This window comes from Acetobacter thailandicus (assembly GCF_011516655.1).
Lineage (GTDB): Bacteria > Pseudomonadota > Alphaproteobacteria > Acetobacterales > Acetobacteraceae > Acetobacter > Acetobacter thailandicus.
Map to the genome: position 1 here is coordinate 57,672 of NZ_WOSV01000007.1, position 57,671 is coordinate 115,342.

The 57,671-nt window shown below is 48.5% G+C and carries 48 protein-coding genes and 1 pseudogene (2 of these 49 cut by a window edge); 28 read left to right on the forward strand and 21 right to left on the reverse strand.

What is annotated here, in order from left to right:
- From sctJ to GOB58_RS09885, 12 genes are all read left to right on the forward strand, one after another.
- Nucleotides 1–599, forward strand: partial view of a type III secretion system inner membrane ring lipoprotein SctJ gene (gene sctJ, locus GOB58_RS09830; protein WP_086635012.1) — the 3' portion only. Its footprint begins 154 nt before the window's first position; 599 of the gene's 753 nt are visible here — the last part of the coding sequence; the start codon falls outside the window, past its left edge; its stop codon occupies nt 597–599.
- 44 nt (nt 600–643) lie between these two features.
- Nucleotides 644–1,216 carry a hypothetical protein gene (locus GOB58_RS09835; protein WP_143216370.1) on the forward strand — a complete coding sequence of 191 codons (573 nt, stop codon included), beginning with the start codon at nt 644–646 and terminating at the stop codon, nt 1,214–1,216.
- Complete coding sequence (sctL, locus tag GOB58_RS09840) at nt 1,209–1,790, forward strand: type III secretion system stator protein SctL (RefSeq protein ID WP_173560078.1); 582 nt, start codon at nt 1,209–1,211, stop codon at nt 1,788–1,790. The genes GOB58_RS09835 and sctL overlap by 8 nt, the downstream gene beginning before the upstream one ends.
- 6 nt (nt 1,791–1,796) lie before the next feature.
- Entirely contained in the window at nt 1,797–3,500 is a 1,704-nt protein-coding gene (locus tag GOB58_RS09845; RefSeq protein WP_173560079.1) for a FliI/YscN family ATPase, read from the forward strand.
- Nucleotides 3,476–4,024, forward strand: coding sequence for a hypothetical protein (locus GOB58_RS09850; RefSeq protein ID WP_173560080.1), 549 nt, complete (start codon nt 3,476–3,478; stop codon nt 4,022–4,024). Before GOB58_RS09845 ends, GOB58_RS09850 begins: the two co-directional genes overlap by 25 nt.
- The gene (locus GOB58_RS09855) at nt 4,021–5,076 is read left to right on the forward strand and encodes a FliM/FliN family flagellar motor switch protein (protein WP_173560081.1); all 1,056 of its coding nucleotides are present in this window, start codon (nt 4,021–4,023) and stop codon (nt 5,074–5,076) included. The genes GOB58_RS09850 and GOB58_RS09855 overlap by 4 nt, the downstream gene beginning before the upstream one ends.
- Nucleotides 5,073–5,723 carry a type III secretion system export apparatus subunit SctR gene (gene sctR, locus GOB58_RS09860; RefSeq protein ID WP_086635006.1) on the forward strand — a complete coding sequence of 217 codons (651 nt, stop codon included), beginning with the start codon at nt 5,073–5,075 and terminating at the stop codon, nt 5,721–5,723. Before GOB58_RS09855 ends, sctR begins: the two co-directional genes overlap by 4 nt.
- Nucleotides 5,724–5,747: 24 nt before the next feature.
- Nucleotides 5,748–6,020 carry an EscS/YscS/HrcS family type III secretion system export apparatus protein gene (locus GOB58_RS09865; protein WP_086554835.1) on the forward strand — a complete coding sequence of 91 codons (273 nt, stop codon included), beginning with the start codon at nt 5,748–5,750 and terminating at the stop codon, nt 6,018–6,020.
- A 3-nt stretch (nt 6,021–6,023) separates the two neighbouring features.
- Complete coding sequence (gene sctT / locus GOB58_RS09870) at nt 6,024–6,824, forward strand: type III secretion system export apparatus subunit SctT (protein ID WP_086554836.1); 801 nt, start codon at nt 6,024–6,026, stop codon at nt 6,822–6,824.
- Nucleotides 6,821–7,864: an EscU/YscU/HrcU family type III secretion system export apparatus switch protein gene (locus GOB58_RS09875; RefSeq protein WP_173560082.1), complete on the forward strand. Its 1,044-nt coding sequence runs from the start codon at nt 6,821–6,823 to the stop codon at nt 7,862–7,864. Before sctT ends, GOB58_RS09875 begins: the two co-directional genes overlap by 4 nt.
- Nucleotides 7,865–7,952: 88 nt before the next feature.
- On the forward strand, nt 7,953–8,828 hold the full coding sequence (locus tag GOB58_RS09880; protein ID WP_173560083.1) for a copper chaperone PCu(A)C: 876 nt from the start codon (nt 7,953–7,955) through the stop codon (nt 8,826–8,828).
- A 119-nt stretch (nt 8,829–8,947) separates the two neighbouring features.
- A complete protein-coding gene (locus tag GOB58_RS09885; RefSeq protein WP_086554839.1) occupies nt 8,948–10,138 on the forward strand; it encodes a hypothetical protein in 1,191 nt (396 codons plus the stop codon).
- A gap of 28 nt (nt 10,139–10,166) precedes the next feature.
- Here GOB58_RS09885 and GOB58_RS09890 read toward each other — a convergent pair whose 3' ends face one another.
- The 10 genes and pseudogenes from GOB58_RS09890 to GOB58_RS09935 all read right to left on the reverse strand — a co-directional run bounded on the left by GOB58_RS09890 (nt 10,167) and on the right by GOB58_RS09935 (nt 21,403).
- Nucleotides 10,167–11,042 carry an energy transducer TonB gene (locus tag GOB58_RS09890; RefSeq protein WP_173560126.1) on the reverse strand — a complete coding sequence of 292 codons (876 nt, stop codon included), beginning with the start codon at nt 11,040–11,042 and terminating at the stop codon, nt 10,167–10,169.
- Nucleotides 11,042–11,497 (reverse strand): TonB system transport protein ExbD, encoded by a 456-nt coding sequence (exbD, locus tag GOB58_RS09895; protein WP_173560084.1) that lies wholly within the window; start codon nt 11,495–11,497, stop codon nt 11,042–11,044. Before exbD ends, GOB58_RS09890 begins: the two co-directional genes overlap by 1 nt.
- A gap of 5 nt (nt 11,498–11,502) precedes the next feature.
- Nucleotides 11,503–12,222, reverse strand: a pseudogene (gene exbB, locus GOB58_RS09900) (tonB-system energizer ExbB).
- A 382-nt stretch (nt 12,223–12,604) separates the two neighbouring features.
- The gene (locus tag GOB58_RS09905) at nt 12,605–14,149 is read right to left on the reverse strand and encodes a PepSY-associated TM helix domain-containing protein (RefSeq protein WP_173560085.1); all 1,545 of its coding nucleotides are present in this window, start codon (nt 14,147–14,149) and stop codon (nt 12,605–12,607) included.
- A gap of 1 nt (nt 14,150) precedes the next feature.
- Complete coding sequence (locus tag GOB58_RS09910) at nt 14,151–14,435, reverse strand: hypothetical protein (RefSeq protein ID WP_086634998.1); 285 nt, start codon at nt 14,433–14,435, stop codon at nt 14,151–14,153.
- Nucleotides 14,435–16,936 carry a TonB-dependent receptor gene (locus tag GOB58_RS09915; RefSeq protein ID WP_173560086.1) on the reverse strand — a complete coding sequence of 834 codons (2,502 nt, stop codon included), beginning with the start codon at nt 16,934–16,936 and terminating at the stop codon, nt 14,435–14,437. Before GOB58_RS09915 ends, GOB58_RS09910 begins: the two co-directional genes overlap by 1 nt.
- A 171-nt stretch (nt 16,937–17,107) precedes the next feature.
- Nucleotides 17,108–18,061 (reverse strand): FecR family protein, encoded by a 954-nt coding sequence (locus tag GOB58_RS09920; protein WP_173560087.1) that lies wholly within the window; start codon nt 18,059–18,061, stop codon nt 17,108–17,110.
- Nucleotides 18,062–18,142: 81 nt separating this feature from the next.
- Nucleotides 18,143–18,640 (reverse strand): RNA polymerase sigma factor, encoded by a 498-nt coding sequence (locus tag GOB58_RS09925; RefSeq protein WP_173560088.1) that lies wholly within the window; start codon nt 18,638–18,640, stop codon nt 18,143–18,145.
- A 484-nt stretch (nt 18,641–19,124) separates the two neighbouring features.
- The gene (locus tag GOB58_RS09930; protein ID WP_173560089.1) at nt 19,125–20,915 is read right to left on the reverse strand and encodes a Hint domain-containing protein; all 1,791 of its coding nucleotides are present in this window, start codon (nt 20,913–20,915) and stop codon (nt 19,125–19,127) included.
- Between the two features lie 212 nt (nt 20,916–21,127).
- Nucleotides 21,128–21,403 (reverse strand): hypothetical protein, encoded by a 276-nt coding sequence (locus tag GOB58_RS09935; RefSeq protein ID WP_173560090.1) that lies wholly within the window; start codon nt 21,401–21,403, stop codon nt 21,128–21,130.
- Between the two features lie 624 nt (nt 21,404–22,027).
- Between GOB58_RS09935 and GOB58_RS09940 the strand changes: the two genes are divergently transcribed.
- Nucleotides 22,028–23,701, forward strand: a complete 1,674-nt coding sequence (locus GOB58_RS09940) for a porin (protein WP_173560091.1) — start codon at nt 22,028–22,030, stop codon at nt 23,699–23,701.
- A 181-nt stretch (nt 23,702–23,882) separates the two neighbouring features.
- Here the strand turns inward: GOB58_RS09940 and GOB58_RS09945 are convergent, their stop codons facing one another.
- Together GOB58_RS09945 and GOB58_RS09950 are read right to left on the reverse strand one after the other, a co-directional pair.
- Nucleotides 23,883–26,303 carry a TonB-dependent receptor gene (locus tag GOB58_RS09945; RefSeq protein WP_173560092.1) on the reverse strand — a complete coding sequence of 807 codons (2,421 nt, stop codon included), beginning with the start codon at nt 26,301–26,303 and terminating at the stop codon, nt 23,883–23,885.
- 78 nt (nt 26,304–26,381) lie between these two features.
- Nucleotides 26,382–27,242 (reverse strand): MurR/RpiR family transcriptional regulator, encoded by an 861-nt coding sequence (locus GOB58_RS09950; RefSeq protein ID WP_173560093.1) that lies wholly within the window; start codon nt 27,240–27,242, stop codon nt 26,382–26,384.
- Between the two features lie 140 nt (nt 27,243–27,382).
- On the opposite strand from GOB58_RS09950, the gene GOB58_RS09955 reads away from it, so the two are divergent.
- From GOB58_RS09955 to GOB58_RS09995, 9 genes are all read left to right on the forward strand, one after another.
- Entirely contained in the window at nt 27,383–28,585 is a 1,203-nt protein-coding gene (locus GOB58_RS09955; protein WP_173560094.1) for a diaminopropionate ammonia-lyase, read from the forward strand.
- Nucleotides 28,578–29,798 (forward strand): Zn-dependent hydrolase, encoded by a 1,221-nt coding sequence (locus GOB58_RS09960; protein WP_173560095.1) that lies wholly within the window; start codon nt 28,578–28,580, stop codon nt 29,796–29,798. Before GOB58_RS09955 ends, GOB58_RS09960 begins: the two co-directional genes overlap by 8 nt.
- A gap of 30 nt (nt 29,799–29,828) precedes the next feature.
- Nucleotides 29,829–30,746, forward strand: coding sequence for an N-carbamoyl-D-amino-acid hydrolase (locus GOB58_RS09965; RefSeq protein WP_173560096.1), 918 nt, complete (start codon nt 29,829–29,831; stop codon nt 30,744–30,746).
- Between the two features lie 35 nt (nt 30,747–30,781).
- Nucleotides 30,782–32,104, forward strand: coding sequence for an MFS transporter (locus GOB58_RS09970; RefSeq protein WP_173560097.1), 1,323 nt, complete (start codon nt 30,782–30,784; stop codon nt 32,102–32,104).
- 291 nt (nt 32,105–32,395) lie between these two features.
- Nucleotides 32,396–33,532: a TolC family protein gene (locus tag GOB58_RS09975; protein WP_233133389.1), complete on the forward strand. Its 1,137-nt coding sequence runs from the start codon at nt 32,396–32,398 to the stop codon at nt 33,530–33,532.
- Nucleotides 33,529–34,716, forward strand: a complete 1,188-nt coding sequence (locus GOB58_RS09980; RefSeq protein ID WP_242005302.1) for an efflux RND transporter periplasmic adaptor subunit — start codon at nt 33,529–33,531, stop codon at nt 34,714–34,716. The genes GOB58_RS09975 and GOB58_RS09980 overlap by 4 nt, the downstream gene beginning before the upstream one ends.
- A 7-nt stretch (nt 34,717–34,723) precedes the next feature.
- On the forward strand, nt 34,724–37,801 hold the full coding sequence (locus tag GOB58_RS09985) for an efflux RND transporter permease subunit (RefSeq protein WP_173560098.1): 3,078 nt from the start codon (nt 34,724–34,726) through the stop codon (nt 37,799–37,801).
- Nucleotides 37,798–38,463 (forward strand): response regulator transcription factor, encoded by a 666-nt coding sequence (locus tag GOB58_RS09990; protein ID WP_086635237.1) that lies wholly within the window; start codon nt 37,798–37,800, stop codon nt 38,461–38,463. Before GOB58_RS09985 ends, GOB58_RS09990 begins: the two co-directional genes overlap by 4 nt.
- Nucleotides 38,460–39,800: a sensor histidine kinase gene (locus GOB58_RS09995; protein ID WP_173560099.1), complete on the forward strand. Its 1,341-nt coding sequence runs from the start codon at nt 38,460–38,462 to the stop codon at nt 39,798–39,800. Before GOB58_RS09990 ends, GOB58_RS09995 begins: the two co-directional genes overlap by 4 nt.
- A gap of 21 nt (nt 39,801–39,821) precedes the next feature.
- Here the strand turns inward: GOB58_RS09995 and GOB58_RS10000 are convergent, their stop codons facing one another.
- Genes GOB58_RS10000 through hisC form a run of 4 tightly spaced genes read right to left on the reverse strand, consistent with a single transcriptional unit; the run spans nt 39,822 to nt 43,963 of the window.
- Entirely contained in the window at nt 39,822–40,784 is a 963-nt protein-coding gene (locus GOB58_RS10000) for an isopenicillin N synthase family dioxygenase (protein ID WP_086635235.1), read from the reverse strand.
- Between the two features lie 29 nt (nt 40,785–40,813).
- Nucleotides 40,814–41,404 carry a HutD family protein gene (locus tag GOB58_RS10005; protein ID WP_173560100.1) on the reverse strand — a complete coding sequence of 197 codons (591 nt, stop codon included), beginning with the start codon at nt 41,402–41,404 and terminating at the stop codon, nt 40,814–40,816.
- The gene (locus GOB58_RS10010) at nt 41,404–42,789 is read right to left on the reverse strand and encodes an FAD-binding oxidoreductase (RefSeq protein WP_086554861.1); all 1,386 of its coding nucleotides are present in this window, start codon (nt 42,787–42,789) and stop codon (nt 41,404–41,406) included. The genes GOB58_RS10005 and GOB58_RS10010 overlap by 1 nt, the downstream gene beginning before the upstream one ends.
- Nucleotides 42,790–42,829: 40 nt before the next feature.
- Nucleotides 42,830–43,963 (reverse strand): histidinol-phosphate transaminase, encoded by a 1,134-nt coding sequence (hisC, locus tag GOB58_RS10015; protein WP_173560101.1) that lies wholly within the window; start codon nt 43,961–43,963, stop codon nt 42,830–42,832.
- 309 nt (nt 43,964–44,272) lie between these two features.
- On the opposite strand from hisC, the gene GOB58_RS10020 reads away from it, so the two are divergent.
- The 6 genes from GOB58_RS10020 (at nt 44,273) to GOB58_RS10045 (ending at nt 51,781) form a co-directional block, all read left to right on the forward strand.
- On the forward strand, nt 44,273–45,091 hold the full coding sequence (locus tag GOB58_RS10020; RefSeq protein WP_086554863.1) for a phytanoyl-CoA dioxygenase family protein: 819 nt from the start codon (nt 44,273–44,275) through the stop codon (nt 45,089–45,091).
- A gap of 22 nt (nt 45,092–45,113) precedes the next feature.
- Nucleotides 45,114–46,004 (forward strand): substrate-binding periplasmic protein, encoded by an 891-nt coding sequence (locus GOB58_RS10025; RefSeq protein ID WP_173560102.1) that lies wholly within the window; start codon nt 45,114–45,116, stop codon nt 46,002–46,004.
- Between the two features lie 4 nt (nt 46,005–46,008).
- A complete protein-coding gene (locus GOB58_RS10030) occupies nt 46,009–46,722 on the forward strand; it encodes an amino acid ABC transporter permease (protein ID WP_086635230.1) in 714 nt (237 codons plus the stop codon).
- Nucleotides 46,719–47,498 (forward strand): amino acid ABC transporter ATP-binding protein, encoded by a 780-nt coding sequence (locus GOB58_RS10035; RefSeq protein WP_194299691.1) that lies wholly within the window; start codon nt 46,719–46,721, stop codon nt 47,496–47,498. Before GOB58_RS10030 ends, GOB58_RS10035 begins: the two co-directional genes overlap by 4 nt.
- Nucleotides 47,499–47,558: 60 nt before the next feature.
- Nucleotides 47,559–48,992, forward strand: a complete 1,434-nt coding sequence (locus GOB58_RS10040; RefSeq protein ID WP_242005303.1) for a purine-cytosine permease family protein — start codon at nt 47,559–47,561, stop codon at nt 48,990–48,992.
- A gap of 326 nt (nt 48,993–49,318) precedes the next feature.
- Nucleotides 49,319–51,781 carry a TonB-dependent receptor domain-containing protein gene (locus tag GOB58_RS10045; RefSeq protein ID WP_173560103.1) on the forward strand — a complete coding sequence of 821 codons (2,463 nt, stop codon included), beginning with the start codon at nt 49,319–49,321 and terminating at the stop codon, nt 51,779–51,781.
- A 67-nt stretch (nt 51,782–51,848) separates the two neighbouring features.
- Here the strand turns inward: GOB58_RS10045 and GOB58_RS10050 are convergent, their stop codons facing one another.
- The 5 genes from GOB58_RS10050 to GOB58_RS10070 form a co-directional block, all read right to left on the reverse strand.
- Nucleotides 51,849–52,997, reverse strand: coding sequence for an alpha-hydroxy acid oxidase (locus GOB58_RS10050; RefSeq protein ID WP_242005304.1), 1,149 nt, complete (start codon nt 52,995–52,997; stop codon nt 51,849–51,851).
- Between the two features lie 58 nt (nt 52,998–53,055).
- Nucleotides 53,056–54,609, reverse strand: a complete 1,554-nt coding sequence (gene hutH / locus GOB58_RS10055; protein ID WP_173560104.1) for a histidine ammonia-lyase — start codon at nt 54,607–54,609, stop codon at nt 53,056–53,058.
- Nucleotides 54,610–54,613: 4 nt separating this feature from the next.
- Nucleotides 54,614–56,311 (reverse strand): urocanate hydratase, encoded by a 1,698-nt coding sequence (hutU, locus tag GOB58_RS10060; RefSeq protein WP_086635227.1) that lies wholly within the window; start codon nt 56,309–56,311, stop codon nt 54,614–54,616.
- Between the two features lie 97 nt (nt 56,312–56,408).
- Nucleotides 56,409–57,203, reverse strand: coding sequence for an N-formylglutamate deformylase (gene hutG, locus GOB58_RS10065; protein ID WP_173560105.1), 795 nt, complete (start codon nt 57,201–57,203; stop codon nt 56,409–56,411).
- Nucleotides 57,204–57,242: 39 nt separating this feature from the next.
- On the reverse strand, nt 57,243–57,671 hold the 3' end of the coding sequence (locus GOB58_RS10070; RefSeq protein WP_173560106.1) for a formimidoylglutamate deiminase. The gene runs 939 nt beyond the window's last position; 429 of the gene's 1,368 nt are visible here — the last part of the coding sequence; its start codon lies off the right edge, out of view — the gene reads right to left on this strand; its stop codon occupies nt 57,243–57,245.

Here is a 57,671-nt window from a genome sequence, read left to right on the forward strand (position 1 = left end):
CAAAAGATGGCAGCTCAACCATTGAAGTGGCAGGCAGTCAGGTCGCAGATGCAGTCTCTGTTCTTCGGGCCAGTCATTATCCACGCAACGACTACGAAAGTATGGATAAAATCTTTCAGCAGCAGGGCATGATAAGCACCCCGACAGCTGAGCGCGCAAAACTATATTATGGCATCAGCCAGGAACTTGGACACACACTCAACGATATAGACGGCGTTATTGATGCCCGTGTGCATATAGCACCAGCCGTGAATGACCCTGTTACCGGTATAGATAAACCAGCGACAGCCTCGGTCGTTATACGCTATGATGCCGGCACTTCAATGACAGGGCTACTGCCCAAAATTAAGCTCATGGTCGCCAATGCAGTGCAGGACCTGGCCTATGACCGGGTTTCTGTGATCTTGCTGCCAGAAGCGTTGCCACACCTGCCTCAGGTTCAGATATCAAACCGAATGAGCCTGCCTGGTCTTCTGGGCTGGTTTTTTGCCTTGCTGTTTCCATGCGGTTATGGCGTGCATTACTGGTTACAACGTCGCAAAAAACAAACATCTGACACAGGTTCCCAGCTCACCGTTTCACCACGTCAGACACCATGACAATGCCTGCGGCTCTGCCACCCACTGTGCAGATGATACAGAGTATGCACTCTTCTCATTTACAACTGCGTCTGCCTGCGCTGCGCCGGGAAACTATTCTGCGCCTTCAGGCCTGCACCCGCCTGACTGGCAAACTGAGCGACCTCTTTCCTTCTGAGACATTTCAACAGCCTCCCGCTGCACAGACAGCCTGCGAGGCACTGGCGTCGCAAACAAGTCATGTCATTATGCAGGCAGGTTATCGTATGAGCGCATTAACCTACTGGCGTGAACTTGCAAAACACGTTGATAAACACTCAGTCACACTGATTGACAGCGCTCTGGGGGCTGAGCTGCGCTTATCTGCCATACGGCTTGGCGCGCAGCTTGCCGGGCACTCTCCCTCGCCTCTTACCTCACCCCCCACATCGACCAGCCCGACAGAGCCGCAGGTTCTGATACGCACTCTTACGGATTTTGCCCACTCCTGCCTGGCACGCTGGCATATGACACTACGTGCTGAATATCGCCCCGTCGCGAGGCTCAAACTCCCTGCCACAAACCTGCCTCAGGCAGCTGCCGGGCATTTCGACCCTGTTATCCTGTATGTAGCGCAGGAGATAACAGGTCATGTCTGATAAAGTTTTTTCCCGCCTTCAGCCGGATCAGACCATTCTGCTACCCGAGCAGATGAACGCCTGGTGTGATGCAACTACTGCTTACAATGCTGCCATCAGCAACGCCAGGGCATTACTCTCTGCCGCGCAAAATGCCTATAACGAACAATGCCTGCGCGGTTATCAGGAGGGATGTGACAAAGCTGCCGGAGATATGGCGCAGCGCCTGCTGAGTGCTGATCAGGCCGTGGCAAAAATTTTACAGGACCTGGAGCAAAATCTTCCCTCGGTCATTGCAGACGTAGTGGATGATATTTTTGGCAGGCTGGATATCAGTGCTGTACTCCCTCACGCCATTCGTCATACGCTCACAAAAATCAGACAAGGCACACTTGCGACCCTCAGAGTGGCACCCGATTGTGCGGAACTTATAAGACCTGTTCTCGCAGAACTCCCCCCTCCTGGGATTCAGCTGGAAACAGACCCTTACTTACCAGCAGGCCGATGCGTTCTTGAAAGTGAGCTGGGCGTGGCAGAGCTGGGGATAAAAGCACAGATTGCTGTTTTGCGCGATTACCTTACCACAAAATGGTAAACCGTTATGACTGACCTGCCCCTCTCCCCCGCTGAGCTGTATAATGCGCAGCCGGATATAACAGAGCCCGCACAACTGCCGGTGCGCTCTCTTGCTACTGCTCTCGAAGCTGACTTTATAAACTTACAGGCCGGATTTAAAAAAAATATTAGTGGCAGTTTAGAAAAACAGTCAGGTCAGGCAAAGCTACCAGCCGAAACGAAACAATCTGCCCCGCCGCAGCCACAGGCCGAACAATCGTATAATACCAGCCCCTCTCAGCATCCTCTCCCCCACGAAGAAGCAGAAACCAGCCAGGAAAACAAAAAAAGCAACACTGCATCTTTTTTATATCAGAAAGATACTTCTCTTCCCGCGACAACCTCTTCTCCTGCCAGTACAGCCAGCCATATTATTAATCGTATAAAACAACGGCTGCCGGACCTGCGCACTCTGACAACAGACCTGAATACCCGCCCACTGCACGGACGGGTAACAGGAGCAACAGGCACTATTATTCGTGCAGTTTTGCCCAATGTTGCTATCGGCGATTTATGCCGGTTACATAATCACAACGATGACTGGTCACTTGATGCCGAGGTTGTCGGGCTGGATGGGCGGGAAGTGCTCCTGACCCCCATGGGCGAAATCTATGGCGTCTCAGCTGAAACCGAAGTTGTCACAACAGGCCGGCAGCGCCATTGTCCGGTTGGAGAACATCTGCTCGGCCGCGTGCTTGATGCATTGGGTGAGCCTGTTGATGGCCGGGGCGCTCTTCCTCCCGGTCCGTCCCGCCCTGTTTCGGCACCCCCGCCTCCTGCTATGGAGCGTCAGTCTGTTGCTCGGCCCTTACCTGTAGGATTGCGTGTTCTTGACGGGTTACTGACCTGTGGTGAAGGGCAGCGTATTGGCGTTTATGGTGAAGCCGGGGCCGGCAAATCAACCCTGATGTCTGCCATTGTTAAAGGTAGCAGCGCTGATGTTGCTGTTGTCGCCCTGGTGGGTGAGCGTGGCCGTGAAGTGCGTGAATTTATTGAACATAACCTTGGTGAGGATGGTCTGAAAAAAACGGTTCTTATCGTTTCCACCTCTGACAGACCTGCGGCTGAGCGGGTTCTCTGTGCAAAAACGGCCACAACAATCGCAGAGTATTTTCGTGACCAGGGACTGAAAGTACTTTTGTTTGTTGATAACCTTACACGCTATGCCAGGGCATTACGCGAAATTGGCCTTGCTGCGGGAGAGCCTCCTGCCCGCCGTGGTTTTCCTCCCTCCGTTTTTGCCGCGCTGCCACAGCTCATGGAGCGCACAGGTATGGGCGTGAAGGGGTCAATCACCGCTTTTTATATGGTGCTGGTTGAAGATGGCGGAGATGACCCCATAGCAGAAGAAACCCGCGGCATTCTTGATGGTCACATCATTCTCTCACGTGCTCTGGCCGCTTCAGGCCACTACCCGGCCATCGACGTCCTTTCCAGCCGTTCGCGCGTTATGAACCTCGTAACCAGTGCAGAACATATTAAGACTGCTACAAAAATACGTAGCTTATGGGCGCGTTATAAAGAAATCGAATTTCTTTTACAGGTTGGTGAATACAAAGCGGGAGGAGACCCTCTGGCAGATGAAGCCATTTCTAAAATCGATTTACTGCGCAGCTTTTTACAGCAAGACCATAATGACTATACGTCTTTCACTGAGGTGCTGGCATGGCTCAACCGTCTGCACAGCTGACAATCTATACAGCCCGGCAACTGACATTGCTACGTACGCGGCGCAGTGACCAGGCTCGTATATTATTTAAGAAAATCAGCTCAGAACTGACACACGCAGTCACCTCATACACACAGGCTCTTAACGCGCTGAAGTCGCATCAGAACGCATGGGCTGAAACACAAGACCGCATATCAGAGCAACATAAAGGGCATATCCTCAAAGGGCAGCACTTCCGTCAGGATCACGAAACACTGCAGCGTATGGCTGATCAGGCTATCCGTCTGGAGGAGAAAGCTGCGGCAGACCATAAGGTTGTTGAAAATCTGACACTGATGGCCACGCAGATACGTCATGACCTGATGATGGCTGAACAAAAAGAAAAACAGGCTCAGGATTTCGTAAAGAAAATTCAGGAAAATGAAAAAAAAGCACGATACAACCGTGATGAACAGGAACTTTCTGACCTGGTTATGGCCCGTCACAGTGCCAGTCAGACCAAAGAGCGCACAAAAAAATTAATAATGAATAAGCTTAAGCCATGACTACTGAGGCCCGGACATACCCCCTGCCTTCGGCAGTACCATATCACCCTCATACACTCGGTTATAATGCCGCAGTCAGTCGCCTTTTCGGGCGAAAACCATTTATTATCCCCGCAGGAAAGACCACTTTTACCATCAGATTCAACCCTCCCGTCACACCAGAAAATGACTGGTATGCACTCGTATTTTCTACAGGTGAGGATAAAGGATTTTTCCTTCTCTCTAAGGAAAGCATGTCTGCACTGCTACACATGGCTGAGCCCTCACCTCATGCAGGCATAGAGCCAGAGGTCGCACTCCTGCTGCTTGAGCTTCTGTTTGAGAAGGCACTAAACAGCTTTGAGGAGATGAGTGGTCAGGTTGTTCATCTGTCTTATATTACCACAGCGGCAGAAGCTCTGCGACACACAGATATAAACTGCAGAACGGGTTTTCAGGCAGCATCTGACACGAACATATTATTTGAAGGCGTATTATGTTTCGAAACTGCCTTTCTGCCTTTACTGCATTCTCTGGCCCCTCCCCTGGCGGTGCATTTTCCTGACCCGCCAGTCACTCTTGCTCTGACTGTTGGCAGCGTTGCTCTGACACCCGGGCAGCTCAGCATGCTTGCGCCAGGTTTTGGCCTGGTGCTGGGGCCAGGTGACAGCATCAGCCTGAGCATCACAGCCGCAGAAGCACTAAGTGCTTCGGTTAATTACGTAAATAATAAAATTATTTTTCACAGCAACCTTTCACCTGTGACACAAAACCTGACAGCAAACAGGACTGATATGACTGATACACCCCCCTCTCCTGAAACAGACCCTTCTTCCCTCATCAGTGAAAGCACTCTTGATCAGCTTCAGATCCCTTTAACATTTGAACTGGCGCGTATAACGGTCTCACTTGCTGAGCTCAGAACAATGGGAGAAGGACATATCATTGACATTGGCCCTCTGAACGAACGGGCTGTCTCTATTATTGCGAACGGACGACGCATAGGTGAAGGAGAACTGGTGACGATCGGACAGTCAGCAGCTGTTCGCATAACCCGGATTATTACGTCATGATCAGTTCATCAAACCTTGTTACAGCACTGGTTCTGACACTTGGTTTTGGCATTCTCATTCTTGCTGTTCTGACAGTCACCTCTTTTGTAAAAATTTCTGTTGTTCTTTTTCTGCTGCGCACAGCTCTGGGTATTCAGCAGGCACCGCCCAATATCGTACTTTATGCCATTGCTCTTATGTTAACCCTTTTTATATCTGCGCCTCTGGGGCACGATATTTATAAATCACTGGCTGAATCTGATCAGAAATATGAAACGATTTCAGACTATGCTGAAGCTTATGATCATATTCAGGAGCCCATAGCACACCATCTGCTACACTTTACCCAGGCGCCTGAACGAAAATTTTTTATAAGTGCAACCAAACGGTTATGGCCTGAGGATATGAGAGATAGTCTGTCAGATGACTCTTTGCCAATTTTACTCCCGGCTTATCTGACAGGTGAACTTAAACGCGCTTTTGAAATTGGCTTTCTGATTTATCTGCCCTTTATTACCATTGACCTGATCGTTACTACTATTCTGATTGCTATGGGGCTTTCGCAGGTCCAGCCCAATACGATCTCCGTTCCTTTAAAATTATTACTCTTTGTTCTCGCCAGCGGCTGGACCCGCCTGCTGCATGGCCTGGTGCTGAGTTATACCTGAACATGCTGAACGGAGCTCTCATAAATGGATGATGCCTCGCTCACACAGGAACTGTCATCTGCTCTTTTTCTGTTCGCCTCAATTGCAGGGCCGCCTCTGGCAGTTGCTCTCATTGTCGGGCTGGTTGTCGGGCTCATGCAGGCTGTGACACAGCTACAGGATCAGACCATGCCTCTTACTTTTAAAGTCGTGGCGGTCTGCGCCACCCTTTTGCTTATGGCCTCCACACTGTTCCCTCCTCTGCTGTCATTTACGGAACGTATTCTGAATGATTTTCCGACCATGACACGGTACTAACCTATGTCAGCGCCTGCTGATCTGATGCAAAATATCATGCCATGGCTATCAGCTCTGGCTATCTCTATGTCGCGGCCAGCAGGCGTAGCTGTTGTTCTGCCAGTGTTTACGCGCGCGCAGTTAGGCGGACCGGTGCGTGGTGCCATTGCCTTTGCCCTTGGATTACCTGTTACACCATCAGTCTACGAAAAATTAACAGATACATCGCACTCTCTGATCATGCTTGGGCTCCTCAGTGCAAAAGAGCTGATGATCGGTATTATAATCGGGTTTATTCTCGGTCTGCCTGTATGGGGGGTACAATGCGCAGGTGAGATGCTGGATACACAGCGTAGTGCCACACAAGGCCAGTCGGAAGATCCCGCAAGTGGAAATCAGGATTCTATCACGGCAGGTTTTCTTGCTATGGCTGTTATTACGCTTTTTGTCGTATCCGGCGGGCTAAACCTGGTGGCCGGTGCCATCCTCTCATCAGAGAGCCTCTGGCCACCCACAGTTCTGAACCTGTCCCCTCAGCCTGGTGCTACGACAGTGCTCCTGACATTATTAGATCAGCTGGAGCTCATCACCCTGACAACCGGCGCCCCGGTGATGCTGGCCATGCTGCTTTGTGAATTTTCTATTATCCTGCTTATGCGGGCCATTCCTAAGCTACATCTGTATGACCTCGCACCCAATTTGCGCAACCTTGCTTTCACACTGATGATCTTTGGTTACTGCTCATGGCTGGTGGTTTATATGAAACATGACCTTGTTGCCTTACATCATGTAACGGGCACTCTGAACACACTGTTGCAGCCATGAGCGGAAGCAGCAGCGAAGAAAAAAACCTTCCTGCCTCGGCCCGAAAACTGGCGAATGAGCGCCGCAAGGGGCATATCGCCAAAGCACCCGACCTGCAGGCTGGTGTCGTAACAATTATTATGATTTGCTGGCTGGCTATCAGACACCACGCCATTGCTGCGCATATGATAATGCTGTTTGATGCGGCCGACCATTCTGTGCTGATGGATTTTACTTCAGCCAGAGCCGTTTTTTCAAAAATTATCTATACTCTCTTTCTGCAGGATGCGCTTGCTCCACTGGCTCTTTCTGTCATCAGCAGTATTTTAATTAAGCTCATCACAAATGGTGGTTTTATATTCTCCCTTGATCCGATCATACCAAAACCTGAAACTATTAACCCTGTTTCCGGGTTAAAGAATATTTTCAAAAAAAGAACTTTTATTGATCTGGGAATGTCTGTGCTGAAAACCATTTTTTTTGGTGGCACACTTGCCCTGATCATACTCAGCTCACTAAATGGCCTGATGAGAGTGCCCGAAGCCGGTGCCTCCGGATTGCCAGGAATATTATTTATGCTCCTGACACCATTATGCGCAGCCGCCTGTATTTTCTATCTGATTGCGGGTGTCACCGACCTTATAATTCAACGCTACCTGTTTATGCAGGAAATGCGTATGACCAAAACAGAAACCAAAAATGAACACAAGGAAACTCAGGGTAACCCACTCATCAGGAAACAACAAAGACGCGCTCAGATTCTGGCCCGGCGTAAGCCAGAACATATGGGGCCGCGTCGCGCCACAGTAATGCTTTGCAACCACTCTTCTGCTATTGGTCTACGCTATAACCCGCCCGATACACCGCTGCCTAAAATTGTATGCCGGGGGAACGGGGAGCAGGCTGAAATCTACCGGCGGGCTGCACGTGACAGTCGTATCCCCCTCGTATGGGAGGCGGAGCTGACACGCGATCTGGCCAAAAATTTCAAACCTGGCATGACAATTACACCAGCATATTTTCAGCCTGTTGCCCGTATTTTACAAAATCTTCCGACATAAATCAGGCTGACGTCAGCTTCAGAGCTTAAAATAACCGCCAGTAAAAGCTGCATCCCCACAGGTAACACAGTATTATGATGAGGCCGGCATGAGCAATTCGATACAAACAGACCCTGCATTACAAAACCTGCTGCAGGAACTACATGCCTATACGCAGTCCTCATCATCAGAAGCATCACCAACCAGCAGCGAGAGCAATACCAGCTCACAGCTTTCTGAAATTTTTCAGGAACTTATGAGCCTGCTGGAGAAAGGATCCTCAGGCACAACCTCCGGGTCTTCTGAAGAAACCCCAACAACGACAACAAGCACCACACAACCATCTGAGACCACCGGTACTGCCACACTAAACAATACATCAGAACAGGATGACACCTCGGGCACCAGCGCAGGAAGTGGTGCAAATACGTTACATATTACCAATACCAGTGATCATGATGAAAAAATTGGTGAATTTCTGAACGGCGGTTCAACAACAACACCTGTTGCTGAAATTGACCTGAAACCGGGTCAGAGTGGCACACTAAAATATCAGAATGGTCAGGGAGGGTATGCTGCTGAAGCTGACTCCTCTGGCACCTATCAGTCTACAGCAAGCCGGCTTGAATTTTATGCCAGCAATAAAGGCGTTAACAGTGTTGATGTCAGCTATATTGATGGTCGTAACGCTGCAATTAAGATATCTGACGGCAAAGGCAAAACAGCTGGCGACAGCGAAAGCATTGCCAGTGATGCACCTGCTGCTGACATAACAAAAGACGCAGGGGGGCGCGCAACTATTACCGGCTGGTATGATGGCTCAACGCAGGCTATGCAAAGCGGCGGCGCATACATGGAATCTAAACTGGGAACAGGGAATTCATACATTCACCCCGATGATGACCGTAATGCAAGCGGCTCAAACCCCATGACAATGGCTGAAGATACAAGTCAGACTTACACAGCTGATTTTGGAGATGCCTGACTACTCACCTCACGTCTGAACCTCTGACAAAACCTTACTTTCATCAGTCAGGTTAACGTCAGGGTTTCAGGTTACGCATACTATTATTCTCTGCATTTTTCTTACCAGGAGTACCCCTCATGCTGCTTGGATCTGTGGCAACCAGTTCAACTGACATTGGCACCCAGGAAGCGACAAGTGCTCTGGAGAAAAGTGGCAGCAGTAAGTCTGGTAAAAACACGGCTTATAATACTGACCTTGAAAAAGGCATGGACACCGTTGAACAAAATGATCCTGCATTATTTGCAAAAATTATGACAGCAGGAGAGTCAGGAAACGGGAATAACCTGGCGAAAGATGAGCTTGAGGCCTATCAGGAAGGTGATCTGACCAAAAGTCAGGCCATTGATGCTGTCTCTGGTGCGCAGTCACTTGCCAATAAAAATGGCGGGGGACGAATTAACAAGCATATCAGGGCAGAAGCTAAAGAAATTTTAGGCGGAAATTATATTAAAGGCGGCCAGACACGTGCCGGACACGATATTCTGAAATTTCTCGAAGCGTCTTCCCCTCTCGCTCAGTTAATCAAAGGTATTAAAGAAAAAACCTCTGACGGCGTAGCAAAAGACACTGTTCTTGATGCCGGAAGCACCGCCCTGAGCCAGGGTACACAACAGGCTATGTCTGACCTCAAAGAAACCGACCCTTATCTTGCTCAGCAATTTTCTAAAGATGCCAAAGCAAAAAATGGAAATGCTATGGCTGAAGATCTTGAAATTGCGGGAGAAGAATCAGCTCAGACCGGCAGCACATTCTCTGATGCCGATGCCGCAATGCTTGGTAGCCAGATAGGAGTATTAGGCAAAGGAAAAGTTTCCAGGCAGGATGCCGCTATGTTTCAGGCAGAATTTGGTGAAGGGACCATCGACCGGGGTAGCACCAGAGGATCAAAAGCATGGAACAAAATAGAAAACGGCATGGCAAGCTTTATGTCTTCAATTGTCTCCCCTGTAACTAATGGCGTTGGTATGGTTGACCAGTTTGCTAAGGGGCACATCAAACAGGGGTTTGAAGATATGGGCGAAATGGTTGAGGGAACCCTCAGTGACGCTGCACTGATTGTTGTACCCGGGGCAGGTGCTGAAATTGATGCTGCTGAAGGGGCAGCAGAAATTGGTGAAACTGCTGCAAGCGCTGCAACCAAAGAAAGTGCCTCGATTACAGACACGCTGAAAAATGCTGGTTCTGATGCTCTTAACACAGCCTCTTCCGTTGCTGATAAAGTAGATTATGGAACAAATCTATACAGTATGACGCAGGGTAACAGCTAAGATCTTATAAAAAGACCAGGCTAAAGTCTCAGTCTTCATGAATGTAAAACTCAACCGGCACCGTTAGTGTTACAATGTCGCCCTCAATACTGTCGGGCGGAACAGGAAGAGGTTGCGCGCGTTTTGGCAAAGCCAGGGCCTCCTGATCAAGTAATGAATTGCCTGAACTACTGGCCAGAGCAACTGTCAGAATGTGTCCTTTACGGTCCATTGAAAAAGTGACGGTCGGCACGCCTTCCTGATGGTCAAGCATGGCTTCAGACGGGTAGCGTTTAAATTTTTCAAGCTGAGCCAGCAAAGCGTTTTGCCATTTTACAGGATCATGAGCTGCATGAGAGGATGACACACCAGGTGTTGGGGCGGCCATGGCCTGTGCTTCAGGTGCCTGCGTTGCCGGAGGAGCAGTAGTAACCTCTGCCTGATCAGGCTTTTCAGGTGCAGGGTGTTTAATTTTTGGTGCGACCTCGTGTTTTTTAATATTCTTTTTTACTTTACCAGGCTTGGGCAACAAAACTGGCGGAGACACTGCGGGAGAAGGCGGTGCCGAAATATCAGGTTTTTCTTCAGGAACCGGTTCAGCTGAGGTGAGTGTCTGCTGCGGGCCGGGCGGAACATCCGTTGGGGGTGCGATAACAGATACAGGCTCAGGCGCCAGGTCAATCGCAATAGCTGGTGGCGGTGCCTCAGGTACAGAGATCTTTATCGGGGGCAAATGTAGTGCCCACCGGCCAGCTAACCCTGTCAGGGTAAAAACAATCAGGCAGGATGTCCCCCAGCGCAGTGCATCGTAGCGCTGTGTGCGCAAACGCTGATTACGCTGAACATCTTCAAAAGAAGGTAACGCAGACTGTGTTACCGCTCGGATCGCAGCTGACTGACAGCTGTGGCCTTCTTTTTTTATCATCACGGCGTAATACCTGTTGAGGTGCTGGCCTCGCTCCCCTGTTCCTGACCCTGCAGGTTAACCAGGGCAACTTTAAGATAACCAGCAGCACGTAGTTTATCCATAACACTCATGAGGGTGCCATAATCTACCGCTTTGTCAGCCCGCAAAAAGACTCTCTGATCTTTATTTCCTTTTGTAACAGCTGATATTTCACTCGAAAGAGTTTCAGAGGTTATGCTTTTCTCGCCCAGAGCCAGAGAATGATCCGCCTGAATTGTCAGAAATACCGGCTCTTCAGGGCGGGATGTTGGTGCCTCAGAGGAAGAGGGCAGATCAACAGGAATATCGACCGTTGTCAGCGGGGCTGTAACCATAAAAATAACCAGCAAAACGAGCATCACATCAATAAAAGGCGTGACGTTGATCTCATTCACTTCATGCGGGTTCTCATCTGTATGACGTATACGGATCATTATGATTATTCTCCGGCTATACGTGTGCCAAATGATAGTACTTTATCATTGTTGCGCAAAGCCTGTGCCCGCCCCTGATCACGCGATACCAGACGCATAACCAGGGCTGTAATGTCCGCTACCTGTGCCCGGCATGAGGCTGTCTGACGCGCCAGATAATTGTAAATAATAACAGCAGGAATAGCTGCCACAAGCCCAAGTGCCGTCGCCAGAAGTGCCTCGGCAATACCAGGAGCAACAACAGCAAGGCTGGTTGCTTTACTGGCTGCAATGCCAGTGAAAGACGTCATAATACCCCACACAGTGCCAAACAAACCGATAAAAGGTGAGCTTGCGCCAATGGTAGCAAGCAAACCCGTGCCGCGCATCAGGCGGCGGCCTTCTGCGGCTTCAAGACGTTCAAGGTGAAGAACAATTCATTCTTTCAGCCCCTCACTGTCACAGGGAATATCCTGAGAGCGTTCACGTTCGGTTCTTGCCGCCATGACCAGAGTATAAGGTAACCCGGTATTGCGTACATAGTCTTCGCCCATATCAAGTGTATGCGCACCTTCAAGAGTTTTTTCCGCATGGTGCAGTTTTCGTCTGACATTAAAAAGCTCGGCTGATTTCGCCAGAAAGGTGATCCATGTCAGCAATGAGGCCAGTGTCAGCAACATGATAACGCTGCGGACAACAGGCCCGGCGTTGAGAAACATGTCCCACGGCGAAAAAGAAACAGGCATAATAAAACTCCGGTTTTGGTTAGTCAGGAGATTTTCCAGGACCAGCCAATGGCATGAGAGGAAAAAGAGAATGTGACATCAGGCGAGCCAGCGGCACGAGCAGGCGCGGCCACCATCCTAAAACAAGAGCAACACAACAGGCTGAAACAGAAAGAATCCCGGGCCCAGAGCAAAAATCCGAACCCGCCGCCCTCACGGCATATAAATGCTGTTAGTGTAAAAACCACAATGCAAACCGAGAGTATTCTGACGTGTAAAATGCGCTGTGGTGCCAGCTCTTTCACGTCGGTTGTACGGCGGTGTGAAAGCTGTGTCAGTGCCGATAATGCACAGGCAAAAAACAGTAAAACTGCCAGTATTATATACAAAATACATGACATCATCAGACTGCCACCAATGGTTTGGAGTGTATTTCATTTCGCACCCGGCGGGATAATCTGCGTGCAGCAAAAAAAGCCATAAATGAAGTGAACAGCAGCATGCTATCCATTCCTGCTACTGGCCAGAGATAACGGTGCGAGAGCGTATGCAGCAGATGGTCTCTGGTAGTAAACCAGTTAAGCAGCACCGCACATAAGGCCAGAACTGAAATTGCACTGACCTGAAGCATCCATGCACGTTTTGGCCATAACCACCCCTGAAGAAAGGTTATAAGCCAGACGAGATAAAACCCTCTGACTTCAAGTGCTGACCGTGTCAGACCATAATATTGCGCATCAGCGGGAAGAATTCGGTTTATTATAAAAAAAGCAAGTGTAGAAATTATAATTCCGGCAACAGACCCTAACGTTATGCCTTTAACCAGGCGAAAGCCGGGAGAAGCACTCTGTTTTTTTTGACGGACCTCCATCCAGAACAGAAAGCCGGTTGCGATGAGAACACAACTGCCTGAGCCAGATATAAAGTACAACCATCGTAAGCCCCAGTGGTGAAACTGTATGAGGTGAAGCCCGCTTAAAAAACGCTGAGTTTTAAGCGCCGGGCCAGGAAGGGGTGCATGGGAAACAAGCTGACCGGTTGTCGCATCAAAGGCAATAACATCGCGGTCAGATGTAACCTGTTTTTCGGTACTGTGAAAAAAAGCAATACGCCCTGTTGTCTGACCCGGATTAACGACCAGCACCATATGTGGGTCTGCTTTACCCCACAGGGCAGAGGCCTGAGCTGCAGCCATATCGAGCGAGACAACAGGAACCCCGGGCTTACCCGGTTTTACCGGAAAGAAGGAGAGGCCATTGGCATCGTAAAAATAATCACGCGGGTTTTTATATACAGCCTCAATCCCCGCCGGAAAAAAGGTGGAGCCCAGAATAAGCAGCCCTGAGAACGTCAGAATAATATGAAATGGCAACCCCAGAACACCTGTCAGGTTATGCAGGTCGAGCAGTAAGCGGCCTGGTCTCTTCTGAGGGCGAAACGTAAAGAATTCTGCAAATATTTTACGGTGGATAATAACCCCGGTCATGCAGAGCACCAGCATAGCCACAGAAGCAAGCCCCACAAGCCACTCCCCCAGATGCATAAACTGAAGTTCGAGCGTGTAGTGAAAGGGAAAAAAGAAACCAGTTGCCCCCAGCGTGCCTGTTTGTGGTAATATTTGTCCTGTATCGGGGTTAATAACCTGGCTGACCATTTTTTTACCTGCCCGGTAGTGTGTTTCGATATAGGGCTGGCGATCGTCTGGCATGACCGCGTTCCAAAAATTTGCTTTACTGGCAATGGCGTCATTAAGCGAAGCGCGAACACTGTCAAAAGAAAGAGGGTGTGAAGTCAGAGGCAGGCGGGTTTCTGGTTTCATCCAGAGATCAATTTCGCGGTCAAAAACTGAAAGTGTTCCCATCCAGAATACAGCAAACAAAATGCTGCCGAGCACCACGCCGGTCCAGGTGTGCAGCCATTGCATGGAGCGACGAAAATCCGGTTCCATCTCAGCCTCCATGCCCATGATGTAAAGACAGGCGGTGAGCTGTGTTAATCAGCACGAAAAAAACAAAAAATGGCAACCACAGATTACGGACTGCAAAAACCCATAATATAAAGAAAAGATATGTAATAAAAACACACATCATGCCAAATGAAACGGCCTCAGCCCGTGGCAGACCAAGGCTTATCAAAAACCGGTCAGAAAAAACAAAGACTGATGAGGCTGCAAAATAGCCCCCGAACAAAGCGAGGGTCGTTCTGCCAGCAATAACTATGCCGGGATGTTTCATCAGAAGTCCGCCGTAACAGCAAAACGGAAAGTTCTAGGAATGCTGAGTGAGAGGTAGTTGGCACCACTGGCGTTCCAGTATCTGGCATTTGTGACATTATCGACATTGAGGGCAAAGGTGAGTTTTCCATCTCTCACAGCCGGATTTTTCATGGCATAACGAGCACCTAAATCAAGCCTGACCCAGCCGGGTATGCGCCGGCGATTCGATGTTGCATTTTCAATATACTCTGAACTCGTATACATAATATCAGATGTAACGGCCGCTCCTTTGACAAAGGGAATATCGTAGTCAAATCCCATATTGAAATTAACTGTGGCAGTATTTGATGCACGCATACCATCATAAGTACCACCTTGTGTTTTGGTAAGAATGGGGTTGAGCAGCATCACACCACCTGTTGCTCTCAGGCCATGCAGGATCTCCCCTGCAATATTAAGCTCCAGGCCGCGGTTACGCTGTTTGCCGTTAACAGACATAATGTTAGTTTTAAGGTCATAGACAGTGCTGGGCTGAGTTATCTGAAAAACATCGGCGCTGACAATAAATCTTTTAAGGTCATATTTTGCACCAACTTCATATTGTGTGGATCTATAGGGTGCAAAAATTTCACCGGCATTTGCATAATTTGTTCCCACAACAGAGCCTTGCTGAAGACCCTGAATCCAGTTTCCGTAAATGGAAAGATTTTTCATAGGTTTAAACACTGCCAGAACAGAAGGGCTGATGGCCGTTCTGTCATAACGGCTGGTTGCCACACCTGTTGTTGTGTTAAAGCTCGCACTTTGAACTCGCTGCACCCGCAAACCCGCTGTCACCTGAATACGCTTACTGAGCGCAGAGAGTGTGTCGACAAAAGCAAGACTTGATAAAGTAGATGTGCCACTTTTGGGAGAGCTTTTGGGAACAGAGACATCACGGTTCAGAAGGAATTTATTTTTTCCTCCATAAATATTAACGTCATATGCTGAAATATCGCTGTTTGATCCAAAAATACGCCCCATAGTAAGATCGAGGCGATTTGCTGAAAAAGCGAGATCCTGTGTTACAGGGCCACTTTTTACCTGTCCGCGCGCACCGAGGTCAGCAGTCAGGTAACGACCACTTTGTACAATACCAACCGGAACGGCCCCTTTACCATTGCCATGAGCATCGTTCACAACAATCTGCTGAGAATAGGCTCCTCTGTATTCATAATCATGAACGCCAACACTTCCATAGGCAGTTATATTTCGAAAAATATCGACTTCACCACGAAAAACACCGAAATAGTCATTGCCTGAGAAATAACTCCAGGGGAGGTGAAAGTTTCTTTTAACCTTTCCGGCATCGGGAACAGAGACACCTTTCCCCAAAGAATAATATGGCAGAACACCATCAATTTCGCGGTGCTGATACCCAAAATCAGCTGAGAGACGAACACGGTGCAGGCGCAGATCAACGCCCGTAGCCACTAAAGCTGTTTTTTGTGAATTATACGGAACAGAAGTCGGCCCGGAGCGGATCATGCCATTAAGACGCACACCAAGCTGCTTTTTTTTACCAAAACGCCTGCCAAGGTCGGCATGACCACCAAATTGTGCATTAGAAGTATAATCAGCCTCAATTCTGGTCATTGGTTTGTCATGAGCCCGTTTTGGCACAATGTTGACAACACCGCCCACAGCACCACCCGGTGACATACCATTAAGCAAAGCTGCAGGGCCGCGCAGAACTTCGATACGCTCAGCCAGTTCAGAAGTAATGCCACTAAATGGCATCAGGCCATACAGCCCACCATAAGACATATCGACATCATCAAGCGTAAACCCACGGATCTGTATGCGTTCAACGCCGGCTGTGCCAGTTGAGAAAATAGCCCGAACGGAAGGGTCATCTTTCAGTGCATCACGTACGCTTCTGATTTGTCGTTTTTCAATAAATTCTGCTGTATAGCTGGTCGAGTTAAACGGGGTGTCCATAACATCACGATTACCAAGCATACCCAGCTGGCCACCGCGGGCAATTTCTCCACCAGGAAGGACAGGAGGAAGGTTACCAATCATCGCTGTTGAGGGGACGGCGACACGAGAGATACCGCCTACGCGGACAGGCCCCAGCATGATACCTGATGACTGCTTTAAAATAGAAATATGGTTACCTGTACGGGAAAATGTATATCCGCTGCCTGCCAGAATACGCGACATGGCTTCGTCAGGGGTCATAGTGCCCGACACGGCCTCGGCCTTTAAGTTTTTAACCTTTTGCATATCATAGAAAATTTGCAGACTAGCCTTACGGCTCAGAGCAAGCAGAGACTCATTGAGCGGGCCTGCCGGGATATTAATTATTATGGCATGTTGTGCCGCAGCACCCTGAAGAGGAGCGCTTTGTGCACAGGTTTGAGAAGCTGAACCAATAGCCCAGGAAAAAGACAGCACTGTGCCCGACATGAGCGTATAAACAACTGCTCTGTAATTTTTGCCACACGCGGTCGGTATGCGCGTCTTTTCAAAGCTCATTTTCTTCTTACTCCATAAGACGCTTCGTCACAGTTGCAAATGATTTGCATTATTGTATGGAGTAAGACGTCTGAGCTGCACAGACACAGTAAGATTTTTTATATTTTTATTTTTACTCTTTATTTACAGCTAGTTAAATAATAGCGCTCACGCCCTGGAAACTGACTTCTTTTAATAAAGAAGTGTAACCAGACGCCCGACTGAAACAACTTTCAGGTGTAGTTCCTGACTAATTGTGATTAATGCATTATCGACATCAGCGCAGGCAAAAACACCACTGACACGGCGCTGCATAACGCCTGGTTTAAACACCATAATGCGCCCATGGCTGTAATGATTTAGCCGGTTAATAACATTGACTAATGGTTCATTATCAAAAACGACCTGACCATGACGCCAGGCTGTCAGCTTTGATAGCTCTGCATTGTATGTGTCAGTCAGCCCGCCTGGGCCATAATGCACCCCCTGCCCCTCCGCAACGATCAGAGACTGTGTCAGGCCACTCTGTTTGTTTACAGTGACGCGCACTTTATGCTCAGTAACGGTCGTATCAACATCATCCCCGTCACGCGCAACCATAAACTGTGTACCCAGGGCCGTTGATGTGCCAGAGGCGGCTTCTACAATGAAAGGTCTTCGTTCTTCCCCGGCTACAGGTGCTACAGTGAAATAAGCTTCGCCTTTGACCAGAACAACGCGGCGCTCACCATCGGTATAACGAATGTTAAGGGCTGCACGGCTATCCAGCTCTGCAATGCTGCCGTCTGTCAGGTGAATAGTGCGGATCTGTCCAGATCCGGTGGTATAATCAGCCAGCCAGGAGGAGGGCTCAAACCAGCCCAGGTGAAAGCTGAGTGCGAATATACCAAGCCCTGCAAGGCCTGTTGTTGCAACATACCCTGCTACACGGCGGGCTTTAACCTGTTTTTTCCGCCCGCCGGCATCAAACCCTGACCATAAAGCTGAGGCACGCTGAAACGCTTGCTGATGCAGTGGAGACGCTGCCATCCAGGCTTTGAAAGACTGTTGGTCCTGAGAAGTAAATTTATCTCCGCCCTGGCGAATAACCCACTCTGCCGCTTCAGTATCAATTCTGATTTGCTGATTATCCGCAGCGTCAGTCATAAACCGGCCTTTTGTTCGTCATGAAGCCACTACAGATAAGACGTTGCAGATCAGATAAAAGAGTAAAACAAATCATACAAATTAACGTGGCAAACGTAACAGCAGATGCCGGAGAGCGGTTGAGAGGTGTTTTTGCACAGTGCTTTCAGAAACATTAAGCTGTGTTGCTACAGCACGATATTTTAAACCACCCACCCGATTCAGTACAAAAATTTTTCTGGTAACCGGAGGTAGCTCATCAAGTAATGCAGCAATTTGTCGAATTCTTTCTCTTGCCGCAGCAATATCATCAGCTGCTGGCTGGTCTTCAGCAATGTGAGCAAGCTCTTCGGCTGGCATGCAAACTGTCTGTCGGCGGCGCACAGAACGTACATGATCGATAATAAGGTTGCGTAATGTGCTGTAGAGAAAAGCCCGACAGGATTCAGCGGGAAGAGAGTCACCGTGTTCTATAAAGCGAATAAAGGTTTGTTGTACAAAATCAGCGGCCAGGTCCCGGTCATTGAGCTGTCTGCCCACATAGTCAGCCAGCTCGTGCCGATGGCTTATAAACAGCCTGCTAATACGTAACCTGTCCACTTTTTGCAGATACCCGTCTTATGTCATAACGGGCGCGGTAATAACATAAATGATAATCATTCGCAATTGTGAGGCTAAAAATATGTTCTCAGCTCGGAAAAAACCCTTTAATTTATCTTACAGGCACAGCCCGGCTTTTAGGCTCATGACCTGTTAATATTATCACGGCGCGTCGTCAGGTAAGCAGAATAATCATTACGGCTAACTGAAAGGCTGCAAGAAAATCGGAACTCAGTTTACTTGCAGCATAGGGGGCTTAAACCAGGCGGGCCATTTTTATTATGCTTCTCAGAGTTTAAAAATGATCAAATTTTCTGCATATGAAATAAGGGATAAATTTCTCTATCCCTTAACCTGACCTCAGAAACAACACACTAAAGCAAATAAAAAATATTACTTATGCCGCGCTACAGCTGTATAACTCGTCTGCATTATCATAGATAACTAACGGATAACATACCGTGGTACTAATGCCTTCCCCTGATCAGCATGAAAGAGACAAACACTCAGATCTGTCATCTGGCAGGAGATAAGGACCGCCCGCGTGAATCCGTATAGCCATAAGCGTGATAGCAAGCCCCGGGCGTGATGGCAGAGGCAACAACGCATTGCCAGATGTCCAGCGAACATTGCCATCTTCAACATTACTCCAGCCTGTCAGAGTAGTTTCTTTCAGGTGAGAGGTGAGTGTTGTCGTTTTCTCTCCCTCAATAAATATGATCTCGCCGATCAGAACGCCAAGCGTTCTGCGGTCATCAATGAAAGGACCAGCAACATCACACGGACGGCTGGCGTTTGAGACAATCCGGACCTCTTTAATATCAGAAGGAATCATAAACATGACATAACCATTATGCTCCCGAACCTGATATATTGCACGCCCCGCGTCCGTAACCAGATGGAGATTACGTTCGTATGTCAGATACCCGACCTTCTTTGTCTGCAACGGAGAAGCATTTCTGATGGAACGCACCTCAATCAAACGAAAAATCGGCTCGACTTCGTCACGTGAAACCGCTAACGGAGCCGCAGCGTCAGTTTCCCAGGCCAGATTATGAGAACCCCGGATAGAGACCACACTCTCCTGCCGGTTAAAAAAGTAACGGTTTCCGGTATCCAGGTAGCTTTCAGTCAGCACCCCATCAGCCATAATAACTGAATGATCCGCAGTTTCGATATGATAATAGTCATAGGATGTAATCGACATATCGTAGAAAACTGAACGATTATTCACCAGCATACGAGCAGGAATAAATCTGCCATTAAAAAACAGACAGTGCTCGGCTGTAATGAGCATATCTTTAAACGGTACGTTATCAGAAATTGCATTTTTGAGAATACGAACAGGGTAACCTGCCTGATCGGGCAGAAGATGACGACGAACATTACACTGTGAGCGACCAACCCAGGTCACATGACGTATTGTTTCAACACCGTCAACATAAGTAATAATTTCATCACCAATACGAAGATCTTCAACCTCTGCAAGACCATCCGGAGTTTTAATTAAACTACCGGCCAGAAAACAGGAATCATTGCCGTCAGATACTCCACCCACGACATAATAATTTGCACCGGCAACAATGGTAGATGAAATAGCTTGTCCACCTGATAAAATATTTAACGTATTACCAGACCCAACATAAGCGCTGACAAGTGTGCCACCGCCACTTACCGTGAAAGTATCAACTCCTCCATCACCTGATATTCCTGCGATAATAGAATCATGAACGGAAGTTCCCCCTGAGGATACGACACCACGGTCAGAGACAAGAATATTATCAGAAGAAAGCCCGCCACTACTAACAAAGGTATAACCATTGACGTTGATGGATTTTTCAAAAGTGCCACCGGATTGTATATAAACCCTGGGAACACTACCTGAAAGATAAGCTCCGGAAGCAACTGCTCCACTATCTACAGTTAAATTGCCGCCTGATATAATAATAGGACCGGTATATTTAATTGCTCCTGCCAGCGGAGTAGCATTACTTCCACCCCCTGTAGCCGATTCATAATATGTAGAACCATCAGCATCTTTTATAGCAACCCAGTTGCCACCCTTTACCACACTGGCACTATCTGGTGCTGCATATGTACTTGCTCCGGATCCTGTACCAATAGTCGTGAGAGGAGAAATCGCACTCAGAGTGCCTCCACTCTGAACATCGACCGGAGAATTTATAACTGAACCCGTCTGTGCTCTTAGTATTCCTCCCGAATCAACAAGTGTATTTCCGGCAATATATCCTCCCTGACTGACAAGAAGGATCATATTTGTCCCCGAAATTGTAGCTCCATCGACAGATCCTCCACTATTTACCCTGAAAGTATCTCCCCCTCCATCACCTGATAATCCTGAAATAATGAGATCATTAACTGAAGTTCCTCCGGAAGATACGACACCATTATCAGAGACAAGAATATTATCAGAAGAAAGACCACCATTACTTATATAAGTATAGCCATTAACATTAGTGGAATTTTCTAAAATTCCTCCGGATAATATCCGGATAATATATAGATACTCTTGATTCCAGAAACATAAACTCCGGAAGCAACTGCTCCGCTATCAATCGTCAGATTGCCACGAGATATAATAATAGGACCGGTATATTTACTTGCTCCTGCTATCGGAGTGGCATTACTTCCTGTTCCGTTTGCTGATTCATAATATGTAGAACCATCAGCATCTTTTATAGCAACCCAGTTACCGCCATTTACAATGCTGGCGCCAGCCGGAGGAGAGTATTGTATTGCCATCGAATATATCCGCTTATATGTTTTTTAAAAACAAACAATATGATGCTGAATAAATATATTTATTTTTTATTAATATTATTCAATATTTGACGAGCTATGATCATATAAGCGAAACAGGTGATTCAAAAAATATCCTGATTTTCATTAAAATAATGTAATTATGTTGTCGCCTCTCATTCTGAAGCCATAACAAATGCGTGATTTTTCCCGACATCCTCTAAAGATTTTTCATTATACAAACAGCGTTTTTCGACGTTTTTTGGATAGATAGCTCTTCTGCAGGCATAGCTATTTCCCACCAGAACTAAGTGAAAAAAACATCTTTCACTGACTTTATTCCGGTTTTCAACCATTTTTTGTTTCGAAAAAAACTTACATAACCAACTGATAAATAAAAATAATTATTAAAAAATCATAAAACCCCGATGAGGCAGAACCATATCAATATTCTCTATAAGTCTCAAAGCTGCACTTCTTCGCAGTCCCGCGAATACGTCCTCGCACTCCACTTCCCTCAGATAAATTCTGCCCCGGCAACACACCAGAATATCATCGGGTGCAGGGATTGACTGAAAGAACAGCAACCTTTCAGAGATGATAAACGACGTGAGGGAGCAGACTTTTATGGCCTTGAAAAAACGGGCACTTCTTTTACCTGTTATTGCAACATCGGTTGCCTGTACGCCATTTATAACTGCGCCCTGTGCTCTGGCCGATGACTACAGCGATCTGCTGGATATCCTTCAGCTTAAAGGTAGTCTGACTAAGCACGAACATGACACGCTTCTGGCTAAACATCTCAGCCGTACAGCCTCTGCTTCACATGCTGCTCCTGCACGTGCTGTGCAACGGCCTGTGCGCATTGCCAGTGCTACAACCGCCGAACGGCACTCTGTGCATACCGCACGCACTGTAAACTCAGGCTACGAAGCTGGAATTCGCTTTGACCCGGGCACGCCCGATGAAGCATCTGAGCGGGCAGAAATGGCCGCCAGCAGAGCAGAAGCCAGCGCCCGCTCTGCGCAGGAGGCTATGCTCTCAACGAAAGATGCTCTGAACAGCAACAGTATTGTCCGTGTTGATAAATATGTTCCGGGAAAAGGTCTGACCTTCAAGGCTGGTCCAATCGATATTAATTTTTCCGGATTTGTAAACGGATTTTACACATATAACAGCCCGGCAGGGGGCAAACCGGTTGCTGGCGGGGTATCAACCGGCTCCAGTGGTTTTGATTCCTCTTCAGTGCGCAACGGCCTGCTCCCGGCAGGCTTTATCCTCAAACTCAGCACTACACAGTCTGGCATTGATATGTCTGCTGTTCTCGGTATGTATCCGGGTGTGGACAATGCTAAAAACGGGGCATTCAACGCCAATACAGGCGGCAGCCCGGTCGGTCTGGGCACTGCTGGCATCGATATGCGTCAGGTTTACGTGACCGTCGGAACAAAAGAGATCGGAACGTTTAAGTTCGGGCGCGATCTTGCCCTTTTCGGCAGTGACGCCATTCTGAACGATGCCACTCTGCTCAGCGTTGGCTCCACAGGCAGCAATTCCGCACCGGGCAACACATCCCTGGGGCGCATTGGCGTGGGCTATGTCTATGCAGACTGGATCCCGCAAATTTCTTATACCTCGCCAAAATATCATGGTCTGCAGGGATCACTCGGTGTCTTCCAGCCACTGGATGAATTCAATTATGCCGGAGATGATGCCTCTGGTCGCGCCCTCTCCGCCTCGTCTACTCAGCATTCCTCACCGATGGTGCAGGGTAAAGGCACATATGATTTCACCATTGGCGGGGTCCAGACAAGAATCTGGGCCAGCTTCCTGCTTCAGCGCCAGCAGGCGCTCACCAGCCCGGACCTGGAGGCAGGCAGTCACCGCAGCGCTATGGTTGAAGCCGGAGAAATTGGCACCAAAATCACGTATAAAGGTTTTCAGGGTGTCGCTTACTACTATCGTGGCAGCGGACTGGGCACCACGGCCCTGTTCTTTGATGGCATCGCTGATAATGGCCGCAAGCGTGCCTCAGAGGGCTATTATGTACAGGCGATGTATAACTTTACCAAAAAATTTAAGCTCGTAGGCAGTTATGGCGTAAGTAACCTCTATCAGGCACCGGGTGAAAACAGCCCGCTTCTTGTCCGTCGCAATCAGTCTGAAGTTGGCGCTGCCTTCTATAGTCTGACTGACTGGTTGAACCTTGTGGCAGAATATACCCATACAGAGTCAGCTGCGCATGGCCCGAACAAAGAAAGTGACAACTCCGCATCCGGTGGTGTCATCCTGCTATTCTGAGAAAATTTATTCTATTGCGTTGCGTTAAGGCTTACGCAGCGCACCTCTTCCCTGCCCTTCCGCTCTGCTTCAGAAACAGAACGGAAGTAATGAACCACAACAAAAATTATCCAGCTGTTACTTTATAGTTATCTAATAAAATTTTGATCCGGATAGCTTCAGTTTTTTCACGTTCAAACTGTTAAAAATCAAAACCAAATCTGCCCCCCACAAAGCGCGGGTCCCCCGAAACAGCCGTAAGAGAAGTAGTCGCAATTGTGGAAACAACGGTAAGGTAGCGCCTTCCTGTCAGGTTCGAAGCATAGGCTGTAACAAACCAGCGATTATTCAGTGGCCTGAACGTAACACTTGCCCCAAGCAGGAAATAGGAAGGAACAACATACAGGCCTGAACCACGAGGCTGCAGACTGTTTTGCTGAGTACGGTAGCTGTAATTTACCTCAAAGTTCAGCTTATAATGCCGCCATAAAGGTAATGTATCGTAAGATGCAGAACCGCTCAGAGTCAGTTTGGGCATTCCCATATCAGACCCGTTAAAGCTGGTAACATAAGAGGCATAACGTCCGGTTGAAGCATAGTGTGCCGCAACAGCCTGCTGGTCTACCTGCTGATAATCAGTATAAGTGCCACGCAGATACCCTATATTCTGAGAGAACGATAACCCCCGGATCGGATGTGCTGCAATATTGATTTCTGTCCCCCATGTTTTTGAATGAGGGACGTTCACATACATGCTGTACATCCCTGGAATACCCTCCTGCGTTGCCGCAGTTGGCACACCAGGAATAACAATACTGCCAAGCATCTGCTTGTCATGATACTGGTTATAAAACAATGTGCCATTAATACGAAGTTTGTGGTCAAAAAATTCAGTTTTTGCACCGGCTTCGTATGTCATAACCCATTCAGGCTTAAAAGGTTCAACCTGCACTTCAGAAACTGTCGTATTAGTAGCAAAGCCACCGGGTTTAACACCACGGGCCACAGACGCATAAACCAGAATATTACGGTTAAACTGATACGAAAGGCTCACCTTACCTGAAAACTGATTCGTTAAAGAACCATGCCTGGCATAAGAACGTGATGTTGTGCAGTTAACATACCCGCCACACTGTTTCAGCTGAGCAGCAGTGTTCTGAAAATAGTACTGATTAATAGTATCCCCGACAAGCTGACGGTCATCTGACTGGTGCTCCAGTGATAACTGAAGATTAAGTTTTTTTGTAATGTCATAAGCCAGCGTTGCAAACTGACTAAAGTTCTGCTGTGGCTGATTATGCGATGTTTCTCTGAAATAACCGGTATAATCTGTCATATCAAACCAGTTAGCACCAAATGAACGTACACGGTTATAATACAGGCCAGCCAGCCAGTGAAAACGTCCTTTCAGCAGCGGCTTACCTTCAAGAATAACCTGTTGTGCAAATACGTTAGTATTACCTGCAAAATACGTATCACCTGACCTGTATTCGAGGGCATCACGGTCTACATATTCATGGCGCTGTTGCTGGCTAAAAGACGATAAAGTTTTAAGATGTGCAAAACCGAAATCTCTGTTTCCTTTAAGAGCAATATTCCATGTTACATTATTAAATGATGGAATACTCTTTGGAGAAATGCCTACCAGGTTTGCAAATTTAGGATTCAGGCTCCATGACGTTGCATAAATATTACTGTCGCGCCCGGCATGAGCCGGGTTACTGAGATCCTCCAGCAGGGTCGAAGCCGTAGCATCAGACCGGTCCATGCTCCATGAACCAATCAGATCAATATTTGTTTTTGCATCAGGCTGCCATGCCAGACGACCACGCAAAGCACCGACATTCGCGTTGCCTATTTTTTGTCCTGTATCACGATTAAAACGAAATGCCCCGCCCTGTAATGTCTGTCCGGCAATGCGGTACTGCAGGTTAGATGTTATAAGACCTGAGATATAAGCCGTTGTTTTGCTACGATAATATGACGCCAGATCCTCATTTACACCATAGTGAAATGTTTTTGTCGGTGCATTACTCTCAATTCTGACCTCCCCTCCCGTATCAGCCAGACCATGAGTAAAGCCAACCGGCCCTGCCTGAACCGCAACACTGCTGACATCAAACATCATGCCAGAACTCATAGAAGCAACAGGATACGCAACACCGTCAAAATATGTCATGACAGATGGCATATTATTTTGCGTATAATCCTGCATCCCGATACCGCGCAGATAAAAAGAAGGCGCACTTGAGCCCCCTTCTGACTGAATTGTCAGGTTAGGAACAAGCTGCTGCAAATCGAGAACATTGGTAACATGACGCTCCTGAAGCGTCTGTGCACTCAAAAACGTAGTCGACCCGGGCTCATGCTGCTCCCTGTTAAACTCAAATGTACGGGTATGAGCATGAACACTTACCTCCTCCTGCCCCGAAGCCCTGATTGTCCGTGGTCTGGCAGGTGCTGATGCTATACGCACAGAAGAACCTGACCTCGTACCGGGCCTTCCTGCTCCGGGGTAGTGATGAGCGTGACTGCTATGATGAGACAACGTGGCAGAAAGTGCCGCACTGCTGACCGATGGAGAAAAAACAGCAATTGCCGTCATAATATTTCGAAACGACAAGATCGGGGTGACCTTTCATAGTAACGGACCAGGCGGTTATCCGTGCGATGTTATGAGGGCCACGAAACGCTCCTTCAGTTACAGAAGGCTGCCAGTTCCGTAGATTTCATTTCGTATGCTTTCAACCTCCGAAAATCTTTTCTCGACATGAGAGCTGTAAGATTTCTGGAGCAAAGATAACAAATAGTTAAGGACGCACATCGGTGTGGCATAACTGTCAAAAACACCGGGGCTTTCAGTAATGCAGCGTAGCGTAACAACACGCTCTTCCTGCCATGAGGAAGCCGAGGGGTCTGTCAGCATGACAATTTTTCCACCATTTTTATGAAAATGGCTGATTATTTTACTGAGTGTGACCGTTCGACGACGAAGACCAACAACTAAAAGAACATCATCTGGTTGCTGATCAGTCAGATCAGTTGCCACATCTTCCCCAGGCGCTGGAATAAGACGTATATTCTGACGAAGTATAGCAAGCTGATTACGCAAATATAACGCAATAGCGTATGAGTTTCTAAAACCAATAATATAAACTTTTCCGGCATTTTTTATAATATCAGAAGATTTTTTAAGCATCTCTTCGGATATTTCCGTATAGGTCAGTGTCAGATTTTTCTTTTCCTGCTCTATATATGCCAGAAAGTCGGAGCTATGACCCTCTTTTCTGTTTTTTTCCCTGTAAACATCAAGCGGTGATCCTTTTACTGCACTGTCACGTGCTTCGGTTCGTGCCTCCTGATAACTGACATAACCAAGCCGCCTGAAAAAGCGTGCGGCGGTTGAAGGGGAAACACCTGCCATCTCAGACAACTCTCCCCCGGTAAAGCCAGATATATTACCCTCCAGCTCAACAATCACTGCTGCCAGACGACGTTCGCCGGCACTCAGTTCATGCTGAACGCGGATAATGCGGTTTTCCAGGTCTGTTTGTTTTGTCATGCGATTCACTCCGACTCCCTTATGAAACACAAATGCCGTTTCGATTTCAATATGAAAAATATATTTCATATTTTTATTGACGCGGCTTTCTCCTTTGGTATCAGATAAAGCCAGTTAACGGTCATTGGGAATGCTGTAGCATGATTGCAGATTATTATATTTCTTCCCCCGGCAGGGCAGACCACACAGATATTGCGCCCCTGTTTCCGGCAGGTACTCAGGCTGTGGCCGAGAGCCTGAACATTATATCTGCGTGGCCAGGCTATAAATTTACCTCATTGCTTAACCTCAGCGGTGCAGCAAAACACATTGGCGTAGCTGAAGTTTATTACAAACAGGAAGCAGAGCGATTCGGCCTGAACAGCTTTAAAGCTCTGGGGGGCGCTTATGCCGTATGCCGTGTGCTCATGCAGGCTATTGCCAGCAAAACAGGGACTTTCCCCCCGGTCAGTGACATTCTGGAAGGAAAATATAAAAATATTACAGAGCAGATCGTTGTTTGCTGTGCCACAGATGGCAACCATGGCCGATCTGTTGCCTGGGGGGCACAAAAACTTGGCTGCCGCAGCGTTATTTATATTCATGAAACAGTTTCTGAAAACCGAGGCAAAGCTATTGCGGCCTTCGGCGCTGAAGTTATTCGTACAAAAGGTAATTATGATGACGCCGTACGTTATGCCGGACAACAGGCAGAACAAAACGGCTGGACGGTTGTTTCTGATACCTCATATGAGGGATACACCGAAATTCCCGGCTGGATTATGCAGGGTTATGGCGTCATAGCAGCAGAAACCATTGAACAGCTTAACGGCATACGTCCCACTCATGTGTTTTTGCAGGCCGGTGTAGGCGGTTTTGCCGCAGCCATACTCAGCTATCTGGCTGACTATTACGGGGCAGAGGCACCGCATGTCATTATCACAGAACCCTCAGAAGCAGCCTGTATTCTTAAAAGTGCAAGGGCCGGGCACTACGAAAGCGTAACCGGAGAGCTGGACACAATTATGGCTGGTCTCGCCTGTGGTGAGCCCTCTGGCATTGCGCTACCAGAACTTCTCGCCGGTTCATCTGCCTTTGTTGCTATTACAGATGAAAGCGTAAAAGAAGCCATGCGCGGCCTTGCCCGCGGCTATAACGGTGATGCTCCGATAACAGTCGGTGAAAGTGGCGTTGCAGGCTTTGCCACTCTTCTTACCATTATGGCGGAACAGAGCGAGGCGGCTGAAAAACTGCGACAGGCGCTGACTCTGGGTCCGGATTCACGCGTTTTACTGATCGGCACCGAAGGCGATACCGACCCTGACTTATACCGTCATATTATCTCCGGTGCAGATCATGGATAAAAAAATACAGATAAACCATAAAAGATTCCTGTCAGACATCAGCTCATTCGGGCAGATTGGCGCACTGTCGGGCGGTGGTGTTGCACGTCTGGCCCTGACAGACAGCGACAGGCTCGGCCGCGACGAACTGGTAAGTCGGATGAAAGCTCTTGGTCTGAGGGTAAGCATTGATAACATTGGTAATATCTTCGGCACGCGCGCCGGGCGTTTATCCTCAACAGTTATGACCGGGTCACACATTGATACAGTTCTGACGGGGGGGCTGTATGATGGCACTTACGGCGTGCTTGCCGGCCTTGAGGTTATTGCCGCATTAAACGATGCCTGTATAGAAACAGAACACAGCATAACTGTTGCCTCTTTTACCAATGAAGAAGGGGCTCGTTTTCAGCCAGACATGCTGGGCAGCCTCGTGTTCGCGGGAGGAATGTCTGTAGAAACCGCCCGGGCAACAGCAGATAAATCCGGTATAACACTGGGTGATGAACTTGACCGGACAGGCTATGCCGGCGCGGGTCATGGCCCTGACCATATTATCAGTTACTATGAACTCCATATTGAGCAGGGCCCTGTTCTCGAAAATGAGAATACTGATATCGGGGTTGTAACCGGGGTTCAGGGTATTTCATGGAGCCGCCTCACCTTCCGTGGTCGTTCATCACATGCGGGCACCACCCCCATGCACAGCCGGGCCGATTCAGGCCTCGCGGCTATGTCTCTTATTACCCGTCTGCACACTGCCTTAAAGGATATACCCGAACAACTTATCACCTGCGGGTCTTTTCAGGTACTGCCTGACCTTATCAATGTTGTTCCTCACATCACTACTCTGACTATTGACCTCAGAAACCCCGATGAACAAGCCCTTAAAACTGCTGAAAAAATACTTACAGAGCTGATCAGCGACACTGAAAAAGCTTTTAATATTTCAGTTAAAAAGGAAACTCTGGCACGCTTTGATCCTGTTTCGTTTAACGGAAAACTCATTAGCCAGATTGAAAAAATTGCCCACAATAACGGCTTTACAGCAAGGCGCCTGTGTTCAGGTGCGGGGCATGATGCACAAATGATAGCCCGCATCGCCCCTGCAGCCATGATCTTCGTACCAAGTGTAAACGGATTAAGCCACAACATAGCAGAGCTGACATACCCCGACGACCTGTGCCGTGGCACACAGGTTTTAGCTGAAGCCATTCTTTCCGATGCGTTATAATATTGTCGCGATAAGGAGCCATAAATAATTATGAGCAGAGAAATTGTTATTGCTGCTGCCCAGATGGGGCCAAACCAGCGCGCAGACAGCCGCCGGAAAATAGTACAGCGTATGATCGCACTTATGGAGAAAGCTGCCCGATGTGGTGCTCAGCTGGTTGTCTATCCGGAACTGGCTCTGACTACATTTTTCCCACGCTGGTATATCAAAGATACTTCAGAAATAGATTCTTTTTTTGAAACAGAAATGCCCGGAGCCGATACGGCCCCTCTATTCACCCGTGCACGTGAACTTGGCATAACTTTCTCTTTTGGTTTTGCCGAAAAAACAGAACAGGCTGGTGGAGTTCATCACTTCAACACATCAGTACTGGTTGATAAAAATAGTAACATCATTCTGCGTTACAGAAAAATTCATATTCCAGGTCATAGTCAGTATGAAAGCTGGAGACCTTTCCAGCATCTGGAGAAATTCTATTTCAAACCAGGTACAGAGCCCTTTTCTACGGCAAGACTTTTTGATGCGGAGTTCTCGCTGGCCATCTGTAATGACCGCCGCTGGCCCGAAACCTACCGTGAAATGGCGCTGCGTGGTGCAGAAATTGCCCTTATTGGCTATAATACACCTATGCATTATGCCCCTATGCCTTCACATGACCACCTTCAGTCTTTTCATAACCATTTATGTATGCAGGCTGGTGCATACCAAAATGGTCTGTGGGTTATCGGAGTTGCCAAAGCGGGCCTGGAAGAAGGCTGCCAGCTTCTTGGGCAAACCTGTATTATTGCTCCTACAGGAGAAATTGCAGCTCAGGCCAGCTCAACTGATGACGAAGTCATTCTGGCACTATGCGATATTGATCGTGTCAAAGAAATTCGTGAAAATGTTTTTAATTTCAAACATCACAGAAGACCAGAAATGTATCCTCTTCTTTCCCGGACAAGCTGAACTGTTAAAAACACCCTGTATGGAGCTTCAGGACCGTGAATACCTCACCCTCTTTTGAGCGTTCCACACCGCAGACACTTTTATCTGAACATGAAACTACAGGGCTGTATCGCCGGGTGGGGTTACGCGTGCTGCTGCTTATGGCTCTGACATATCTGATGGACAGCCTGGACAGGCTGAATATTGGCTATGCACAACACCAGATTTCAGAGCGAATTCACCTCTCTTTGCAGGATTATGGATTTATCGCCGGCATTTTTTTTGCAGGGTATGTGTTATTTGAAATCCCCGCCATATGGTTAATGGAACGTACAGGGGCGAGAAGAACCTTTGCTCGTATTACGTTTTTATGGGGGCTGACCTCAGCCAGTATGTGTTTTGTACATACTGCTTTTGAGTTTTCCGTTTTACGGTTTCTCCTGGGTGTATTTGAAGCTGGCTTTGCACCAGCCTGCCTGTTTTACTTTTCTTTATGGTACCCTGAAAAACGTATGGCCAGAGTTGTCTCCCTTGAGCAGAGTATGGGGCCGTTCGCAGGTATTATTGCCGGCCCTCTCTCAGGTTTTATTCTGGACAAAATGGACTACGCCGGCGGCATTGATGGCTGGAGATGGATGTTCTTCCTTGAAGGTCTTCCTTCCATTGCCCTGGCTGTAATTATTTACATGACACTGCCTGAAAGCCCACAGGAGGCAAAGTGGCTCACAAATAATGAAAAACAATACCTTACCCGGCATGCATCAGGTAACCATTATATCAGTCATAATGGCTTTAAGGATGTTCTGACTGACCGTCGTGTCTGGTTCCTCGGCCTGTCTTTTTTATCTGTCATTTCAGGCATATACACAATCGGCTTCTGGCTGCCTCATATTATCAGGCAAACAGGTGTTTCTGCTAACCTCACTATCGGCCTTCTTTCGGCTATCCCTTATATTTTTGCAGTACCGTTTATGTTGTTCTGGTCTGCCAGAGCAGATAAATGCAGGCGGAGAATACCCTGTGTTTTATACCCGTTAACCCTCTCCTCTCTTACTTTTCTGGCCTTCGGGTTTGCGGGCAGTACCAACACGATCTTTGCTATCAGTCTGATTACTCTTTCAACTATTACACTTTATGCTGCCTATACTGTTTTTCTCGCTATTCCCTCCGATATTCTAAAAGGAAAAGGCGCTGCCACAGGCTATGCCATCATCAATATGATGGGGCTTATGGGTGGTTTTCTCAGCCCTTATCTTATCTCACTGACAGAACATCTGACCGGGAGCATCTATTATGGTCTTATGCAGACAGGCGTTCTGATGTGCCTTGGGGCCCTGCTTCTTTATGCAGGCAACATAGAGAATACAAAAAACACCTGAAGAGCCCGACATACGGTCTGATCACACGGCCCTGACAGACAGCCTCATCGATATAGTGCCCGATATCTGACACTCGTTCAGGAAACTGTCAGCTTTCACTGATATAACCACCGAAAGGTTACATAATTCAGCGAAAATTGATCACGGTTTAAACTCATGCCTGGTTGTTATCGGAAAGCAGCGAAAAAAAGGACAGGACAGTTACCTCGTGTTATACTCACCCTTCTCCTGCTTCCTGTCATATTTTCAGTGGCCCGGGCACAGGAGATAACATTTCCCCAGGCTGTTCAGATGGCCTGGCAAAGTGATCCCGATCATAATGAATTAAATACTAATTATCATTCTGCTACAGCGCGTGCTCATGCTGCGGGTTCGTGGTTTTCTGGCGGACCAACCATATCAGGTCAGTATTTTGACGATCATGCTATAGGCAGCAATGAAGGATATACCACCTATCAGGGTGGCATATCTGTGCCCTTATGGCTGCCAGGCCAGGGTACGGCTACAGTTAAAACTGCAAATGCAGAAGCTTTAACTGTAAAAGAACGGCTAAAAGTCGCACGTATGGCTGTCGCTATTAAAGTGCTCGATAGTACTGCGGCTGTAATCAGCGCAAAACGACACCTCGCTATTGCCAGAACATTACAGTCTTCTCTTGAAAAGCTTCAGCTCTCAGTCAGTCGTGGTGTGCAGGCAGGCGAAATGACCAGCTCAGACCAGCAGGCCGTCATAGCTGAAGTTGCCAATGCCCAAAGCGAATGCTCTCTGGCCACCGAGCAGGTCGAAAATGCGACATCAGCTCTGGAGATTATACTCGGGCGCCCTGGTGTTCCAGACCTTCTTTCTTACGATGAAATATCAGTCGCTCATGCGCGGGCACTCCCCCTGAGCCTTCTGGAAAAAATGGACCCCCGGGTAAAAACAGCTGAACAAAATGTAAGAACCGCCAATGCCGGCATGCGCCTGGCACGTGCCTCGTTTATGCCTAACCCCGAAGTCGGCATAGGTGCTATTCACGAAAAACAATACGGCAGCCCGTGGGATAACCGGGTAGGTGTAACTCTCTCCATCCCCTTACCCAGCACAGTCAGAAATGTACCAATTGAAACTGAAGCCAGGAATAAAGTCGCCACTGCAATTAATCAGGAAGAGCAGATACACCGTCGCGTCAGACAGGAGCTGACACAGGTTTTCTCACATCTGAGGTCAACCGAAAACACATTTAAAAATACATTACTGGCTTCTGAGAACATGAATAAACGGGCTAATGACATGACCCGTGCCTGGCAGGCTGGCGAAGTTTCCCTCATTGAGCTCTTACGGGCAAAGACTGCCGCATACTCCGCACTACAAATGCGCAACCAGGCGGAAGTTTCCTGGCATGCCGCAATCATCAGAGCCATAATTGCAGCCGGAGAATTTGAATGAAAGCTCAGCACAGGCACATGAACCGGATGAAGCGCTTTCTTCTGTTGCTTATTGCTCTGAATACAGGCCTCTGTTCAGCATATGCAGCGGCTTCAGATACCGTAATTACCATGAGTGCCGGGGCACAGCGCAACGCAAACCTGGTCATTTCTGCTGTACAAACCGGCACTCTGAACAATACGCTTGAGGCCATGGGCACCGTCACGGCAGAAGCAGGTCGTGTTGTGCGCATTCATCCTGCCGGCTCAGGCAAAGTACTCGACGTTCTGGTTGTTCCGGGTCAGCATGTAAAGAAAGGAGAGGTTCTGCTAACATATCAGGACCATTCTCTGCATTTACTCCATCTTGAAATCATCAAGGCACAGGCTGCCCTGACAACAGCTCAGGCAGCGTATCAGAATGCCGCTGCTGCCTATAGCAGAGGTAAAAAGCTTGAAGGCGCTACGGTCACTGTGGGGGAAACAACACGACGTTTTGCCACGCTTAAAGCCGCAAAAGACGACGTAACAGCCAGACAGGCTGATGTAGAAGCTCTCAATCATCAGCTTGAAGAAGACTATAATTCAGTCACAGAGACGAACAAACAAAAAGAACCGGAAATTTCGCAGATTATTTCACCCGCTGCGGCAGAAGTACAGTCCGTTTCTGTCGGAGCGGCTGATGATATTTCTCCTGCAACAATGCTGGTCACTCTGACCGACATGTCCTCAGTCTGGATCGTCTCAGACATCCTCCCGCATGATGCCGCAAGAGTGTCTGAAAATGGCATACAAACAACCGAGCTGCCATCAGAAACAGGAACAACTTTACTGCCTTCAAAAATAACCTCAGCAGGTGACATAGCAGACCCGGCCACAGGTCTTGTCAGGGTTATCAGTCGTATACCAAACCCTGACGGACATCTGCGCCCGGGCATGTTTCTCAACACATATTTACCGCTCAGAAAAACAACAACCGGGGTCATTGTGCCCGAAAATGCTGTGCAGGATATTAACGGGGCCAGCGTCGTCTTTATACCAGCCGGTGCTGATCATTTCAGCCCGCGGGCGGTTCAGGTCGGCGCATCAGGTAACGGTCAGAAAGTCATTGTCTCCGGCCTTTCTGACGGAGAGAAAATAGTCACTCACGGCGCGTTTGCTCTTAAAGCAGTCATGCTGATGTCTGATACAGGCGACGGAGAGTAATAGCTTCATGATGGCTTTTTTATCCGCTCTCTACGGGCGACGCTGGCTTGTGACTACCTTTTTACTGCTGATTTTTATCGCAGGCTGCCTCATGGTGCGTGACCTGCCGGTCGAGGCTGTGCCGGATATCTCCCCTCAGCAGGTTCTTGTCACAGTTGTTGCGCCAGGTCTCGCCACCGAAGAAATTGAACAGCTTATTACCTTTCCGGTTGAGGCCAGCATGGCCGGTATTCCTGACATCACAGATCTTCGTTCGGTTTCCCGCTCTGGCGTATCAGTCGTCTATGTACAGTTTGCAGATAATACAGACATCAACCTCGACCGCACCCGTGTGGAAGAGCGTATTCAGCAGGCAAAAGAGCTTATCTCCGTTCCTGGCATCAGTATTAATATCGGTCCGCTGACAACTGGCCTTGGCGAGATTATGCAGTTGCAGATTAAGGGCGAAGGATATTCGCTTATGGACCTGAACCGCCTGATGACATGGACTGTTGCCCCTCAGCTTAAACTGGTGCCGGGCGTTGTCGATGTGAATATAAGCGGTGGCGCAGAACAGACTTTTCAGGTCACACTTAACCAGGCCCGCCTGCTGGCACTTGGCGTGTCAGCCGGAGATGTTTTTCGTGCAGTGGATGGCAATAATGCTGCCTCTGGCGGAGGCTGGATTGAACATGGAGCAGAACAGCAGATTATTGCAGGACGCGGCCTGATCAGCTCTCTTGATGATTTTGCTTCAGTTCCGGTCCGGACAAATGCTGATGGTTCAGCTATTTTTCTGCGTGATATCGGGCAGGTTTCTATGGGACCAAGAACACGCCTTGGCGCTATGACACGTGATGGCCAGGGAGAGATTGTTACCGGTGTGGTGATGATGCAAAAGGGAGCAAGCTCAAACGCAACGCTTGCTGCTATTCATGCTGCCTTACCTGCTATTCGTCAGTCTCTCCCTCATGGTGTGACGCTCGAACCTTATTATGTGCGCTCTGCTCTGACTTCTGACACCATCAGCACCGTGAAAGAAAATCTTATAACCGGTGCTCTTCTGGTTGTGGGTGTCCTGATTGCTGTGACGGGTGAATGGCGTGCTTCGCTGGTTATTGCCTCCGTTATTCCGTTTGCGCTCGTCTGTGCCATGACAGGCATGCGCTGGTTTGGCATTTCTGCTAACCTTTTAAGTCTGGGTGCCATTGATTTTGGTATGATCGTGGACAGCTCTCTGGTTGTTGTTGAAAATCTGATGACACACCGCGCCCGTGATCAGAAAAACGGTCAGAAAACACCATTATCTGCCATGGCGCTATCCTCTGCGGCAGAGGTGCTGAGACCTGTCAGTTTTGGTATTTTAATTATCATTATTGTTTACCTGCCCATCCTGACGTTACAGGGGATCGAGGGTAAAATGTTTCGTCCTATGGCACAGACGGTCATTCTCGCTCTCCTGGCATCATTATTTTACTGCATCGTTGGGATACCCGTTATTGCCGCGATGACCATGAAAGCTGAAGGCGCACATCGTGACACACTCCTGGTCAGCCAGATGCGTCGCATTTACCTGCCTCTCCTCAACTGGTGTGAAAATCGCTCCGGGCTACTCTTTTCTCTTACGGCAGTCATTTTCTCCTGCTCAGTCTGGGTTGCCCTTCACCTTGGTGGCGAGTTTATTCCCTCTCTCGACGAGGGCATGCTCACTGTTTCAGCAACACGTCTGCCGAGTATTTCATTGCCTGAAGTACTGAAAGAAGTCAGTATCGAAGAACGTATTCTGCGCCGTTTTCCCGAGGTGACCAGTGTCGTGAGCTCTACAGGCACATCAGCTATCCCGACTGACCCCATGGGTCTTAATGAAACAGATAGCTTTATTTTTCTGAAACCTCCTTCGCAGTGGACAACAGCACACACGCAGGAGGGACTGGTCACAGCGATGAATAAAGCACTCAACAATGAACTGCCCGGTATGGAACTTTCATGGAGTCAGCCTGTGCAAATGCGTATGGATGACCTCCTCTCAGGTGTGCGTACCCAGATTGCTGTTTCAATATACGGAGATAACCTCGATACACTGGCTCATCTCGGCGACAGGACTGTCAGCATTTTAAAAGCTATTCCCGGAGCAGCTGACGTTGCTGCACAGGGAGAAGGCACTGTGCCTTTTATTCATATAGACATTGATCGCCGTCAGGCAGCCCGCCTTAATGTCTCTCAGCAGGAAATACTCAATGTGGTGGAGGCCATTGGCGGCCATATCGGACGGCCTGTTACAATTAATAACGCTCTGATCAGCACACAGGTACGATATGACCCTGCCCAGGCAGGAACGCGTGAACAGATCGGTCACCTGAGAGTGCGCCGCTCTGATGGAAAAGGGGCTGTTTTTCTGTCTGAGGTTGCCAAAATTACTGTGCAGAATGGTCCGCCTCGTATCAGCAGAGACGGAATACGCCGTCGTTTAATTGTACAGGCTAATGTACGCGGCCGCGACCTGAGTTCTTTTGTAAAAGAGGCACAAAAAGAAATCGGACAGAAGATAAAATTACCGGCAGGCTATCGTATTACCTGGGCAGGTCAGTTTCAGAACTTACGTTCAGCCATGGCACGACTGGAAATTGTTGTTCCCATAGCTCTTATTCTCATTTTCGTGCTCCTGACTGTCGCTCTTAATTCTGCCCGGCTTGCTGGCCTTGTTTTTATTAACCTTCCCGTTGCGGCAACTGGTGGAATTTTTGCTCTGGCCATGCGCGGACTACCGTTTAGTGTATCAGCAGGCATTGGTTTTATCGCCTTATCAGGTGTTGCTGTGCTCAATGGCGTTGTGCTTATGACTGCCATCAATACGCTGCGTCGTTCTGGTTATGCTGCTGCTCAGGCCGCATTTGAAGCCGCTAAAGACCGTTTTCGTCCGGTTATGGCAACAGCACTGGTCGCCAGCCTTGGGTTTATTCCTATGGCCATTTCAACAAGTGCCGGGGCAGAGGTCGAACGGCCATTAGCCACTGTTGTCATTGGCGGGCTGATCTCCTCAACTCTGCTGACACTGCTTGTGCTACCCTCCTTATATGCCCGGACGATGAAAAACCGTGAACGATGAAAATTCTGATTATTGAAGATGAAAAAGCTCTCGGCTCTGCTGTCAGAGATCGCGTGCGCCAGGCAGGGCATACCGTAGACTGGTTTACGAACCTGAGTGATGCCCGGGCTGCACTAAAAGTCTCTTCATATGATTTTTTATTGCTTGATCTGGGGTTACCCGATGGGAACGGACTTGAACTGGTGCGCGAAATACGCCGGCAACGATCTTTACTGGCCATTCTGATTACGACAGCGAGAGACCAGATCAGTGATCGTATTTCAGGCCTTTCAGAAGGTGCTGACGATTATATTGTCAAACCTTATGATCTTGATGAACTGGTCGCCCGTATTGATGCTGTCTCAAGACGTTATACTGCTTTACCGGATAATATTGTAACCTGTGGTAATATCATCATCGATTTATCACGACGCCAGCTTATACAAAACAAAAATACAATAGACCTCTCAGCGCGCGAATGGGCTGTTATTGAACTCCTGGCACGCAGACCTGGTGCACTGTGCAGCCGCGAACAGATTGAAGATGCTCTTTACAGCCTGAGCGATGATGTTGAGAGCAACGCGATTGAAGTTTTCATCAGCAGAATACGAAAAAAAACCAGTCCTGATCTTATTACAACCGTACGCGGCAGAGGATACAGGCTGGCAGGAATCAGCTTATGAAACAATGGAGCCTGGCATCACGCATTGTATCCGGGACACTCATGGTCGTGCTGGGCACCCTGGTTGTTCTGAGTATTCTTATTGCAGCTTTCACCCGTTTTGAAGTGACGGAGCGCCTTGACAACTCTTTGCAGGAAGTTGCCGAACGCCTTGAGTTTGTTGTCGGTAAACTTGATGAAAGCGGAAAAAATACTTCCATACCAGGCGGACGCATTGCCTATCTGTCAGGTGTCAACAGACGCACACTGGCATATCAGATTGCCGGAACAGACGGACATCTGGAAGTCAGGTCACAAAATGCACCACCAAAGCTATTTATACCTGATCTCAAAACTGGTTTTTACAATGCTCCCTCATTTCGGGTCTATGTTGTGCCCTCAGCCTCAGGGCACCATTATATTCTCGTAGGAGAGCCTGACTTTCACAGAAACGAAGCTGTAAGACGGGCTGTTCTTATTTCAATTTTACCAATGATTATCTTTTTTCCGGCAATATGGATTTTGGTACGGTGGCACGTGCGACATGCAATGCGCCCTCTGACATGCTTACAGCAGGAAATAAGAAGTCGCGGAGGCTCTAATCTGGAACCGGTGCCGCCGCTTGATTTACCAGAAGAACTTGTGACTATTCATACAGCTGTTAATCTTTTACTCGAACGCCTTAAAATGGCTCTGTCCACCGAAAGAGCTTTCGCTGCCAATGCAGCTCATGAGCTAAGGAATCCTGTCGCAGCGTTGCTGGCACAGGTTCAGCTGCTAAAAGCAAAGCTCGCTGCATCAGACCATGAAGAACAAGCCAGAACAATTATGCAGCAGACCCGGCGTATCGGAAGAACAATGGAGAAACTGCTTCAGCTTTCAAGGGCAACATCAGGTATTGCTCTGAGTGGGGAGAGTTTTGATCTGATTCCAGTTATTCAGTTTTTAGCAGAAGAGCTTGAGCGTGAGAATCACTGTATTATAAAAATTTCAGGTGTTAACAGCTTACTCCTTACAGGAGATATGGATATTGCTGGCATTTTGTTTCGTAACCTTCTTGAAAATGCTGTTCTTCATGGATCATCCGGACAAGCTGTCAAAGTAAAAATTACTGAGGACCAGTGTGTTATGATTACCAATGACTGTGTTTCACTCTCTCCTGAGAATCTGAAAGATCTGGAAAAACCATTTATCAGAGGTCAGACAAATGCAGACGGGAGCGGCCTGGGACTTGCCATTGCACGGCAAATAACTGAGCAGCTTGGAGCTGAGATGAGTGTCACCTCACCGATCCCTGAGCAAACAAGAGGTGTTATGGTTAGTATAAAATTTCAGTCATCTAAAAAAAATAAAAAATGATAAAAGTTTTTACATACCTCATCATTTCTTAGATTTGTTTTTTTGCTGAGAATCTCGGATACGCCCCATAATATACGCACCGGCTGTCACAGGCTCATAGCAGGATGCCTGCCCCTCAGGCAAACCAAGATCCCGGGGATTAATAACAGCATCAAAGTCAGGATCATAAAAAGTCGCAATAGAAAAGCGTTCTTTACCTGATTTATTTAAAACACGGTGCATATTAGAACGGTAACGATTATTAGACCACCGGCATAATAAATCACCAATGTTAATCACAAGAGTGCCGGGCACAGGTGCTGCCGGAACCCATTCATTCTGAAGATTCTGCACCTCGAGGCCGCCAGTATCATCCTGCCATAATAAGGTAATACAACCATAATCTGTATGAGGGGCAACACCGTAGGTAATGCTTGTTGTGTCAGCGGGCATTTGAGCCGGCGGGTACCATATGGTCTGTGTTCTCTGCAACGGATAATGATATTTTTTTTCAAAAAAATTACTGTCAAGATTGAGAGAGTTTGCAACAGCCTTTAGCAGTAACTGCCCACACTGAGCCGCAGCCTGATAATAATTTAAAAAAGCCTGCCTGAATGCCGGCCGTCCTTCAGGCCATACATTAGGCCCCTGTAAATCGTTCTGCGGCGGGCTTTCCATTCCATCCGGCGGAAACTCAGGACCGATCTGAAAAAATTCTTTATAGTCAGGACGTTCGGCACCATACATAATCGTACGGTTAAGCGCATTAAACCCACGCACTGCCTGTTTTGGGCGATACTGATCTTTTTCTGAAAGAGGAAGATGAAAAAAATCAAGAGATTCCCGGCGCAAATTTTCAATATATGCATCAGGAATACCGTGATTTTTTACATAACAGAAACCAGAGGTAATAAAAGCATGATGAATTTGCTTCCCCGCAAGAGCAATGTCACCTGCACGAGCAGGAGCAAGATCAATAACGGGTATAAAACTATTTTCAGTCATTACGTTATTCCCTCCTCTTTGTGAAAAAATTATAAAATTATCCTGAATAAGCTACTTTCTTTCTCTTGTGGTATCAGGATATTTTCAGAATTATCTGATACAACACAGCTCCAGACTTCACCCGGAAGAAGTCTCATATCTGATGAATCATTACGTAACAAAACCCATCGTCCGACAGATGGAAAAATAAATACTCTCTGCGTTCCTTTATTTTTTCCTGAAAAAGAAAATTGTTTGTCAAAAAAAGAAAAATCTATTTTTTTAACCTTATCTTTCTCATCTTTAATCATCAGGTTTAAAGCCTGGACACCTCCGGCTGAGCATGCAGACAAAACATCCTCATCTCCGGAAAATTTAATGGGACTATTCTTATTTTTTATCAGGTGAAACCACGATTTATCTTTTGCAGACAACGCAACCTCACCCTGGCTCAGTATAGCAAAATAACGCCACCAGCCCGGGAAACGCGAAAAAGGTGCATCATTCAAAATATCAGCCACACTCAAACGCCACTGCAATCCGGCCCCAGAGGTTGTCTCCTCTGCAATAAGACGCGTGACACCCTGACCATTACGCCAGGGCTGCGCCCTGATTTCAGATAAACACTGGCGTCGCCACATCAGCCGGCAACTTCAGGCAGCATTTTACCTGGGTTTAAAATATTATTGGGGTCAAAAGATTTTTTCATCATACGCATAACATCCAGGGCAACTGAACCATGCTCGCGTTCCATAAATTCCTTTTTACCAAAGCCGATCCCGTGCTCGCCGCTACATGCCCCGCCCAGAGAAAGCGCACGTCCGACAATTTTACGATCAAGCTCAAGCGCACGCTCCAATCCGTCAGGCTCAGGCGGCACAAGAATAACCGTATGGAAATTACCATCACCCACATGCCCGACAATAGGGGCAAGCAGGCCTGACTCCTCAATATCGCGCTTACTGCCAGTAATCAGCTCAGTCAAAGCCGAGACCGGCACAACGGCATCAGTCGCCAGCCCCCGGTGATTAGGGCGGTAAGCAAGACAGGCCCAGAAAGCATTATGCCGGGCTTTCCATAATTCATTACGGTTTTCGGGGTTATTACTCCACAAAAAGCCTTTACCATTATGGTCATCGACAACACTCTCCATTGTCTCAACCTGCTCTTTCACAGCAGCAGGCGCACCATGGAACTCGAAAAACATCGTCGGGAGGACATCATATCCCTCCATTTTAGAGTAACGAATGCATGCATCCATCTGCACTTCATCCATTAATTCCATACGACCAACAGGCAGGCCGAGCTGCATGGTTGTTACAGCAACATTGACAGCATCTTCCAGTTTTTCAAACTGACACACGGCTGTCGCTACAGCCTCTGGCTGACCATGTAAGCGCAGCTGCACCTCAGTAATAATGCCTAATGTCCCCTCCGAACCTACAAAAAGACGTGTCAGATCATATCCGGTGGCAGATTTACGCACCCTGCCACCTGTACGCATCACACGGCCATCTGCCAGAACAACGGTCAGACCAAGGGTATTTTCACGCATTGTGCCATAACGCACAGCAGCTGTGCCTGAGGCACGGGTGGCACACATCCCCCCCAGCGTAGATTCTCCACCCGGATCAACCGGAAAAAACAACCCGCTGTCACGCAAATAAGCATTAAGAGCATGACGCGTAACCCCTGCCTCAACACGGCAGTCCATATCCTCAGCATTCACTTCAAGGATACGGGTCATACGGGAAAGATCGAGACTAATACCCGTCTCTGAAGGGGTAACATGCCCTTCAAGTGAAGTGCCCCCGCCAAAAGCCACAACCGGCACAGAATGCTCGTTGCAGGCTTTAAGAACAGCTGAAACTTCTTCAGTACTTTCGGCAAAAATAACCGCACCAGGCAGACATCCCTCCTGCCAGCCCTCGCCATGAGCATGATGCTCACGCACAGCTTCTCCGCGAGAAATACGATCACCGAAAATTTCAGCTAATTCTGTCAGAACATGTTCAAGGGCAGACATAATAAACTTTCCACAACAAAGCGATGGCGAATCTGCTGTCTTACAAACTCAGATCAGCGAGAGCGTGAAGAACTGTATCATTTTCCTCGGGCAGGCCAATACTGATACGCACCCAGTTTTCAAAACCAGGCTCTTTCCACGGCTTAATAATAATGCCTCGTTCAAGTAACGCATCTGCAAGCTGAGCTGCACCCTGCGTCGTGCGGACAAATACAAAATTGGTCCAGGCAGGAGCAACAAAAAAACCAAGCTCTCTGAGGGCCTTCGCCATGCGTTCTCTTTCGGCAATCCCTTTTCGGATACAGTCTTTCATATATGCGACATCTGCAAGCGCCGCACTGGCCGCAATCTGGGCCGGCATATTTGTGTTAAACGGATCGCGCACAGTATCAAGCACTGAAGCAACTTCCTCTGACGAGGTCAGGGCATAGCCAATACGTAAGGCTGCCAGCCCATACGCTTTAGAAAAAGTACGCAGGATAATCCAGGGGCGCCCCTGCTTCTCGAGTAATGCACGCGCATCAGGATAGTTCGGGTCTTCCTCTGCATATTCCCGATAAGCTTCGTCAACGACAATGAGGGCATCCTGCGGACAGGCCTCGATCAGCTCAGAGAGATCTGCTCCGGTCATCATACAGCCTACCGGATTAGAGGGGTTTGAAAACATTAAAATTTTCAAAGGTTTCTTTACCGCAGCCAGTAAGGCAGCCTGATCAAAAGTCGCTTCTGCAGTGACCGGAACAGCATCGACCTCAGCCCCCATCATACGGGGATAAATTTCATGCAGACCAAAAGCTGGCCTGACCGTTACCACACGATCACCTGACGAAAGATATGCCTCAGCAATCAGGCGGATAATCTGCTCTGAGCCATTCCCGACCAGAACACGCTCCACCTCTGTCATATGCGCCCGCGCAATATCATGACGCAGCAAAGCGGCACCCGCATCAGGATAACGCCCCAGCCGGTCTGCCAGACCTGCCCACCCGGCTTTAACCTGCGGTGAAGGGCCATAAGGATTCTCATTACTTCCCAGCTTAACAATCGTTGTAAGATTATAACGCCTGCGGACCTCATCTTCTGAAAGACCAGCATTATAACGGGGCAACATCGAGACTTCAGCCCGGCACAATGCCTTATGACCTGAAAATGAGAGTGCTACAGAATCCGACATCCCGAAGAAACCTCCTGCCTTAAGCGGTATTCGTCATTAATGTATAGACATTTAAAACCTGTAAAGAGAGAAATGTATAAGATTTGTTCCCTGCGCATATTTTACACTCATCGGGACAGGAGAAGCCTGAAGGAAAAGCCCGGAAACACTGTGTTTTTCTTAATAAATTTGAAAATATGTTAATATTTAATAATATTTTCACTCATTTCATCTCAGGGCATACAAAAATTCTACGCCTGTTTTTTCTTCTTGACCGATCGTGTACATACAACATATTGTTTTGATATCGGAACATGAGGAAAACCGCTTATGGCCCTTCCTGCTCATCAGATCATGTTGGACGACGCAACCATTTCAGCATTTCAGACTGAAGGCGTAGCCGTTGTTCGCGGCGCCTTCTCAGACTGGACAGAACTTCTGCGCGATGGCATGGCAGCCACCATGGCAGCTCCCAGCCCGCTCGAACGCTCTTACCAGCCTGAAGGCTCTGCTCCGTTTTTTCAGGATCTGTGCAACTGGCAGCGTATCCCACAATTCAGAAAATTCATCGAAAACTCACCCGTTGCAGGTATAGCCGCCCAGCTGATGCAGGCGCGTGAGGTACGCTTTTTTCATGACCACGAACTGGTCAAAGAACCTGGCACAACATTAGTAACCCCATGGCACCAGGATAGTCCGTATTACTGCGTGACGGGAGAGAAAACACTCAGTTTGTGGATACCTCTTGATCCTGTCTCAAAGGATCAGTGCCTGGAGTGTGTGGCTGGCTCACATAAGGAGGGTATAATTCACCGCCCCCGGCGTTTTGACGGATCGAAACTGTATAAAGACGATTCTCTGCCAGAAATGCCCGACATTAATGCAAACCGTGATGCATATACTATCCGCAGCTGGGACCTTGCCCCGGGGGATGCCATCGCTTTTGATTTTCGTATAATCCACGGTGCGCCGGCCACAACCGGCACAACGCAAAGACGACGTGTGTTTTCTGCCCGCTGGGTAGGAGAAAATGCCCGTTTTGCTGACAGAGGCGGCAAAGGCTCCCCCCCCTTCCCGCACCTTACACTCAAAGACGGAGACCCGCTGGAAGGACCCGACTTCCCCCTGCTGTATAAAGCAACAGCCTGAACAGAAATGTGGAGAAGGTGGCATGACAAAATATGATCATTCCTGGCGCCTTCTTTTCTGTCTCACTATCAACTGTTTTCTTACCCCAATATTCTGCTTACCGGCTTATGCAGAGTGCCTTGATGATATTCGTCAGGCAGGCATGCTAACGGCTGGCAATGCGCTTCTTGGCGCACACCCCTCCCTCTGGCAGGATAAAGAGGGCGTCTATCATGGTATTGACGCAGACCTTTTACAGGAACTGACCAAAAGGCTGGGTATACCGCACTCACAATTTATCATCACAGAATGGACCACACTGGTCCCGGGCCTGAAAGTCGGCCGGTGGGATATTATCCTGTCTGACCTGACAATTACTGAAGAGCGCATTGCCTATGCGCATATCGCTTACTCACGCCCTTATTTTATGTTGTATGACCGCATTATCGTACCAGAAAACTCCCCTCTTCATACTTTGGATGATCTGAAAAAAGCTAACCTGGGGTCTGTGCTGGGCACAACAGATTCAATGACGGCTCATATGCTGGTCGATAAAAATATTGCTGCAAAAGTAAGCGATTTTAATACCTTTGGTGACCCGTTTGTTGCCCTGAGAAACAAACAGGTTGATGCTGTCGTTGTCGACCAGGGCACTCTGCAGGCTCAGAAAGAGCACTTTGCAGGACTGCGCACTATCGGACCTCCACTTTTTTATGAACCCAAACCTGCCTGGAAAGATGCCCAGGCAAAAGCCAGCTACCGTCTGGGCGATGAGGGTATTGTCGTGCGTAACACCTGCCCTCTGCTGCTTAAAGCTATTAATAAAGCAATGGATGATATGAAACAGGATGGCACGCTTCGCACCATCCTCAGGCGCTACCATGTCTGGGAAGAGTTGCAGGACCACCTGAACCAGAACGAACAGACGGAGTAACACAATGAGCGTTTTCTGGTCTGAAGTGCATGAATATCTGCCTTTTCTCCTTAGTGGCGCAGAAGTAACTCTTCAGCTCTCCTTCATCAGCATGGCCGGAGGCATGATACTGGGTTTTCTCACAGCTACAGGGCGGCTGTCCGGCAGTCGCCTCATACGGTGGCCGCTTGAGGCCTATGTCGAAATCTGGCGTGATACACCCCTTATTGTGCAATTACTGCTTATCTATTTCTCTCTCCCTGAGCTGGGTATTATTCTCCCTGCGTTCTGGGCTGGTGCACTGGGCCTGACCCTGAACCTGTCAGCCTATCTGTCTGAAGTCTACCGTGCAGCCATTCAGGCTGTTGATGAAGGACAGAAATCTGCGGCCATTTCGCTGGGCATGTCACCTCTTCAGATTTACCGGCGCCTTATTATTCCTCAGGCTTTTGTTGCTTCTCTCCCCACCCAGGGCGGCTATTTTATTGCTTTGCTAAAAGACTGTTCTCTGGTTTCTTTTATCTCTGTCAACGAACTTTTACGACATGCAACAATCGTCATCTCGAACACGTTTGACAGTATGAACACGTATCTGATGGTCGCACTGATCTACTTCATCATGAGTTTTACCAGCGCACGCTGTGTCAGCTGGCTTGAACGTAAACTCACCCCTTCACGCCACACCAAAGGTGGCGTTGCCAATGTCATGCCAGAAGCTGTGGAAGGGATTACACCATGACAACAGCAGCTCCGGTGCTAACGCTACAGCAGGTTTATAAATCATATGGCAGTCACGCTGTTCTGCGCGGTGTTGACCTGACTGTTTTACAGGGAGAGGCTCTTTTTATCATCGGCCCCAGCGGAGGAGGTAAATCTACTTTACTGCGCTGCATTAACTTTCTCGAACGTCCCGAAGCTGGCAGCATCACCTTTCTGAACCAGAAACTCTGCCAGCACTATCGCTCACACTTTGAAATTGCCCCTGAAAAACAACTGCGGCAGGCAAGAGCCCGCATGCCTATGGTTTTTCAGCAGTTCAACCTCTTTTCACACCAGACCACCCTGGAAAATGTGATGGAAGCACTGTTAACCGTCAAAAAACTCCACAAAGATCAGGCCGTCATACTGGCACGCCACGCGCTGGACAGAGTCCAGATGCTGCAAAAACAAAACAACTACCCCCACCAGCTTTCAGGCGGCCAAAAACAACGTGTCGCCATAGCCCGGGCACTGGCGATGGAACCTCCTGTTATTTTGTTTGATGAGCCAACAAGTGCACTTGACCCTGAGCTGGTCAGCGGCGTGCAAAGTATTATTCGTGACCTGTCAGCACAGGGGCTGACGCTGCTGACTGTCACACACGACCAGGCCTTTGTACAGTCAACCGCACACAAAGTCTGTTTTTATGCTGATGGCCATATCGTGGAAAGCGGCCCGCCAGAGCAGATTTACAACACACCCCGCACTGAACGGGTGCGTCAGTTTGTTCATTCTGTCAGTGCCCGCCATCACTGATTTTTATTACGATAAAGAAATATACTAATGCCATATAATACTGCACAGGAAAATACTATTATGCCCACAGATATCGCTGGCACGCAGGATCACGGCATGACACTTCCATCCACTGAGCAACCCACTACCGGTACAGCCGCAACAATTGAACACAGAACCATCTACCCCATTCCTCACTCTGAAAGAATGGGACACCCGCGCGACCTGTTCTCCGTCTGGTTTGGCACGAACACTACTATTCTGACAGTTATTACCGGTGCACTGGCGTCAGTAGTTTTTCACCTCCCCCTCATGACAGGCTGCCTGGCTCTTTTAGCCGGCAACCTGATTGGCGGTGTCTTTATGGCACTGCATGCGGCACAGGGACCACGACTGGGGGTGCCGCAAATGGTACAGACATGTGGGCAGTTTGGCTCCATGGGAGCTGTGCCTATGATTGCCCTGGTGGTCTTTATTTATGTTGGTTTCTCAGCTTCTAACCTGGTTGTCGGGGGTGAGGGCTTTCAGTTATCTGTGCCATGGCTTGGCTACACAGGCGGCGTTTTGGCTGTCACGGTGCTGTCAGCTTTCCCTGCCTTCTGGGGGTATCGCACTATTCATGCCATGACAAAAATCATCTCTGTGGCATGCGGAGCCGCCATTATATGGGCACTGGTCGTCGTTATGAGCAACAGTGACGCCATGGCAACCCTCCATCATTTCGGACACACCACATTATCAGGCTTTATGGGTGCCGTCTCTGTTGCTGCTTTGTGGCAGCTGGCTTACGCGCCTTATGTATCAGACTACTCACGCTATCTGCCAGACAGCAAACAGGGAGCACAACACGCTTTTCATGCTACATACTGGGGCTCTGCTCTGGGCACAATCCTTCCTATGTTTCTTGGTGCAACACTGGGGGCAGTCACACCCCATGGCTCAGATATTCTGCCAACGCTTATGCATTATCTGGGCAGCGGCGGCCCGATTGTCATGGTTACTCTGATTATCGGCATTACTGTCGCCAATGGTATGAGCATATACTGCGGTAGCCTGTCTTCCCTCATGCTACTGCAAATGGCCTGCCCCAAACGTCATTTTGGCATGAAAACACGTATGTTGATTACAGCAGGAATCATGCTTTTTGTGCTCGCACTCACTATGCTCATGACGCACAATTTTATGGAGACATATACAGAATTTCTTAATTTTCTGATGATCATTATGATCCCATGGACTGCGATCAACCTGATTGATTACTACCTTGTGCAACATGGCACTTATGATGTCGCTTCATTTTTTAAAGCGGACGGAGGCCTGTACGGGCGTTATAATACGCCTGCCCTTATATGCTACGTAATTGGCATTGCTGTGCAAATTCCTTTTATATCAAATACGTTTTATACCGGCCCTTTTGCCAGCATGATGGATCATACCGATATTTCGTGGGCTGCCGGCCTTATTCTGACATCACTGTTTTATATACTTTCTATCAAATACCATAAGGTTTCGTAAAAATCATAACCTGAACGAGTTTATCTGACACAACCAGGCGCGCAGACACTCTGCGCGCTTTTTGCTAATCATGCCTCCAACTCAGGTGCACACTTTATCGCGCAACGTATCATCTTGTTGTTGCTTTAATTTTTCATAAAAACCACATTTAAAAAATATTTCGTAATCGTTTCGAATCCTATTGACCTAACTCGTATGGACAACTTAGGGTTCTTATCGAAATTGGTGCATCAAAATCAAAAATTGCTGAACCAATAGAACAAAAACATATTGTCTATATCTTTTCTTCTCCTACCCCCATAACTGCACCGGTGGAGTTCAGACGCATGAGACCCAGCACCGTTTCACTGACCAGACTATTACTATTGTCCTCCGCGTTTATTCCGATAGGCAGCGGTTATGCGCGAGCGGCAACCCCGGTTCATAAAACACCGCACATCACTGCACGAAAACATATTCCACCGGCCAGAAATGCAAGAATTGTATCTAAAGCCAGTGTAAAACAAAAAACAGTCACACCACAGGAACCTGCAACTTATCTCAGTTCCACATCTGAACAGTTTGAAGTACGCTCACATAATGTGCCACATGGTGCTGTGGTCACTATTGGCCAGAAACTTCTGTCTCAGGCTCCGGCAGGTACAAACCCTCTGAAAACTCTGGCACAGCTTCCTGGCATCATGTTTCAGACAGCACAGCCACAGGGTATTGATGTCTGGTCTAACCAGGTATTTATGCACGGCTTTCAGCAGCAGGAAATCGGGATGACTCTCGATGGTATGCCTCTGGGAGAACAGACTGTTCGTAACTATAACGGTCTCAATACTATTCAGGCTATTTCGTCAGAAAACGTTGCCCGCATTGTTGTGTCTGAATCAGCCGGAGCCGAATCTGTTGCAGCGACAAACAACCTTGGCGGTTCGTTTTCCTACATCTCACGCGACCCCGCTCATAAATTTGGCGGCACCGTCACACAGGGTTTTGGCAGCTACGCAAACTTCCATACCTTTGCCCGTGTTGACAGTGGCGACCTCAACAGCACCGGCACACGTTTTTATGCCTCTTACATGCGACAGGACGGACAAATCTGGAAAGGCACCGGTGATCAGTTCATGCAGCAGGTCAACGCCAAATTTGTGCAGCCGGTTGGTGAAAGCAGCAGTATATCAGCCTTTTTTGACTGGGCAGACCTTCACCAGTTTTCGACTCCTGATGTCTCTCCCGAAATGCTCAGTAATGTCGGCTATAAAACAACTAATTATTATAACGGTAAGCAAAGCGGCCTTCAGGCAGCTATTAACGCCGCAAACGGTATATTTCCTCCTGGTTTTAATAAGCTCAAAGACCCGGAAGATTCTGCCTATTATGATGCCGTGCTGAATACTGATGATACATTTGGCGGCATTAAATCTCATATGCAGCTGACTGATAAACTCACCTGGGACACAACAGCCTACGGGCACGGAGAAACAAACCAGACAACCTGGACCACACCTTATTATTCATCACCTAACGGCTCACCATTGTCTGAGCTGGTCAAAGAACCCTCTATTCGTCGCTTTGGTATTCTTTCTCAGCTACATTACAATATTGCACATAACGATATCAGCGGTGGCGTGTGGTATGAAAATAACCATTACCAGTCAAATATGTTCGCATATGAAATGCCAAATATCGTTGATGGCCAGCTGACATCTGCCATTCCTAACCCCCTTGGGCACTGGTCAAACCCGTTCGCAAAAATTTATAACCAGACATATAATACCAATACATTCACAGCCTTTGTTCAGGACACCTATCGTATCCTGCCCAATCTGGCCCTACATTTTGGTTTCAAATCAGTGCTGGCAACAACGCGCGTAGGCAATGGTTTTATTAATGACGATTATTATGGCGCAGGCTCTAATATTGCCAGTGGCGTTGGTCTGACCACATCAAAACCATTCCTGCCACACATCAGTGCTGACTGGCACTTCCTGAAACATCATGAACTCTATTTTGATATTTCAGAAAACGTGCATACCTATGCACAATCTGGCTACAAACTCTCCAACTCCCCTTTTGCCATCTCCCAAACTGCGTTTGATGCTGGTCGCAACTCATTTAAACCAGAAACTGACTGGACCTATGCGCTGGGCTACCGGTACAATAGCCGCTTTGTCGGGGCGTCGGTTTATGCCTATCGCACAAACTTTAATAACCGACTGCAGCAAATCACTTCCGGTTCAGCCGTTAATCCTGTCTCTACAGTGTCTAACGTTGGTGGCGTAACCATGAATGGTGTAGATGCAGCCATTACAATCATGCCGATCAGGAACCTCTCTTTTACAAACAGCATCAGCTATGACCACGCCACTTACGATAATAACCTGACTGAAGCCGGCACATCTTATGGTACAAAAGGCAAGCAAATCGTTAACTATCCACGATTTATGTATAAAACACGTCTTTCATACGAATGGCGGGGTGTAACGGCTTATGTCGATGCCAACTATATCGGCAAGCGTAACTACAGCTATACCGGTGATGTCAAAATTCCTGGTTACTGGCTCAGTAATCTTGGCGTTCAGTATAATTTTGGCAAGCTTGAAGCCTTCCGCAACTCTGTTTCAGCGGTAAAAGACCTTACACTCAGCTTTAGCATCACAAACCTGCAAAATAACCGCTACATTTCAACAATGGGCGAAAACGGCAATCCTCTCAGCACAGGCCAGGGCGCGCTGGCTTATCAGTCTATGCTGGTTGGCGCACCGCGTATGTTCTTTGGCTCACTGAGTGCTAATTTCTGATATGTAACTAAAAAAAACCCCTGTTATCATAAGCTGATCACAGGGGTATACAGAGCAAAAAACAAAATCATTTTTGCCGTTTTAATACATCCACACCAGCTAAACGCAAACTTTCAACACTGTTGTGCCCTGAGAGGGCAAACACATCATATATCTCCCGGCGCAGCAGGGAGATCATCTCCCTGACCCCGGACTCTCCTCCTGCAGCAACTGCCCAGGCCCATGGCCTGCCTGATGCTGTAAGTGAAGCCCCCTGCGCAAGAGATGTTACAACATCACCACCACGGCGAATACCACTATCGATCACCACAGAACAATCCTGTCCGGCTGATTGTACAATCTCAGGCAAAACAGCAAGGGTTGCAGGTGCGGGGTCAAGCTGCCGGCCTCCATGATTAGAAACTATAACGGCATCAGCCCCGGCAGCCACACAACGTGAGGCATCATCAGCATGCATAATGCCTTTAACAAGCAGCTGACCGCTCCACTGTGCTCTGAACCATTCAAGGTCACGCCATGTCAGACCAGGGTCAATTTGCGATGCAGCATTCTTTGCCTGCTCAAGCAAAGAATGCCCCATGCCATAGGCACTTAAATTACGCAGCTGAGGCATACCATGACGCGCCATGCCAGCACCCCAGCGCCAGGCTGCCGCAAAAGAGGCCAGCTGAGCCAGAGATGGCTTACTGAGCCGCCTGAAACCATTACGCTCATCACGTGGCCGCAGTGGGGTAACAGGCGTATCTACTGTGAAAATAAGCGTACGCACACCACATTTACGCGCACGCTCCATCATATCACGGGTTATATCACGGTCACGAAAAACATAAATCTGAGCCAGAACATCCGCGCCCGGCACCCGGCATATTTCTTCAAGTGACGCGATTGAAAATGTTGATACACAAAAAGGAATTTTTTCTTTTGCCGCAGCTCGTGCAGCCATCAGATCACCACCCTGACGCATCATTCCCGCAAAACCAACCGGTGCCAGCATAAAAGGAGCGGAACAGTCATAACCAAGCCACTGCGTTGTTGTTGATACAGATGATACATCACGAAGACAACGTGGTTTGATCGTCCATTTTCTGAACTCATCCCGATTAGCCTGGAGTGTTCTTTCTTCATGGGCACCACCTGCCACATAGTCACGAAATAACCGCGGGAGGAATTTTTCTGCTTTTTTCTGTAACTCTGCACTATCAACACAGGCCATCATAACCTCTCAATACAAAAAACCCCCGGACAATGCCGGGGGCAGGAGCAGAACTATAGGCTCAGACAGCACTACACTCCGGCAATGGCACAAACTCCTTCACTCTGTCAGCTATCACTCCACCAGCTATCAGCTCACGCATTGCTTCAATATCCGGGGTAAAAAGCCTGTCCTGTGCAAAAAAGGCAATTTTCTCACGCACAGCATCCTTTGCCACAGAAAGCGGGCGCGATGTGAGCAACGGCGCAAGAAAATCAAGCCCCTGCACTGCTGCCAGCCCTTCAATAGCAATAATCGTACAAACATTATCCACTATATCTTCCAGGCGTCTGGCTGCAAAAGTTGCCATACTGACATGGTCTTCCTGGTTAGCAGAGGTTGGCAGGCTATCAACACTGGCCGGGTGCGCCAGCGTTTTATTCTCTGACGCCAGAGCTGCAGCTGTAACCTGTGCAATCATAAAACCAGAATTCAGGCCACTCTCTTTAACCAGGAAGGGTGGCAGACCACTCATCTGTGCATCCATCAGCATAGCAAGACGACGCTCAGAAATTGCACCCACCTCAGAAACAGCTATTGCGATTGTATCTGCTGCAATAGCCACTGGTTCAGCATGGAAATTGCCACCTGAAATCATTTCATCTGTTTCTGCAAAATGAATGGGGTTGTCAGAGACCGCATTGGCTTCAATAACCAGCGTTCTGGCCGCATTACGCAACGTATCAAGACATGCACCCATAACCTGAGGCTGACACCGCAGGCAGTACGGATCCTGAACGCGCTCATCTTCCTCCCTGTGTGAATCACGAATGGAGGAATTCTCAAGCAGACTACGATATACAGCCGCCGTTTCTATCTGCCCGCGCTGCCCGCGCAGCACGTGCAGGCGCGGGTCAAAAGGAGCATCTGTGCCCCGTGCGGCATCAAGCGTCAGACCACCGGCAATAAGAGCTGCCTGGAACACACGCTCAGCCTTAAACAGACCAGACAATGCCAGCGCCGTTGAAGCCTGCGTGCCATTAAGCAACGCCAGTCCTTCCTTCGGGCCAAGCTCAACCGGCGTCAGACCGGCAGCCTGCAGTGCCTCTGCTCCGGTCATTTTCTGACCTTTATAAAAGGCATGCCCTTCGCCAATAACAACTGCACTCATATGTGCCAGAGGAGCAAGGTCACCTGATGCACCCACTGACCCTTTTTCAGGGATAACCGGTATAACCCCACGATTCAGCATCGCCAGCAGCAGGGTAACAACCTCTTTGCGCACGCCGGAGAACCCTCTTGCCAGACCATTAGCCTTAAGCAGCAAAATCAGTCTGACCACAGCCTCGTTCATTGGCGCGCCAATACCAGCAGCATGGCTCAGCACAAGATTACGCTGCAGCTCTTTCAGTTTATCATCCGGGATACGGGTTTTTGCCAGCTTACCAAAGCCTGTATTCACACCGTAAACCGGCTCACCTCGTGCAACAATACGCTCAACCGACAAAGCAGCAACGTCAAGCACCTTACCTGCCTCGGCAGATAACTCTATCTGCATGGAAGGCGAGAAAAAGAAAGAGCGCATATCTGCATAAGTCAGCTGACCAGGGAGCAGTATAAAAGATGATGCAGTCATGCCCTCAGGCTCCACGTTTAATCATTGGCAGGTTCAGAGATTTTTCATGCGCGCATTCTACAGCTATGTCGTAGCCGGCATCTGCATGGCGCATAACACCGGTTGCAGGGTCGTTCCACAACACGCGCTCAAGGCGGCGGGCAGCCTCGGCTGTGCCATCGGCCACAATGACCATGCCCGAATGCTGTGAGAAACCCATACCCACACCACCACCATGATGCAGCGACACCCAGGTAGCCCCGGATGCTGTATTAAGCAGTGCATTCAGTAAGGGCCAGTCAGACACAGTATCACTGCCATCACGCATGGCTTCAGTCTCGCGGTTAGGGCTGGCAACTGAACCACTGTCAAGGTGGTCACGGCCGATCACAATCGGGCCTTTCAGCTCACCTTTTGCAACCATTTCGTTAAAGGCCAGCCCCAGGCGATGACGGTCACCCAGCCCTACCCAGCAAATACGAGATGGCAGCCCCTGAAAATGAATTTTCTCTCGTGCCATATCCATCCAGTTATGCAGATGAACGTCATCAGGCAGCAACTCTTTCACTTTCTGGTCGGTTTTATAAATATCTTCCGGATCACCTGAGAGAGCAGCCCAGCGGAACGGCCCGATACCACGGCAAAACAGAGGCCGGATATAGGCAGGCACGAACCCAGGGAACGCAAATGCATCCTCAAGACCTTCTTCAAAAGCCATCTGACGGATGTTATTACCATAATCAAAAGTAGGAATGCCCATACGGTGAAAAGCCACCATAGCCTCGACATGCTCACGCATAGACTGACGGGCTGCTTTCTCTACTGCCGCAGGGTCAGTCAGACGTTTCTGCTCTGCTTCTTCCAGTGTCCAGCCTTTGGGCAGGTAACCATTCCGCGGGTCATGTGCAGAGGTCTGATCTGTTACGGCATCGGGGCGCACACCACGGCGCACCAGCTCCGGGAAGATTTCTGCCGTGTTACCTAAAAGGCCAACCGAAATTGCCTTACCCTCTGCACAGGCTGCGGTAATCAGCTCAAGCGCTTCATCAAGCGTATCCACCCGGCAATCAAGATAGCCTGTATCAAGACGTTTCTGAATACGGCCAGGTTCACACTCAACAGCCAGCATAGAGGCTCCGGCCATCACGGCAGCCAGCGGCTGCGCACCACTCATACCGCCCAGACCACCGGTCAGAATCCATCGGCCTTTCAGGCTGCCACCGTAATATTGCCGCCCCATCTCGACAAAAGTTTCATAAGTGCCCTGAACAATGCCCTGCGAACCAATATAGATCCACGAACCAGCGGTCATCTGGCCGTACATCATCAGCCCCATGCGGTCGAGTTCGTTAAATTTATCCCAGTTTGCCCAGTGCGGTACGATATTAGAATTTGCAATCAGCACACGCGGTGCATCTGCATGTGTGCGAAAAACACCAACCGGTTTACCTGACTGCACCAGTAAGGTCTGGTCATCCTCCAGCTCACGCAGGCTGGCAACAATCTGGTCATAACATGCCCAGTTTCGTGCAGCTCTACCTATACCACCATAGACAACCAGCTCTGAGGGACGCTCAGCCACCTCAGGATCCAGGTTATTCATCAGCATGCGCAAGGCAGCTTCAGTTTGCCAGCTTTTAGCTGTTTTTTCCGTCCCTGTCGGAGAACGGATAATGCGGTCATTAGCAAGGCGGTTATTTGAAACTGCAGATGCGTCACTCATTTTCCAACCCTTGTTCATACTTGTATATACTTTTAGTTAAGCGTCATACAATTTCGTTGTCAATCTGGAATAAATTAAAAAAACACTTCTGACGTTTTCAGGGCTTAAACGCCAGAGCACAGCGCAGAAGCTGAAGCAGGGTTTGCTTAAGCTGTGCAGCTTTCTGCGCACTTAAAGGCCAGGGAGATTTTTCAGTTTCCAGGTAGGTTGTTTGTGCAAGTTCAAGCTGTACAGCATGTATATTCTGATCTGGCTGCCCGTAATGACGAGTCGTATACCCCCCCTTAAAACGCCCGTCGAGAACATGGGTATAGTGCGAAGCCTGTGCTGCCTGAGCCACCAAAGCCTGAGCAAGTTCCGGCGCACAGGCCTGCCCCATATTGGTGCCAAAATTAAGGTCGGGTAAAACCCCTTCAAACAAACGAGGAATAGTGGAAGCAATAGAATGACCATCCCACAAAACAGCATGCCCCCATTTTTCTTTTAAACGGCCAAGCTCCTGCTCTATCTGATCATGGTAAGGACGCCAGAACAGCCTGGTTCTCAGCACAGTTTCCTGCGCATCAGGCTCCTCTCCTTCACGGTAAACTGGCAGACCGGAAAAGGTGAAGTGTGGCACAAGCCCGGTGCTGGGGCGCCCGGGATAAAGCACGCCGTCATCTGGCCCTCGGTTCAGGTCAACGACATAGCGTGAGTAATTTGCACGCAGTACGCCAACACCAAGAGCCTGCGCAAAATCGTAGAGTGTCTCCATATACCAGTCTGTATCAGGCAATGTGCTGCCATGCTCTGTCATACGCAGGGCCAGCCCTTCTGGCAGGCTCTGGCCAGCATGAGGCAAAGTAATCAGCACTGGCATATCACCTGGTGTAAAAGAATAAACCGGAAGCATCGTCTCTGACCTCTTTCTCTGCTCTTTTATTTTTAAAAATCAGGAAAAAATTTCACGCATAATGGTTCTGAAGTGCTGTGTAAGGCGCTCCTGCTGAGGGTGATGCCCATCACGCACCCGCCAATCACCAGCTGACATCACATGCCTGACAGGCAATGCCGGAAGAGTGAATAACGCAGCATCTAAAACAGCATCACCTTCAAGATCAGGATGAATAAACTGCGTCTCATCAGGCACACATAAATCAGCACGAGCACCTGGCGTTAGCCCCCACTGTGCAAGACCACAGGCCTGAGCCCCGCCTGCCAGAGCCTGGCGATATAGCCACCCGCCGGTTGAACCCAGCTGACCCTGGGGCAGAGCAAGGCAGCGACTTTGTGCAGATAAACGCATGCCATATTCAAGCAGCCTCAGCTCTTCAGCCGGGCTGATCAGAATATTACTGTCTGACCCGATACCAAAGCGGCC

Bases quoted from the DNA above. Each gene is read 5' to 3' on its own strand.
- hisC (WP_173560101.1), bottom strand. From the start codon at position 43,963: ATGTCGGATTCTGTAGCACTCTCATTTTCAGGTCATAAGGCATTGTGC.
- GOB58_RS09845 (WP_173560079.1), top strand. From the start codon at position 1,797: ATGACTGACCTGCCCCTCTCCCCCGCTGAGCTGTATAATGCGCAGCCG.
- GOB58_RS10025 (WP_173560102.1), top strand. From the start codon at position 45,114: ATGACAAAATATGATCATTCCTGGCGCCTTCTTTTCTGTCTCACTATC.
- GOB58_RS09885 (WP_086554839.1), top strand. From the start codon at position 8,948: ATGCTGCTTGGATCTGTGGCAACCAGTTCAACTGACATTGGCACCCAG.
- hutG (WP_173560105.1), bottom strand. From the start codon at position 57,203: ATGCTTCCGGTTTATTCTTTTACACCAGGTGATATGCCAGTGCTGATT.
- GOB58_RS09990 (WP_086635237.1), top strand. From the start codon at position 37,798: ATGAAAATTCTGATTATTGAAGATGAAAAAGCTCTCGGCTCTGCTGTC.
- GOB58_RS09955 (WP_173560094.1), top strand. From the start codon at position 27,383: ATGATTGCAGATTATTATATTTCTTCCCCCGGCAGGGCAGACCACACA.
- GOB58_RS10030 (WP_086635230.1), top strand. From the start codon at position 46,009: ATGAGCGTTTTCTGGTCTGAAGTGCATGAATATCTGCCTTTTCTCCTT.
- GOB58_RS09950 (WP_173560093.1), bottom strand. From the start codon at position 27,242: ATGACAAAACAAACAGACCTGGAAAACCGCATTATCCGCGTTCAGCAT.
- GOB58_RS09880 (WP_173560083.1), top strand. From the start codon at position 7,953: ATGAGCAATTCGATACAAACAGACCCTGCATTACAAAACCTGCTGCAG.
- GOB58_RS10005 (WP_173560100.1), bottom strand. From the start codon at position 41,404: ATGTGGCGACGCCAGTGTTTATCTGAAATCAGGGCGCAGCCCTGGCGT.
- GOB58_RS10040 (WP_242005303.1), top strand. From the start codon at position 47,559: ATGCCCACAGATATCGCTGGCACGCAGGATCACGGCATGACACTTCCA.
- GOB58_RS09865 (WP_086554835.1), top strand. From the start codon at position 5,748: ATGGATGATGCCTCGCTCACACAGGAACTGTCATCTGCTCTTTTTCTG.
- GOB58_RS09930 (WP_173560089.1), bottom strand. From the start codon at position 20,915: ATGATCCTTCTTGTCAGTCAGGGAGGATATATTGCCGGAAATACACTT.
- GOB58_RS09875 (WP_173560082.1), top strand. From the start codon at position 6,821: ATGAGCGGAAGCAGCAGCGAAGAAAAAAACCTTCCTGCCTCGGCCCGA.
- sctR (WP_086635006.1), top strand. From the start codon at position 5,073: ATGATCAGTTCATCAAACCTTGTTACAGCACTGGTTCTGACACTTGGT.
- hutU (WP_086635227.1), bottom strand. From the start codon at position 56,311: ATGAGTGACGCATCTGCAGTTTCAAATAACCGCCTTGCTAATGACCGC.
- GOB58_RS10010 (WP_086554861.1), bottom strand. From the start codon at position 42,789: ATGTCTGCCCTTGAACATGTTCTGACAGAATTAGCTGAAATTTTCGGT.
- sctT (WP_086554836.1), top strand. From the start codon at position 6,024: ATGTCAGCGCCTGCTGATCTGATGCAAAATATCATGCCATGGCTATCA.
- GOB58_RS09905 (WP_173560085.1), bottom strand. From the start codon at position 14,149: ATGGAACCGGATTTTCGTCGCTCCATGCAATGGCTGCACACCTGGACC.
- GOB58_RS09855 (WP_173560081.1), top strand. From the start codon at position 4,021: ATGACTACTGAGGCCCGGACATACCCCCTGCCTTCGGCAGTACCATAT.
- GOB58_RS10050 (WP_242005304.1), bottom strand. From the start codon at position 52,997: ATGATGGCCTGTGTTGATAGTGCAGAGTTACAGAAAAAAGCAGAAAAA.
- exbD (WP_173560084.1), bottom strand. From the start codon at position 11,497: ATGATCCGTATACGTCATACAGATGAGAACCCGCATGAAGTGAATGAG.
- hutH (WP_173560104.1), bottom strand. From the start codon at position 54,609: ATGACTGCATCATCTTTTATACTGCTCCCTGGTCAGCTGACTTATGCA.
- GOB58_RS09920 (WP_173560087.1), bottom strand. From the start codon at position 18,061: ATGACTGACGCTGCGGATAATCAGCAAATCAGAATTGATACTGAAGCG.
- GOB58_RS09975 (WP_233133389.1), top strand. From the start codon at position 32,396: ATGGCCTGGCAAAGTGATCCCGATCATAATGAATTAAATACTAATTAT.
- GOB58_RS09960 (WP_173560095.1), top strand. From the start codon at position 28,578: ATGGATAAAAAAATACAGATAAACCATAAAAGATTCCTGTCAGACATC.
- GOB58_RS09995 (WP_173560099.1), top strand. From the start codon at position 38,460: ATGAAACAATGGAGCCTGGCATCACGCATTGTATCCGGGACACTCATG.
- GOB58_RS10000 (WP_086635235.1), bottom strand. From the start codon at position 40,784: ATGACTGAAAATAGTTTTATACCCGTTATTGATCTTGCTCCTGCTCGT.
- GOB58_RS09835 (WP_143216370.1), top strand. From the start codon at position 644: ATGCACTCTTCTCATTTACAACTGCGTCTGCCTGCGCTGCGCCGGGAA.
- GOB58_RS09940 (WP_173560091.1), top strand. From the start codon at position 22,028: ATGGCCTTGAAAAAACGGGCACTTCTTTTACCTGTTATTGCAACATCG.
- GOB58_RS10035 (WP_194299691.1), top strand. From the start codon at position 46,719: ATGACAACAGCAGCTCCGGTGCTAACGCTACAGCAGGTTTATAAATCA.
- GOB58_RS09850 (WP_173560080.1), top strand. From the start codon at position 3,476: ATGGCTCAACCGTCTGCACAGCTGACAATCTATACAGCCCGGCAACTG.
- GOB58_RS09980 (WP_242005302.1), top strand. From the start codon at position 33,529: ATGAAAGCTCAGCACAGGCACATGAACCGGATGAAGCGCTTTCTTCTG.
- GOB58_RS09935 (WP_173560090.1), bottom strand. From the start codon at position 21,403: ATGGCAATACAATACTCTCCTCCGGCTGGCGCCAGCATTGTAAATGGC.
- GOB58_RS09890 (WP_173560126.1), bottom strand. From the start codon at position 11,042: ATGATAAAAAAAGAAGGCCACAGCTGTCAGTCAGCTGCGATCCGAGCG.
- GOB58_RS09985 (WP_173560098.1), top strand. From the start codon at position 34,724: ATGATGGCTTTTTTATCCGCTCTCTACGGGCGACGCTGGCTTGTGACT.
- sctL (WP_173560078.1), top strand. From the start codon at position 1,209: ATGTCTGATAAAGTTTTTTCCCGCCTTCAGCCGGATCAGACCATTCTG.
- GOB58_RS09915 (WP_173560086.1), bottom strand. From the start codon at position 16,936: ATGAGCTTTGAAAAGACGCGCATACCGACCGCGTGTGGCAAAAATTAC.
- GOB58_RS10045 (WP_173560103.1), top strand. From the start codon at position 49,319: ATGAGACCCAGCACCGTTTCACTGACCAGACTATTACTATTGTCCTCC.
- GOB58_RS09965 (WP_173560096.1), top strand. From the start codon at position 29,829: ATGAGCAGAGAAATTGTTATTGCTGCTGCCCAGATGGGGCCAAACCAG.
- GOB58_RS09910 (WP_086634998.1), bottom strand. From the start codon at position 14,435: ATGAAACATCCCGGCATAGTTATTGCTGGCAGAACGACCCTCGCTTTG.
- GOB58_RS10020 (WP_086554863.1), top strand. From the start codon at position 44,273: ATGGCCCTTCCTGCTCATCAGATCATGTTGGACGACGCAACCATTTCA.